The 48,391-nt window shown below is 48.9% G+C and carries 81 protein-coding genes, 33 tRNA genes and 9 pseudogenes; 50 read left to right on the plus strand and 73 right to left on the minus strand.

What is annotated here, in order from left to right; genetic code table 11:
• Positions 1 to 148 precede the first annotated feature (148 nt).
• The 6 genes from JOY44_RS30585 to JOY44_RS32030 all read left to right on the plus strand — a co-directional run bounded on the left by JOY44_RS30585 (position 149) and on the right by JOY44_RS32030 (position 2,455).
• Positions 149 to 355, plus strand: a complete 207-nt coding sequence (locus JOY44_RS30585) for a hypothetical protein (RefSeq protein WP_171577126.1) — start codon at positions 149 to 151, stop codon at positions 353 to 355.
• A 283-nt stretch (positions 356 to 638) separates the two neighbouring features.
• Complete coding sequence (locus JOY44_RS32020) at positions 639 to 908, plus strand: hypothetical protein (protein WP_242541972.1); 270 nt, start codon at positions 639 to 641, stop codon at positions 906 to 908.
• A 403-nt stretch (positions 909 to 1,311) separates the two neighbouring features.
• Positions 1,312 to 1,443, plus strand: a complete 132-nt coding sequence (locus JOY44_RS32585) for a hypothetical protein (RefSeq protein ID WP_281063354.1) — start codon at positions 1,312 to 1,314, stop codon at positions 1,441 to 1,443.
• Positions 1,444 to 1,524: 81 nt separating this feature from the next.
• Positions 1,525 to 1,650, plus strand: coding sequence for a hypothetical protein (locus JOY44_RS32590; RefSeq protein ID WP_281063355.1), 126 nt, complete (start codon positions 1,525 to 1,527; stop codon positions 1,648 to 1,650).
• Between the two features lie 355 nt (positions 1,651 to 2,005).
• Complete coding sequence (locus JOY44_RS32025; RefSeq protein WP_242541973.1) at positions 2,006 to 2,254, plus strand: hypothetical protein; 249 nt, start codon at positions 2,006 to 2,008, stop codon at positions 2,252 to 2,254.
• 24 nt (positions 2,255 to 2,278) lie between these two features.
• The gene (locus JOY44_RS32030; RefSeq protein WP_242541974.1) at positions 2,279 to 2,455 is read left to right on the plus strand and encodes a protein NO VEIN domain-containing protein; all 177 of its coding nucleotides are present in this window, start codon (positions 2,279 to 2,281) and stop codon (positions 2,453 to 2,455) included.
• 127 nt (positions 2,456 to 2,582) lie between these two features.
• Here JOY44_RS32030 and JOY44_RS30600 read toward each other — a convergent pair.
• From JOY44_RS30600 to JOY44_RS30760, 33 genes and pseudogenes are all read right to left on the minus strand, one after another.
• Positions 2,583 to 2,658, minus strand: a tRNA-His gene (locus JOY44_RS30600).
• Between the two features lie 2 nt (positions 2,659 to 2,660).
• Positions 2,661 to 2,738, minus strand: a tRNA-Ala gene (locus tag JOY44_RS30605).
• A 5-nt stretch (positions 2,739 to 2,743) separates the two neighbouring features.
• Positions 2,744 to 2,820, minus strand: a tRNA-Arg gene (locus tag JOY44_RS30610).
• Positions 2,821 to 2,825: 5 nt separating this feature from the next.
• Positions 2,826 to 2,899: transfer RNA gene (locus JOY44_RS30615), tRNA-Val, on the minus strand.
• A 5-nt stretch (positions 2,900 to 2,904) separates the two neighbouring features.
• Positions 2,905 to 2,975: transfer RNA gene (locus JOY44_RS30620), tRNA-OTHER, on the minus strand.
• Between the two features lie 23 nt (positions 2,976 to 2,998).
• Positions 2,999 to 3,070, minus strand: a tRNA-OTHER gene (locus JOY44_RS30625).
• 4 nt (positions 3,071 to 3,074) lie between these two features.
• Positions 3,075 to 3,152: transfer RNA gene (locus JOY44_RS30630), tRNA-Thr, on the minus strand.
• Positions 3,153 to 3,157: 5 nt separating this feature from the next.
• Positions 3,158 to 3,234: transfer RNA gene (locus tag JOY44_RS30635), tRNA-Thr, on the minus strand.
• A 3-nt stretch (positions 3,235 to 3,237) separates the two neighbouring features.
• Positions 3,238 to 3,312 (minus strand) — tRNA-Thr (locus tag JOY44_RS30640).
• Between the two features lie 84 nt (positions 3,313 to 3,396).
• Positions 3,397 to 3,469 (minus strand) — tRNA-Leu (locus tag JOY44_RS30645).
• A gap of 86 nt (positions 3,470 to 3,555) precedes the next feature.
• A tRNA-Lys gene (locus tag JOY44_RS30650) sits at positions 3,556 to 3,631 on the minus strand.
• A gap of 3 nt (positions 3,632 to 3,634) precedes the next feature.
• A tRNA-Pro gene (locus JOY44_RS30655) sits at positions 3,635 to 3,708 on the minus strand.
• A 5-nt stretch (positions 3,709 to 3,713) separates the two neighbouring features.
• Positions 3,714 to 3,790, minus strand: a tRNA-Ile gene (locus JOY44_RS30660).
• Between the two features lies 1 nt (position 3,791).
• Positions 3,792 to 3,867 (minus strand) — tRNA-Leu (locus JOY44_RS30665).
• Positions 3,868 to 3,872: 5 nt separating this feature from the next.
• Positions 3,873 to 3,945: transfer RNA gene (locus JOY44_RS30670), tRNA-Leu, on the minus strand.
• A gap of 3 nt (positions 3,946 to 3,948) precedes the next feature.
• Positions 3,949 to 4,025, minus strand: a tRNA-Gln gene (locus JOY44_RS30675).
• A 5-nt stretch (positions 4,026 to 4,030) separates the two neighbouring features.
• Positions 4,031 to 4,107, minus strand: a tRNA-Leu gene (locus tag JOY44_RS30680).
• Positions 4,108 to 4,159: 52 nt separating this feature from the next.
• Positions 4,160 to 4,232: transfer RNA gene (locus JOY44_RS30685), tRNA-Gln, on the minus strand.
• 6 nt (positions 4,233 to 4,238) lie between these two features.
• Positions 4,239 to 4,314: transfer RNA gene (locus tag JOY44_RS30690), tRNA-Gln, on the minus strand.
• 5 nt (positions 4,315 to 4,319) lie between these two features.
• Positions 4,320 to 4,394 (minus strand) — tRNA-Asn (locus JOY44_RS30695).
• Positions 4,395 to 4,476: 82 nt separating this feature from the next.
• Positions 4,477 to 4,559 (minus strand) — tRNA-OTHER (locus JOY44_RS30700).
• A 5-nt stretch (positions 4,560 to 4,564) separates the two neighbouring features.
• Positions 4,565 to 4,642 (minus strand) — tRNA-Arg (locus JOY44_RS30705).
• 93 nt (positions 4,643 to 4,735) lie between these two features.
• Positions 4,736 to 4,820 (minus strand) — tRNA-Tyr (locus JOY44_RS30710).
• 10 nt (positions 4,821 to 4,830) lie between these two features.
• Positions 4,831 to 4,905, minus strand: a tRNA-Glu gene (locus JOY44_RS30715).
• A gap of 164 nt (positions 4,906 to 5,069) precedes the next feature.
• Positions 5,070 to 5,140 (minus strand) — tRNA-Trp (locus tag JOY44_RS30720).
• A gap of 2 nt (positions 5,141 to 5,142) precedes the next feature.
• A tRNA-Ile gene (locus tag JOY44_RS30725) sits at positions 5,143 to 5,237 on the minus strand.
• A 6-nt stretch (positions 5,238 to 5,243) separates the two neighbouring features.
• Positions 5,244 to 5,318: transfer RNA gene (locus tag JOY44_RS30730), tRNA-Cys, on the minus strand.
• Between the two features lie 90 nt (positions 5,319 to 5,408).
• Positions 5,409 to 5,501: transfer RNA gene (locus JOY44_RS30735), tRNA-Arg, on the minus strand.
• A gap of 2 nt (positions 5,502 to 5,503) precedes the next feature.
• Positions 5,504 to 5,580: transfer RNA gene (locus tag JOY44_RS30740), tRNA-Glu, on the minus strand.
• Between the two features lie 6 nt (positions 5,581 to 5,586).
• A tRNA-Asp gene (locus tag JOY44_RS30745) sits at positions 5,587 to 5,662 on the minus strand.
• A 265-nt stretch (positions 5,663 to 5,927) separates the two neighbouring features.
• Positions 5,928 to 6,239 (minus strand): alr0857 family protein, encoded by a 312-nt coding sequence (locus tag JOY44_RS30750; protein WP_171577127.1) that lies wholly within the window; start codon positions 6,237 to 6,239, stop codon positions 5,928 to 5,930.
• A 28-nt stretch (positions 6,240 to 6,267) separates the two neighbouring features.
• Positions 6,268 to 6,797: pseudogene (locus JOY44_RS30755) on the minus strand (HNH endonuclease).
• A gap of 75 nt (positions 6,798 to 6,872) precedes the next feature.
• Complete coding sequence (locus JOY44_RS30760; protein ID WP_171576280.1) at positions 6,873 to 7,091, minus strand: hypothetical protein; 219 nt, start codon at positions 7,089 to 7,091, stop codon at positions 6,873 to 6,875.
• Between the two features lie 98 nt (positions 7,092 to 7,189).
• On the opposite strand from JOY44_RS30760, the gene JOY44_RS30765 reads away from it, so the two are divergent.
• On the plus strand, positions 7,190 to 7,588 hold the full coding sequence (locus JOY44_RS30765; protein WP_171576279.1) for a hypothetical protein: 399 nt from the start codon (positions 7,190 to 7,192) through the stop codon (positions 7,586 to 7,588).
• Between the two features lie 404 nt (positions 7,589 to 7,992).
• Positions 7,993 to 9,471, plus strand: a pseudogene (locus tag JOY44_RS30770) (protein adenylyltransferase SelO family protein).
• A gap of 315 nt (positions 9,472 to 9,786) precedes the next feature.
• On the opposite strand, the gene JOY44_RS30775 reads toward JOY44_RS30770, so the two are convergent.
• The 4 genes from JOY44_RS30775 to JOY44_RS32045 form a co-directional block, all read right to left on the minus strand.
• Entirely contained in the window at positions 9,787 to 10,020 is a 234-nt protein-coding gene (locus JOY44_RS30775) for a tautomerase family protein (protein WP_171576278.1), read from the minus strand.
• A 148-nt stretch (positions 10,021 to 10,168) separates the two neighbouring features.
• Complete coding sequence (locus tag JOY44_RS32035; protein ID WP_242542004.1) at positions 10,169 to 10,438, minus strand: alpha/beta fold hydrolase; 270 nt, start codon at positions 10,436 to 10,438, stop codon at positions 10,169 to 10,171.
• On the minus strand, positions 10,323 to 10,616 hold the full coding sequence (locus tag JOY44_RS32040) for a hypothetical protein (RefSeq protein WP_242542006.1): 294 nt from the start codon (positions 10,614 to 10,616) through the stop codon (positions 10,323 to 10,325). Before JOY44_RS32040 ends, JOY44_RS32035 begins: the two co-directional genes overlap by 116 nt.
• 9 nt (positions 10,617 to 10,625) lie before the next feature.
• On the minus strand, positions 10,626 to 11,093 hold the full coding sequence (locus JOY44_RS32045; RefSeq protein ID WP_242541975.1) for an alpha/beta fold hydrolase: 468 nt from the start codon (positions 11,091 to 11,093) through the stop codon (positions 10,626 to 10,628).
• A 127-nt stretch (positions 11,094 to 11,220) separates the two neighbouring features.
• Between JOY44_RS32045 and JOY44_RS30785 the strand changes: the two genes are divergently transcribed.
• Positions 11,221 to 12,435 carry an IS256 family transposase gene (locus tag JOY44_RS30785; RefSeq protein ID WP_171577128.1) on the plus strand — a complete coding sequence of 405 codons (1,215 nt, stop codon included), beginning with the start codon at positions 11,221 to 11,223 and terminating at the stop codon, positions 12,433 to 12,435.
• A 59-nt stretch (positions 12,436 to 12,494) separates the two neighbouring features.
• Here the strand turns inward: JOY44_RS30785 and JOY44_RS30790 are convergent, their stop codons facing one another.
• Entirely contained in the window at positions 12,495 to 12,989 is a 495-nt protein-coding gene (locus JOY44_RS30790) for a tyrosine-type recombinase/integrase (protein ID WP_242541857.1), read from the minus strand.
• A 17-nt stretch (positions 12,990 to 13,006) separates the two neighbouring features.
• On the opposite strand from JOY44_RS30790, the gene JOY44_RS30795 reads away from it, so the two are divergent.
• The 7 genes from JOY44_RS30795 (at position 13,007) to JOY44_RS32055 (ending at position 14,852) form a co-directional block, all read left to right on the plus strand.
• On the plus strand, positions 13,007 to 13,378 hold the full coding sequence (locus JOY44_RS30795) for a CAP domain-containing protein (RefSeq protein WP_242541976.1): 372 nt from the start codon (positions 13,007 to 13,009) through the stop codon (positions 13,376 to 13,378).
• Positions 13,379 to 13,506: 128 nt separating this feature from the next.
• The gene (locus tag JOY44_RS30800; protein WP_171577130.1) at positions 13,507 to 13,716 is read left to right on the plus strand and encodes a hypothetical protein; all 210 of its coding nucleotides are present in this window, start codon (positions 13,507 to 13,509) and stop codon (positions 13,714 to 13,716) included.
• A gap of 31 nt (positions 13,717 to 13,747) precedes the next feature.
• Entirely contained in the window at positions 13,748 to 13,978 is a 231-nt protein-coding gene (locus tag JOY44_RS30805; protein ID WP_171577131.1) for a helix-turn-helix transcriptional regulator, read from the plus strand.
• The gene (locus tag JOY44_RS32595) at positions 13,975 to 14,100 is read left to right on the plus strand and encodes a hypothetical protein (protein WP_281063356.1); all 126 of its coding nucleotides are present in this window, start codon (positions 13,975 to 13,977) and stop codon (positions 14,098 to 14,100) included. Before JOY44_RS30805 ends, JOY44_RS32595 begins: the two co-directional genes overlap by 4 nt.
• Positions 14,090 to 14,251 carry a hypothetical protein gene (locus JOY44_RS30810; protein ID WP_203032241.1) on the plus strand — a complete coding sequence of 54 codons (162 nt, stop codon included), beginning with the start codon at positions 14,090 to 14,092 and terminating at the stop codon, positions 14,249 to 14,251. The genes JOY44_RS32595 and JOY44_RS30810 overlap by 11 nt, the downstream gene beginning before the upstream one ends.
• A gap of 140 nt (positions 14,252 to 14,391) precedes the next feature.
• Positions 14,392 to 14,565 carry a hypothetical protein gene (locus tag JOY44_RS32050; RefSeq protein WP_242541977.1) on the plus strand — a complete coding sequence of 58 codons (174 nt, stop codon included), beginning with the start codon at positions 14,392 to 14,394 and terminating at the stop codon, positions 14,563 to 14,565.
• Positions 14,547 to 14,852, plus strand: a complete 306-nt coding sequence (locus JOY44_RS32055) for a CAP domain-containing protein (protein ID WP_242541978.1) — start codon at positions 14,547 to 14,549, stop codon at positions 14,850 to 14,852. Before JOY44_RS32050 ends, JOY44_RS32055 begins: the two co-directional genes overlap by 19 nt.
• 189 nt (positions 14,853 to 15,041) lie before the next feature.
• Here JOY44_RS32055 and JOY44_RS30820 read toward each other — a convergent pair whose 3' ends face one another.
• The 3 genes from JOY44_RS30820 to JOY44_RS30830 all read right to left on the minus strand — a co-directional run bounded on the left by JOY44_RS30820 (position 15,042) and on the right by JOY44_RS30830 (position 16,333).
• Positions 15,042 to 15,194, minus strand: coding sequence for a hypothetical protein (locus tag JOY44_RS30820; RefSeq protein WP_203032242.1), 153 nt, complete (start codon positions 15,192 to 15,194; stop codon positions 15,042 to 15,044).
• Positions 15,182 to 15,337, minus strand: coding sequence for a hypothetical protein (locus tag JOY44_RS30825; RefSeq protein ID WP_171576270.1), 156 nt, complete (start codon positions 15,335 to 15,337; stop codon positions 15,182 to 15,184). The genes JOY44_RS30820 and JOY44_RS30825 overlap by 13 nt, the downstream gene beginning before the upstream one ends.
• A gap of 522 nt (positions 15,338 to 15,859) precedes the next feature.
• A complete protein-coding gene (locus JOY44_RS30830; RefSeq protein ID WP_171577132.1) occupies positions 15,860 to 16,333 on the minus strand; it encodes a hypothetical protein in 474 nt (157 codons plus the stop codon).
• A gap of 173 nt (positions 16,334 to 16,506) precedes the next feature.
• On the opposite strand from JOY44_RS30830, the gene JOY44_RS30835 reads away from it, so the two are divergent.
• Together JOY44_RS30835 and JOY44_RS30840 are read left to right on the plus strand one after the other, a co-directional pair.
• A complete protein-coding gene (locus tag JOY44_RS30835; protein ID WP_171577133.1) occupies positions 16,507 to 16,962 on the plus strand; it encodes an exonuclease domain-containing protein in 456 nt (151 codons plus the stop codon).
• An 85-nt stretch (positions 16,963 to 17,047) separates the two neighbouring features.
• Positions 17,048 to 17,227 (plus strand): hypothetical protein, encoded by a 180-nt coding sequence (locus JOY44_RS30840; protein WP_203032243.1) that lies wholly within the window; start codon positions 17,048 to 17,050, stop codon positions 17,225 to 17,227.
• Here the strand turns inward: JOY44_RS30840 and JOY44_RS30845 are convergent.
• From JOY44_RS30845 to JOY44_RS30870, 6 genes are all read right to left on the minus strand, one after another.
• Entirely contained in the window at positions 17,214 to 17,435 is a 222-nt protein-coding gene (locus JOY44_RS30845) for a hypothetical protein (RefSeq protein ID WP_203032244.1), read from the minus strand. The two genes, JOY44_RS30840 and JOY44_RS30845, sit on opposite strands and share 14 nt — an antisense overlap.
• Positions 17,419 to 17,628, minus strand: a complete 210-nt coding sequence (locus JOY44_RS30850) for a hypothetical protein (RefSeq protein WP_171577135.1) — start codon at positions 17,626 to 17,628, stop codon at positions 17,419 to 17,421. The genes JOY44_RS30845 and JOY44_RS30850 overlap by 17 nt, the downstream gene beginning before the upstream one ends.
• Complete coding sequence (locus tag JOY44_RS30855; RefSeq protein ID WP_171577136.1) at positions 17,625 to 17,960, minus strand: hypothetical protein; 336 nt, start codon at positions 17,958 to 17,960, stop codon at positions 17,625 to 17,627. The genes JOY44_RS30850 and JOY44_RS30855 overlap by 4 nt, the downstream gene beginning before the upstream one ends.
• A 270-nt stretch (positions 17,961 to 18,230) precedes the next feature.
• Positions 18,231 to 18,506, minus strand: a complete 276-nt coding sequence (locus JOY44_RS33205) for a protelomerase family protein (RefSeq protein WP_171577137.1) — start codon at positions 18,504 to 18,506, stop codon at positions 18,231 to 18,233.
• A complete protein-coding gene (locus JOY44_RS30865) occupies positions 18,475 to 18,720 on the minus strand; it encodes a protelomerase family protein (protein ID WP_171577138.1) in 246 nt (81 codons plus the stop codon). The genes JOY44_RS33205 and JOY44_RS30865 overlap by 32 nt, the downstream gene beginning before the upstream one ends.
• A gap of 86 nt (positions 18,721 to 18,806) precedes the next feature.
• On the minus strand, positions 18,807 to 19,040 hold the full coding sequence (locus JOY44_RS30870; protein ID WP_203032245.1) for a protelomerase family protein: 234 nt from the start codon (positions 19,038 to 19,040) through the stop codon (positions 18,807 to 18,809).
• A gap of 496 nt (positions 19,041 to 19,536) precedes the next feature.
• Between JOY44_RS30870 and JOY44_RS32060 the strand changes: the two genes are divergently transcribed.
• Both JOY44_RS32060 and JOY44_RS30880 read left to right on the plus strand, forming a co-directional pair.
• On the plus strand, positions 19,537 to 19,731 hold the full coding sequence (locus JOY44_RS32060; RefSeq protein WP_242541980.1) for a hypothetical protein: 195 nt from the start codon (positions 19,537 to 19,539) through the stop codon (positions 19,729 to 19,731).
• On the plus strand, positions 19,724 to 19,906 hold the full coding sequence (locus tag JOY44_RS30880; RefSeq protein ID WP_171577140.1) for a hypothetical protein: 183 nt from the start codon (positions 19,724 to 19,726) through the stop codon (positions 19,904 to 19,906). The genes JOY44_RS32060 and JOY44_RS30880 overlap by 8 nt, the downstream gene beginning before the upstream one ends.
• A 692-nt stretch (positions 19,907 to 20,598) precedes the next feature.
• Here the strand turns inward: JOY44_RS30880 and JOY44_RS30885 are convergent.
• On the minus strand, positions 20,599 to 20,886 hold the full coding sequence (locus tag JOY44_RS30885; protein ID WP_203032246.1) for a hypothetical protein: 288 nt from the start codon (positions 20,884 to 20,886) through the stop codon (positions 20,599 to 20,601).
• A 376-nt stretch (positions 20,887 to 21,262) separates the two neighbouring features.
• On the opposite strand from JOY44_RS30885, the pseudogene JOY44_RS30890 reads away from it, so the two are divergent.
• Both JOY44_RS30890 and JOY44_RS32600 read left to right on the plus strand, forming a co-directional pair.
• Positions 21,263 to 21,789 (plus strand): annotated as a pseudogene (locus JOY44_RS30890) (Rpn family recombination-promoting nuclease/putative transposase).
• A 16-nt stretch (positions 21,790 to 21,805) separates the two neighbouring features.
• Entirely contained in the window at positions 21,806 to 22,045 is a 240-nt protein-coding gene (locus JOY44_RS32600; protein ID WP_281063357.1) for a hypothetical protein, read from the plus strand.
• Positions 22,046 to 22,259: 214 nt separating this feature from the next.
• Here JOY44_RS32600 and JOY44_RS32065 read toward each other — a convergent pair whose 3' ends face one another.
• The 7 genes from JOY44_RS32065 to JOY44_RS32075 form a co-directional block, all read right to left on the minus strand.
• The gene (locus JOY44_RS32065; protein WP_242541981.1) at positions 22,260 to 22,400 is read right to left on the minus strand and encodes a hypothetical protein; all 141 of its coding nucleotides are present in this window, start codon (positions 22,398 to 22,400) and stop codon (positions 22,260 to 22,262) included.
• Positions 22,401 to 22,513: 113 nt separating this feature from the next.
• Positions 22,514 to 22,636, minus strand: coding sequence for a hypothetical protein (locus JOY44_RS32605; protein WP_281063358.1), 123 nt, complete (start codon positions 22,634 to 22,636; stop codon positions 22,514 to 22,516).
• A 174-nt stretch (positions 22,637 to 22,810) separates the two neighbouring features.
• Positions 22,811 to 22,954: a hypothetical protein gene (locus tag JOY44_RS30900; RefSeq protein ID WP_171577141.1), complete on the minus strand. Its 144-nt coding sequence runs from the start codon at positions 22,952 to 22,954 to the stop codon at positions 22,811 to 22,813.
• A 216-nt stretch (positions 22,955 to 23,170) separates the two neighbouring features.
• Positions 23,171 to 23,332, minus strand: coding sequence for a hypothetical protein (locus JOY44_RS30905; protein ID WP_171577142.1), 162 nt, complete (start codon positions 23,330 to 23,332; stop codon positions 23,171 to 23,173).
• 64 nt (positions 23,333 to 23,396) lie between these two features.
• Positions 23,397 to 23,597: a hypothetical protein gene (locus JOY44_RS30910; RefSeq protein WP_171577143.1), complete on the minus strand. Its 201-nt coding sequence runs from the start codon at positions 23,595 to 23,597 to the stop codon at positions 23,397 to 23,399.
• A 572-nt stretch (positions 23,598 to 24,169) separates the two neighbouring features.
• Positions 24,170 to 24,502 (minus strand): hypothetical protein, encoded by a 333-nt coding sequence (locus JOY44_RS32070; protein ID WP_242541982.1) that lies wholly within the window; start codon positions 24,500 to 24,502, stop codon positions 24,170 to 24,172.
• Between the two features lie 36 nt (positions 24,503 to 24,538).
• A complete protein-coding gene (locus JOY44_RS32075) occupies positions 24,539 to 24,769 on the minus strand; it encodes a hypothetical protein (RefSeq protein ID WP_242541985.1) in 231 nt (76 codons plus the stop codon).
• 185 nt (positions 24,770 to 24,954) lie between these two features.
• Between JOY44_RS32075 and JOY44_RS30920 the strand changes: the two genes are divergently transcribed.
• Positions 24,955 to 25,101, plus strand: coding sequence for a hypothetical protein (locus tag JOY44_RS30920; protein ID WP_171576259.1), 147 nt, complete (start codon positions 24,955 to 24,957; stop codon positions 25,099 to 25,101).
• Positions 25,102 to 25,198: 97 nt separating this feature from the next.
• Here the strand turns inward: JOY44_RS30920 and JOY44_RS30925 are convergent, their stop codons facing one another.
• From JOY44_RS30925 to JOY44_RS30930, 3 genes are all read right to left on the minus strand, one after another.
• Positions 25,199 to 25,573: a hypothetical protein gene (locus JOY44_RS30925; RefSeq protein WP_203032247.1), complete on the minus strand. Its 375-nt coding sequence runs from the start codon at positions 25,571 to 25,573 to the stop codon at positions 25,199 to 25,201.
• A gap of 412 nt (positions 25,574 to 25,985) precedes the next feature.
• Complete coding sequence (locus JOY44_RS32610) at positions 25,986 to 26,111, minus strand: hypothetical protein (RefSeq protein ID WP_281063359.1); 126 nt, start codon at positions 26,109 to 26,111, stop codon at positions 25,986 to 25,988.
• 20 nt (positions 26,112 to 26,131) lie between these two features.
• Positions 26,132 to 26,308: a hypothetical protein gene (locus JOY44_RS30930; protein ID WP_171577145.1), complete on the minus strand. Its 177-nt coding sequence runs from the start codon at positions 26,306 to 26,308 to the stop codon at positions 26,132 to 26,134.
• Positions 26,309 to 27,437: 1,129 nt separating this feature from the next.
• On the opposite strand from JOY44_RS30930, the gene JOY44_RS30935 reads away from it, so the two are divergent.
• The 3 genes from JOY44_RS30935 (at position 27,438) to JOY44_RS30945 (ending at position 28,348) form a co-directional block, all read left to right on the plus strand.
• Positions 27,438 to 27,716 carry a hypothetical protein gene (locus tag JOY44_RS30935; protein WP_171576261.1) on the plus strand — a complete coding sequence of 93 codons (279 nt, stop codon included), beginning with the start codon at positions 27,438 to 27,440 and terminating at the stop codon, positions 27,714 to 27,716.
• 256 nt (positions 27,717 to 27,972) lie between these two features.
• Positions 27,973 to 28,185: a hypothetical protein gene (locus JOY44_RS30940; protein ID WP_203032248.1), complete on the plus strand. Its 213-nt coding sequence runs from the start codon at positions 27,973 to 27,975 to the stop codon at positions 28,183 to 28,185.
• Positions 28,175 to 28,348 (plus strand): hypothetical protein, encoded by a 174-nt coding sequence (locus JOY44_RS30945; RefSeq protein ID WP_171577146.1) that lies wholly within the window; start codon positions 28,175 to 28,177, stop codon positions 28,346 to 28,348. The genes JOY44_RS30940 and JOY44_RS30945 overlap by 11 nt, the downstream gene beginning before the upstream one ends.
• 113 nt (positions 28,349 to 28,461) lie before the next feature.
• Here JOY44_RS30945 and JOY44_RS30950 read toward each other — a convergent pair whose 3' ends face one another.
• Entirely contained in the window at positions 28,462 to 28,725 is a 264-nt protein-coding gene (locus JOY44_RS30950) for a hypothetical protein (RefSeq protein ID WP_171577147.1), read from the minus strand.
• Between the two features lie 113 nt (positions 28,726 to 28,838).
• Here JOY44_RS30950 and JOY44_RS32080 point away from each other — a divergent pair, with 113 nt between their 5' ends.
• The 5 genes from JOY44_RS32080 to JOY44_RS32090 all read left to right on the plus strand — a co-directional run bounded on the left by JOY44_RS32080 (position 28,839) and on the right by JOY44_RS32090 (position 31,125).
• The gene (locus JOY44_RS32080) at positions 28,839 to 29,048 is read left to right on the plus strand and encodes a hypothetical protein (RefSeq protein ID WP_242541987.1); all 210 of its coding nucleotides are present in this window, start codon (positions 28,839 to 28,841) and stop codon (positions 29,046 to 29,048) included.
• Positions 29,045 to 29,362, plus strand: a complete 318-nt coding sequence (locus JOY44_RS32085; RefSeq protein ID WP_242541989.1) for a hypothetical protein — start codon at positions 29,045 to 29,047, stop codon at positions 29,360 to 29,362. The genes JOY44_RS32080 and JOY44_RS32085 overlap by 4 nt, the downstream gene beginning before the upstream one ends.
• 431 nt (positions 29,363 to 29,793) lie before the next feature.
• The gene (locus JOY44_RS30960) at positions 29,794 to 29,985 is read left to right on the plus strand and encodes a hypothetical protein (RefSeq protein ID WP_171577148.1); all 192 of its coding nucleotides are present in this window, start codon (positions 29,794 to 29,796) and stop codon (positions 29,983 to 29,985) included.
• A gap of 175 nt (positions 29,986 to 30,160) precedes the next feature.
• Positions 30,161 to 30,358, plus strand: a complete 198-nt coding sequence (locus JOY44_RS30965; protein ID WP_242541990.1) for a hypothetical protein — start codon at positions 30,161 to 30,163, stop codon at positions 30,356 to 30,358.
• A 299-nt stretch (positions 30,359 to 30,657) separates the two neighbouring features.
• Positions 30,658 to 31,125, plus strand: coding sequence for a Fic family protein (locus JOY44_RS32090; RefSeq protein ID WP_242541992.1), 468 nt, complete (start codon positions 30,658 to 30,660; stop codon positions 31,123 to 31,125).
• Between the two features lie 368 nt (positions 31,126 to 31,493).
• Here the strand turns inward: JOY44_RS32090 and JOY44_RS30975 are convergent.
• Positions 31,494 to 32,138: pseudogene (locus JOY44_RS30975) on the minus strand (Rpn family recombination-promoting nuclease/putative transposase).
• A 416-nt stretch (positions 32,139 to 32,554) separates the two neighbouring features.
• Between JOY44_RS30975 and JOY44_RS32095 the strand changes: the two are divergent.
• Together JOY44_RS32095 and JOY44_RS33210 are read left to right on the plus strand one after the other, a co-directional pair.
• Positions 32,555 to 32,752, plus strand: a complete 198-nt coding sequence (locus tag JOY44_RS32095; protein WP_242541993.1) for a hypothetical protein — start codon at positions 32,555 to 32,557, stop codon at positions 32,750 to 32,752.
• Positions 32,692 to 33,084: an alpha-ketoglutarate-dependent dioxygenase AlkB gene (locus JOY44_RS33210; RefSeq protein ID WP_415881156.1), complete on the plus strand. Its 393-nt coding sequence runs from the start codon at positions 32,692 to 32,694 to the stop codon at positions 33,082 to 33,084. Before JOY44_RS32095 ends, JOY44_RS33210 begins: the two co-directional genes overlap by 61 nt.
• Before the next feature lie 321 nt (positions 33,085 to 33,405).
• Here the strand turns inward: JOY44_RS33210 and JOY44_RS32100 are convergent, their stop codons facing one another.
• The 3 genes from JOY44_RS32100 to JOY44_RS32620 form a co-directional block, all read right to left on the minus strand.
• The gene (locus tag JOY44_RS32100) at positions 33,406 to 33,651 is read right to left on the minus strand and encodes a hypothetical protein (RefSeq protein ID WP_242541995.1); all 246 of its coding nucleotides are present in this window, start codon (positions 33,649 to 33,651) and stop codon (positions 33,406 to 33,408) included.
• A gap of 166 nt (positions 33,652 to 33,817) precedes the next feature.
• Complete coding sequence (locus JOY44_RS32105; protein ID WP_242541997.1) at positions 33,818 to 33,979, minus strand: hypothetical protein; 162 nt, start codon at positions 33,977 to 33,979, stop codon at positions 33,818 to 33,820.
• Between the two features lie 13 nt (positions 33,980 to 33,992).
• Positions 33,993 to 34,115 carry a hypothetical protein gene (locus tag JOY44_RS32620; RefSeq protein WP_281063360.1) on the minus strand — a complete coding sequence of 41 codons (123 nt, stop codon included), beginning with the start codon at positions 34,113 to 34,115 and terminating at the stop codon, positions 33,993 to 33,995.
• 399 nt (positions 34,116 to 34,514) lie between these two features.
• Between JOY44_RS32620 and JOY44_RS30995 the strand changes: the two genes are divergently transcribed.
• The 5 genes and pseudogenes from JOY44_RS30995 (at position 34,515) to JOY44_RS31020 (ending at position 36,642) form a co-directional block, all read left to right on the plus strand.
• The gene (locus JOY44_RS30995) at positions 34,515 to 34,766 is read left to right on the plus strand and encodes a protelomerase family protein (RefSeq protein WP_171577150.1); all 252 of its coding nucleotides are present in this window, start codon (positions 34,515 to 34,517) and stop codon (positions 34,764 to 34,766) included.
• Between the two features lie 50 nt (positions 34,767 to 34,816).
• Positions 34,817 to 35,527 (plus strand): annotated as a pseudogene (locus tag JOY44_RS32110) (protelomerase family protein).
• A gap of 213 nt (positions 35,528 to 35,740) precedes the next feature.
• Positions 35,741 to 35,908 carry a hypothetical protein gene (locus JOY44_RS31010; protein WP_171577154.1) on the plus strand — a complete coding sequence of 56 codons (168 nt, stop codon included), beginning with the start codon at positions 35,741 to 35,743 and terminating at the stop codon, positions 35,906 to 35,908.
• On the plus strand, positions 35,898 to 36,128 hold the full coding sequence (locus tag JOY44_RS31015) for a hypothetical protein (protein ID WP_171577155.1): 231 nt from the start codon (positions 35,898 to 35,900) through the stop codon (positions 36,126 to 36,128). Before JOY44_RS31010 ends, JOY44_RS31015 begins: the two co-directional genes overlap by 11 nt.
• Positions 36,129 to 36,423: 295 nt before the next feature.
• Positions 36,424 to 36,642, plus strand: coding sequence for a hypothetical protein (locus JOY44_RS31020; RefSeq protein WP_203032249.1), 219 nt, complete (start codon positions 36,424 to 36,426; stop codon positions 36,640 to 36,642).
• 19 nt (positions 36,643 to 36,661) lie between these two features.
• On the opposite strand, the gene JOY44_RS31025 is transcribed toward JOY44_RS31020, so the two are convergent.
• Positions 36,662 to 37,054 carry an exonuclease domain-containing protein gene (locus JOY44_RS31025; RefSeq protein ID WP_171576267.1) on the minus strand — a complete coding sequence of 131 codons (393 nt, stop codon included), beginning with the start codon at positions 37,052 to 37,054 and terminating at the stop codon, positions 36,662 to 36,664.
• Between the two features lie 356 nt (positions 37,055 to 37,410).
• Between JOY44_RS31025 and JOY44_RS31030 the strand changes: the two genes are divergently transcribed.
• Together JOY44_RS31030 and JOY44_RS31035 are read left to right on the plus strand one after the other, a co-directional pair.
• Positions 37,411 to 37,929, plus strand: coding sequence for a hypothetical protein (locus tag JOY44_RS31030; protein ID WP_171577157.1), 519 nt, complete (start codon positions 37,411 to 37,413; stop codon positions 37,927 to 37,929).
• A 436-nt stretch (positions 37,930 to 38,365) separates the two neighbouring features.
• The gene (locus JOY44_RS31035) at positions 38,366 to 38,704 is read left to right on the plus strand and encodes a hypothetical protein (RefSeq protein ID WP_203032250.1); all 339 of its coding nucleotides are present in this window, start codon (positions 38,366 to 38,368) and stop codon (positions 38,702 to 38,704) included.
• Positions 38,705 to 38,768: 64 nt separating this feature from the next.
• Here JOY44_RS31035 and JOY44_RS31040 read toward each other — a convergent pair whose 3' ends face one another.
• The 6 genes from JOY44_RS31040 to JOY44_RS31060 form a co-directional block, all read right to left on the minus strand.
• Positions 38,769 to 39,173 carry a CAP domain-containing protein gene (locus tag JOY44_RS31040; RefSeq protein WP_207211236.1) on the minus strand — a complete coding sequence of 135 codons (405 nt, stop codon included), beginning with the start codon at positions 39,171 to 39,173 and terminating at the stop codon, positions 38,769 to 38,771.
• A 140-nt stretch (positions 39,174 to 39,313) separates the two neighbouring features.
• On the minus strand, positions 39,314 to 39,721 hold the full coding sequence (locus JOY44_RS31045) for a hypothetical protein (protein WP_171577159.1): 408 nt from the start codon (positions 39,719 to 39,721) through the stop codon (positions 39,314 to 39,316).
• 123 nt (positions 39,722 to 39,844) lie between these two features.
• Positions 39,845 to 40,003: a hypothetical protein gene (locus JOY44_RS31050; protein WP_171577160.1), complete on the minus strand. Its 159-nt coding sequence runs from the start codon at positions 40,001 to 40,003 to the stop codon at positions 39,845 to 39,847.
• A gap of 2 nt (positions 40,004 to 40,005) precedes the next feature.
• Complete coding sequence (locus JOY44_RS31055; protein WP_171577161.1) at positions 40,006 to 40,173, minus strand: hypothetical protein; 168 nt, start codon at positions 40,171 to 40,173, stop codon at positions 40,006 to 40,008.
• 9 nt (positions 40,174 to 40,182) lie between these two features.
• The gene (locus JOY44_RS32625) at positions 40,183 to 40,299 is read right to left on the minus strand and encodes a hypothetical protein (protein WP_415881157.1); all 117 of its coding nucleotides are present in this window, start codon (positions 40,297 to 40,299) and stop codon (positions 40,183 to 40,185) included.
• 19 nt (positions 40,300 to 40,318) lie between these two features.
• A complete protein-coding gene (locus JOY44_RS31060) occupies positions 40,319 to 40,585 on the minus strand; it encodes a CAP domain-containing protein (RefSeq protein WP_281063361.1) in 267 nt (88 codons plus the stop codon).
• Here JOY44_RS31060 and JOY44_RS31065 point away from each other — a divergent pair.
• Complete coding sequence (locus JOY44_RS31065) at positions 40,574 to 41,059, plus strand: tyrosine-type recombinase/integrase (protein ID WP_242541998.1); 486 nt, start codon at positions 40,574 to 40,576, stop codon at positions 41,057 to 41,059. The genes JOY44_RS31060 and JOY44_RS31065 overlap by 12 nt on opposite strands.
• 110 nt (positions 41,060 to 41,169) lie before the next feature.
• Here the strand turns inward: JOY44_RS31065 and JOY44_RS31070 are convergent.
• Positions 41,170 to 42,231: pseudogene (locus JOY44_RS31070) on the minus strand (IS256 family transposase).
• Between the two features lie 234 nt (positions 42,232 to 42,465).
• Here JOY44_RS31070 and JOY44_RS31075 point away from each other — a divergent pair.
• From JOY44_RS31075 to JOY44_RS31080, 3 genes are all read left to right on the plus strand, one after another.
• Entirely contained in the window at positions 42,466 to 43,080 is a 615-nt protein-coding gene (locus JOY44_RS31075) for an alpha/beta fold hydrolase (protein ID WP_242542000.1), read from the plus strand.
• A gap of 105 nt (positions 43,081 to 43,185) precedes the next feature.
• Positions 43,186 to 43,386 carry an alpha/beta fold hydrolase gene (locus tag JOY44_RS32115; protein WP_242542002.1) on the plus strand — a complete coding sequence of 67 codons (201 nt, stop codon included), beginning with the start codon at positions 43,186 to 43,188 and terminating at the stop codon, positions 43,384 to 43,386.
• Between the two features lie 148 nt (positions 43,387 to 43,534).
• Positions 43,535 to 43,768 (plus strand): tautomerase family protein, encoded by a 234-nt coding sequence (locus JOY44_RS31080; protein WP_171576278.1) that lies wholly within the window; start codon positions 43,535 to 43,537, stop codon positions 43,766 to 43,768.
• 170 nt (positions 43,769 to 43,938) lie between these two features.
• On the opposite strand, the pseudogene JOY44_RS31085 reads toward JOY44_RS31080, so the two are convergent.
• Positions 43,939 to 45,558, minus strand: a pseudogene (locus JOY44_RS31085) (protein adenylyltransferase SelO).
• 405 nt (positions 45,559 to 45,963) lie between these two features.
• Positions 45,964 to 46,361: pseudogene (locus JOY44_RS31090) on the minus strand (hypothetical protein).
• A 98-nt stretch (positions 46,362 to 46,459) separates the two neighbouring features.
• On the opposite strand from JOY44_RS31090, the gene JOY44_RS31095 reads away from it, so the two are divergent.
• The 6 genes and pseudogenes from JOY44_RS31095 (at position 46,460) to JOY44_RS31120 (ending at position 48,389) form a co-directional block, all read left to right on the plus strand.
• Entirely contained in the window at positions 46,460 to 46,666 is a 207-nt protein-coding gene (locus JOY44_RS31095; RefSeq protein WP_171577162.1) for a hypothetical protein, read from the plus strand.
• 85 nt (positions 46,667 to 46,751) lie between these two features.
• Positions 46,752 to 47,274 (plus strand): annotated as a pseudogene (locus tag JOY44_RS31100) (HNH endonuclease).
• A gap of 28 nt (positions 47,275 to 47,302) precedes the next feature.
• A complete protein-coding gene (locus tag JOY44_RS31105) occupies positions 47,303 to 47,455 on the plus strand; it encodes a hypothetical protein (RefSeq protein WP_171577163.1) in 153 nt (50 codons plus the stop codon).
• Positions 47,456 to 48,028: 573 nt separating this feature from the next.
• Positions 48,029 to 48,122, plus strand: a tRNA-Arg gene (locus JOY44_RS31110).
• A gap of 90 nt (positions 48,123 to 48,212) precedes the next feature.
• Positions 48,213 to 48,287: transfer RNA gene (locus JOY44_RS31115), tRNA-Cys, on the plus strand.
• 6 nt (positions 48,288 to 48,293) lie between these two features.
• Positions 48,294 to 48,389, plus strand: a tRNA-Ile gene (locus JOY44_RS31120).
• Positions 48,390 to 48,391 lie beyond the last annotated feature (2 nt).

Here is a 48,391-nt window from a genome sequence, read left to right on the forward strand (position 1 = left end):
TCGATGGGTATTTGATTCACTATCATTTCACACTGTTCGTATTCTGCATCTCAAGTACGGCAGCTCTAGCAGCAATTCATCATCTGTATCAACTTGAAATAGTTGAACGAATGGGTACAGCAATGAGCTACGACACACAACTAAGACGATGAGAAAATGCTACGAGGTGGTCATCTCCCGTCTACTGGGTTTTGCGACCCTAATGGATGCGTTGCAGGCGTGGTCTTTAGGGAGTGTACAGCAAGCAGACGGTAGTATTGAGAGTGTGGAGTATCGGTGCGATAAAGCGGGAGATGAGAGCGTGTTATTTGATGCGATCGCCCCTTTTCTGACTACAGTTGCAATCCCCGGATAGATGCTTTCAGGATAACAATGAGCATTGGCGGCATGTCTTCATAGACGGACAACATCGGCAGGTGCTTGGCAAAGTCATTTTGCTGACCAACATCCAGAGTTATTTGATTCCTTGGAGAAGATACAGCGCAGCATGAGATACTCTCTGGAGATACCATTACTCGCAACGTTCTGAACCATCACTTTAATTTCTGGAATGCAACGATCGATTCAACTGCTAAGTGAACAGGAGACATCGTAGCTGGACTACTCTGTAGCATGAGCGATTCGCCACTTAGAGGATTTTGAGACAATTTGAAAGGTGTTTTGAGGCAACCGAGCAACCTGATAGCTATTGGAGTTGGGACTACAAGCTACGGCAAGGCAATCAGGAGTCCCGGTATGAAGCTTACGCAATTGAAGTGGACAGTCTGACTCAGGGACTGATGTTTCTTGAGACTCAGTGGCACGGATCTCAACTTCCCCAGCGTTACCCATTGGTTTATGTTGAAGCATTGGCTGTGGCTCCCTGGAACCGTCGGCGCTTGGAAGACCCACCATACTTACGGGGGTAGGACGAACCCTATTGCTGTTTGCGCGGCAGCGCAGCCTGGAATTAGGATATAGCGGTCGAGTCGGGCTTCACGCTTTACCCGAGTCAGAAGAATTTTATCGTCGCAACCAAATGCCGGAGTATACCCAGATCCAGACAAGGAGGGCTTGGTATACTTTGAATACGGTGTGCTCCGGCGCTAAGTTTGCCATAATTTCTAGGAAAGTTTTCGATGGATGATCCCACCCTCGCTGCCCAATATGCCCAAAGTGGAGACTTAATGGATTTGTGCAACAACGAGGCGTGGTTGCGCGAGTCTACTCAAGTTGAAGACGGGGTGCAGTAGAAGCAGGACTGCCGATGAAAGGGTTTAGCCAAACTATCGCTGCACTCACGAGCGAACAAGACCAGCAGTTGCGCAGCAGATGAAAGTCCAGGCAATTCTCTTTACAGCCTTACGACAGTGGATGGAATCCTGGGATTTGGGTGCGGGGTTTGACGACACCTATGCGATCGCTCGGCGGTTGATTCGTCATCATTTAAACCAATCCAACTGAAACTCAACTGGCAAGGATTAATAGGATCCTGGCAGAAAGTGTTGATCCGGGAAATATGAACCCAGCGACCGGAAGCAAGCAGTGTCACTTTTGACGGAAATTTTCACCCAGGAAGACTGGCAGGCAATGGCAGAAGCCGCATCGCACTCCATCTCATCACGGGTGTTGAGCGCAGGAAAAACGCAGCCTGTAACAACGGCGGTATGAGCTTTGAGGCATTGAAGATTCAATTTCTCAGTTCCAAGGGAAGATGACGTGCCGAGTGAGTGGTCACAAGCGGAAGTCGAGGCTGTTGTTTCAGATTACTTCGCCATGCTCTCCCTGGAATTACGACGGGAGCCTTACAACAAAGCGGCACATCGACGGAACCTTATCCAGCTTCTCAACGGGATCGGAAGGAGCCATTGAGCGAAAGCACAAAATATCAGTGCCATCTAATGGAGTTTGGCTATCCCTACATCTTTGGCTACAAGCCGTTGGGTAATTATCAATCCCTACTTATGAGGTTGTCGCTGATCGCACATCAGTTCTGATTCAAGCTTTAGCGCAATTGCAGCAGGCAGTGGAGGAACCTGCCAACATCCCGACCGTAGAGGATTTGCTATCTCGGCTTGATTCTCCTCCTGAACCATACACCCCTGCGCCAACCGCAGAGCGATCGGAACCGTTGCGTCGTGTCCGTCCTGCCATTAATTATCTGGAACGAGAAGCTCGTAATGCCGCCTTGGCAGGGCTGGTGAAGAATTTGTGCTTAATTTTGAGCGAGCACGGCTCATCCGATTGGGGCAAGAAAGCCTTGCATACCGAGTAGAACACATTGCTGTGACTGAGGGAGATGGGGCTGGTTTTGATGTTCGATACGTTTGAAGCGGATGGGCGCGATCGCTTCATCGAAGTCAAGACAACTGCCTATGGTAAGCAAGTCCCCTTCTTCGTTTCTCAGAATGAGGTAATGGTTCCCAGAATTACAGCGATCATACCATCTATACCGTGTGTTTCGATTCCGGGATGATCCACGGCTGTTTACACTCACAGGCTCATTGGATCACATTTGCAACCTGAGTCCAGTACAGTTTATTGCTCGGATTGCGTAGGCGATCGTATTCCTGATTCCATCTGTTCAGTTTTCCTCATCTTAAGGGTGCTTAACGGACTCGAACCCGCTAATAGCCAGCTTCACAGGCTGGTGTCTCGACCGCTTCGACTTTAAGCACCATTGGTGGATTCTGGTCGGAGTTGAAACCGACATCTTTCTGCTTGCAAGGCAGACGCTTTCCCAGTTAAGCTACAGACCCATGTTTGGCAGGCGTGATAGGAGTCGAACCTATACGAGTCGGTTTAGAAGACCGATGCCCTTATCCCTTAGGCGACACGCCCATAATTGGTAGTCCTGGCAGGATTTGAACCCGCAACCCTGTTCTTGTAAGGAACCGCTCCACCATTGAGCTACAGGACTATGAGAGCGATCGATGGGACTCGAACCCATACGCTGAACTGGCAGACTCAGATGCTAGCCGTTACATCACGATCGCAGGCAGAACCATTATTGGTTCAGAGCGATCGACGAGACTCGAACTCGTGTCTTTCTGGGTGAAGCCAGAGGTGCTTGCCGCTGCACCACGATCGCATTCTGGGGCTGGTGACAGGAGTTGAACCTGCAACCCATCGCTTACAAGGCGATTGCTCTGCTGCAACTGAGCTACACCAGCACATTTGGAGCAGACGATGGGGGTTTTGAACCCATATCGGGAGCGTACCAAGCCCCTGTGTTGCCCGTTACACCACGTCTGCATTTGGAGCAGGTGACAGGAGTTGAACCTGCATGAAGGCTGTACGAGAGCCTCATGTTGCCCGTTACATCACACCTGCGTTTGTTAGACGCGGGGGTGAGAGTTTGCACTCACCGATCGCAGCTTATGAGACTGCCGAGCCGCTCTTGCTCTATCCCCGCTATACCCCCGGCGAGAGTCGAACTCGCAACAATCGGGTTTAAGCCGGACACGTCTGCCAATTGCGTCACAGGGGTATTTGGTGGGTTGTATAGGGTTTGAACCTATGCACTCTTCGCTTAAGAGGCGGCTGCTCTACCAACTGAGCTAACAACCGAAGCATTGGTGGGTCGCCAGAGATTTGAACTCTGATCTGTCTGCTTAAAAGGCAGCCACTCTAACCGTTGAGCTAACGACCCGAATGGTCTCAGTGGTAGGGATTGAACTACGACCTCCGGTTCCCCGAACCGACGTGCTCCCACTGCACCACACTCAGATATTTGGTACACCGAGCAGGAGTCGAACCTGCTAATAAACGCTTATCGGGCGTGCGCGTCCACCACTTCCGCCTTCGGTGCTTGGTACTCCCGGTGGGAATCGAACCCACAAAACCTAGATCCTCGGTCTAGAGCGTCTTCCCTTCCGCCACAGGAGCATCAGTACCCTTGGTGGGAGTCGAACCCACAAAATCTGGTCTCTGAAGCCACACGTCTGGCAGTTCCGTCACAAGGGCAAATGGTCGGGATGGTAGGATTTGAACCCACGACTCCTTGGTCCCAAAACCAAGGCTTCTGACCACTGAATTACATCCCGATGTTTGGTACTCCTGACAGGATTTGAACCTGCAACGCATCGCTTCTAAGGCGATAGCCTCTTCCAGTTGGGCTACAGGAGTGAGAGATGGGAGGAATACAGGGGAATGGCCCAGGCGACTGTTTACCTCCTAACTGCCCCGCCAGGGTTTGAACCTGGAATCTCGCTTTCAAAGAGCGGGATGTTGCCAGTTCACACCACAGGGCATTGAAATGGATGCAGGAGTTGGGGTTGAACCAACCTCTCTCTGATTCAGAGTCAGAGCGACTTGCCAATCGTCCATCCTGCAATAAATGGCTGCCCTAGCAGGACTTGAACCTGCAACCTCACGGTTAACAGCCGCTCGCTCTGCCATTGAGCTATAGGGCAACGAGTGGGAAGTGACGGGATTGAACCGCCTTCTCGCCGTCTTCAGCGGCACGTGAGCACCAGCTTCACCAACTTCCACAAGCGGAGAGCAGAGGAATCGAACCCCTAGCCCAAGGACTACCCTGGTTTTCAAGACCAGTTGCCGACCATTCAGCGGTGCCCTCCATGATTGGCGAGAACGGAAGGAGTTGAACCTTCACTCTTCGGTTTCGTAGACCGATGTGTTTATCCAGTTACACCACGTTCTCAGAGCCGAGAGCAGTGGAGTCGAACCACACATTGTTCATCCATCTGTTTAGCAAACAGCGCCGATCGCCTGATCGATTTACTCTCCATAGATTTGGTAGGTCGGGCAGGAGTCGCACCTGCAACGCAAGAAGCGGCTGTTTTACAGACAGTTGCCCACGCTGATAGGCGAGCCGACCCATGTTGAATTTGGCAGTGCCGACGAGTTGAACCCGCAAGCATCGACTTGAAAGATCGACGGCTTTACCAATTTGCCTACGGCACCAAACTTTGAGATTTCTACAACGTGCAAGTTTGAGAAGCTGTTTTTTCAGCCTCCAAGTTGGCGGAGGCTGTAGGAGTCGTAGCTTGCTTCCCGCAGGGTACCTACTTCGCTGTTTAGGCGAGTGACCAGTATGTAGGCTTCTCGGATGAGGGCACGCCGTAGAACGCACAGACGAGGATTTGAACCTCGAACAACGGTTTTGGAGACCGCGATGTTGCCGTTACACCATCTGTGCATTGGTTGCAGCGGCGGGAGTTGTAGCTTGCTTCCGCGAAGCGGTACCCGCGATGACCAGTTATGAGCTTGGGGCTTTGCCATTAAGCTACGCTGCAATAATTTGGACTCCAGGGAGAGAATCGAACTCTCGCTAGTTGGTTTTGCAGACCAACGCCTTCCCACTTGGCGACCTGGAGATTTGGTGGAAACGTGGGGAATTGAACCCCAATCCTGCAACCGTCCGTTTGTTGATTTCGGAGCAAGTGATGCCAATCCGTTCCCACGAGCGAGGATGACAGGGTCGTAGCTTGCTTCCGCGAAGCGGTACCTGTGACCACTTGTCTCGGAAACAAGCACTCTGTCCTCTGAGCTACATCCTCATTGGGAGCATCGACGGGGGTTGCACCCGCTTCTCCATGCTTGAGAGGCACGGCGACTTCTCTATTCGTCCACGATGCTACAAGGCGGGGATGGCGGGATTTGAACCCGCGATCTTTCGCTCGACAGGCGACTGCTTTGAGCCAGACTAAGCTACACCCCCAAAGGTGGCGATTCAGTTGTCTAGGTTCAGAAGGGTGACTACAAAGCCTTTGTGAGAGGTTGTAGTGTTGATACTACAGTTATACTACAAACGCGCTGCAAGTTGTCAAGGGTGTACTACAACTTTTTTCTAGGCAAGAGGGCGATCGGGAAAGAAATAGTCGTATCGCCCTTTCCTACTGGGTTTCCCCACTACGCTAGGGAGGAAATGCGGGCTTCACTCATCCGCCACAGTTTGTAAGTCAGGAATTCAGCGCGATCGCTCATTACCGCCAGGAACATCCTTCGTGAGCGTCTTTGTCCTCGGCAATCCAGCTTCCGCTGATTCCAACTTCGACAAACTCCTCATCTACAGCAATGAGGGTGACTACTGAGCCATATTCCCGCTGTAGCGCCATCTCTAGCCCTTCCAGTTCGGGAATATCAACAGGCAGCAGAAAGGAGGCGCGACCGGATTCGATATGGAGCGATCGCCCTAACCGCATTGCCAGGAGGACTCGCTGGGCAATCAACAGTTCGGGGTTGGTCATGGTCCGCTCCATGTACAGCCCAACGTCGGTGTAATTCAGCTTCAACATTGGTCGTGCCTCCTTTCTAGGCTTGAGATCAGGGGTCAACAGGTTGCTGTTCTTTCCAGAACTGCTCGGCGAAGGCGATCGCAGGATGCATCGGTGCTTTGGGTTTGGTTTGGAGTACCATCCCGGTTTCATGCAGAAGGCGATCGCCTTTGCATGAATTGCACTTCTCGCAGGCGGTTACCACGTTGTCCCAGGTATGGGGGCCCCCTTTTGAGCGGGGAATAACGTGATCCAGCGTCAAATGCTTAGTGCTGCCACAGTACTGACAGGTGTGGTTGTCGCGGCGGAAGACTTCCCGACGATTCACAGGAGGTACTTTCCAATGCCGCTCTGGATTGCCACTGGTCAACCGGATGTGGTCTGGGATTTGTAGTACGACACTGGGAGAGCGTACTTCCCATTGCTGGGTGCTGCTGAACTCCAGGGTCTCTGCCTGTCCGGTAACCAGTAGAACGATCGCCCGTTTAATGTTGATTGTGCCAGGGGCAGGTAGTTCTTAGAAAACACTACGACCTGGTTCTGAAGTATTGGAATTTTTTGTCGCTGCTCAGTCTGCATGAGTTTTCTCCTCAAAAAATAAACCCCGCCTCTGATGACCAGGAGCGGGGGTTGGGGAAGTGGATATGGCTTTCCCTATGTCGGTGTCAGGATTGCCCTGCACCTCCCGCTGCTAGTGAGTTGATCCGGATTGAGTCGTCCGGCGATTTTGATATCAATGCCTTCGCTGACGGATTTACCGCCGCTAAACCAATACGTCCCCTCAAACGCAAACAGCACCGCTGCTCTGCCTAGACCGTGTTGAGGTCGGCAGAGCATGGCGCTGGCTAAGGTGGCGTGAAGGATGCGTATCATGGAAGGCTGTAATATTTGTATGACAATTCTGGATGTCTACATACTACACTTGTAGTATCGGATTGTCCACCCTTGATTGAAATTTAGGATGTTCGGTTATGGATACACGCAAGCGGGGCAGCACTTCGGAAATGCAGGTCACGAGTATTCGATTGGAACCCGAACTGAAGGAGCGATTGCGGGAGATTTCTGGAGAACAGGGCTATCAAACCCTGATTCGGGAAGTCCTTTGGCAGTTTGTGGATCAGCAGATGGTGTCGGATGAGGTGCGTTGGCGTAGCCTCTCCAAAGGAGAATCGTACTCGGTTGAAGATAGGCGATCGCCCTTTCATCCCCCACTGTTATCCATGTCGGATATTCGGGCGACGTTTAGGGCAGTCTCTCAACAAGAAGAGCAATGTGCCATTACAGGGCAGCATATTCAACCACAGCAAGAGATGCTGTTAGGGTTAACAACAAACGGGGAGATTATTGCTCTCAGTATGGCGATCGCTTAATAGTGCTTCCAGTAATAGGCATCGATCCGACGATACGTGTAAAAATTTATCATATAGGCATCAAAGCTTTGCTGGATAGGTTTGCGGCGACCGAAATGAAAGCATTGACTGTTTGCTGGGCAGGCAGCTATTCGGTTATTTGTAGCGCTGAAGCTCAGATGAGCAGATTCCTCCGGTGGTACCCAAGGAATTCAAGGTGGTCTGCTTCAATCACCCCCACTAATAAGTCGGTTAGTCTGGAAAGCTTCACATTTAATATGCTAGCCTCTGCAAAGTCCTCAATTAAACATGAATCCTTCCCAACAATATCGGCGCTAGCAACAATGCCATATCCATCTAAACCCTCTGCTGAGCCTTGTGTAACAACCTTCGATGAGTTTGTACAATTGGCAGATTATTCTCTGATGGATACCTTAAATGCCGATCCTGATGCCACGGTCGATGGTGATGATCACCGGGCCCGCCAGGTTTTTTCTGGTCATTTCGTACCTGTGTCACCCACGCCGCTTGCAGACCCAGAATATGTAGCTCATAGCCGCACTTTTTTTAAGGAACTTGGGTTGAGCGATGGGCTGGCGCTTAATGAAAAATTTCGCCGTGTATTTTCTGGTGATCTCTCTGCTGCCCATGAGCCGATGCGTCAGGTGGGCTGGGCGACGGGTTATGCCCTGTCGATTTATGGCACCGAATATACCCAACAATGTCCATTTGGTACGGGTAATGGTTATGGCGATGGTCGGGCGATATCTGTATTTGAAGGAATCATCAATGGACAGCGCTGGGAAATGCAATTGAAAGGGGGTGGCCCAACGCCTTATTGCCGGGGTGCCGACGGGCGCGCTGTCCTCCGGTCAAGTGTGCGTGAGTTTCTAGCGCAAGACTATATGCAGGCGTTAGGTGTGCCAACATCGCGCTCTTTGACACTGTATGTTTCTAAATCTGAGACCGTTACCCGGCCTTGGTATTCTCAAGACTCCTACTCTATTGACCCTGATGTTTTGGTGGACAATCCTGTGGCCATTTCAACTCGCGTTGCACCCTCCTTTTTGCGCGTTGGTCAGCTAGAGTTATTTGCCCGCCGCACTCGCAGCAATGCTCATCCAAAAGCATTAGAAGAGTTGAGCATGATAGTGTCGCACTTAATTGAGCGAGAGTACAAAAGCGACATTAATCAAAGCCTTGGTTTTGCCGGTCAATTAGTTGAATTGGCTAAGCTATTTCGCCAGCGTCTCACTTCACTGGTGGCTAATTGGCTACGTGTTGGTTATTGCCAGGGTAATTTTAACAGTGACAACTGCGCTGCTGGAGGCTTTACCTAGACTATGGACCCTTTGGATTTTGTGAAAAATTTGACCCTTGGTTTTCAACCTTGGACTGGTGGCGGCGAGCACTTTTCATTCTTCAATCAGCCCATTGCAGCAGAAGCAAATTATTACATGTTTTGGAAAGCAGTGAGACTGCTACTTACAGAAGATGCTGAAGCGTTAGAACAGTTCGACCAAGTAGGCCGCGGCTTTTCAGAAGCCATGCAAAAACAAATCCAAAAAATGTGGGCGGACAAACTTGGCTTGACTGAATATCACCCAAAGCTATTTGAAAAATTAATGCAGTTAATGACTGACTCAGAGGTAGATTACACCATTTTCTTCCGCGAGTTATCCCATATACCAGATGATATCTCAGCATTGAAAAAAAGCTTCTACGTTAAAACTTCACCACAACTCGATGAACAATGGCAATCTTGGCTAAAAAGCTGGCGCGACCTCGTCATTAACGACGGCAATTTGGCTGAGATATCAACAAAGATGAAAACAGACGAACCCAAAATACACATGGCGAGAGTGGTTGATTGCCCCTGCCTACCAACAAGCCATGCAGGGTGACTATACTTTAGTTAAAGAGTTGCAAGAAGTCCTTAGCTATCCATATGATGAGCAATCACAAGACGTAGAAGATAAATACTATCGTCTAAGACCTAAGGCGTTTTTTAACACGGGTGGCGTGTCGCACTATAGCTGTTCATCTTGAATAGCTGCGTGACAAGCAACTATTCAAGATGAACAGCTTTGTTCTTGAGCAACTGCTGAAAGCCAGGTTTGCAATGAGTTTGAGTCCGATATGATAAAAAATTTCACGTATCGCGGCTCAACCCCTAATAGCAATGCATAATTTGAATTAGAAGTCGAAGCCGTCTATTGCTATTCCACTGGGTTATAGCCTGGCTTTTTGTAGAGCTTCTCTGGGTTGTTCAAGATTTCTGGTTTATAGACTGTCTCTACCCAATCCTCTGGGTTGATTTCTTCGATCGCGACCGAAATCGAGTCTTCGCTGCTTTCGAGAATTGACATAGCATCTTTCACAATTTGCTCGACAAACCGAACCTTCTGCTGTTCCGACCTGCCGGGATAAAGCTTGATGCTGATATGAGGCATTGTTTTTCTCCTTCAGTGCTTTGCTGAACAAAGTTTAAAGCCATTGGGCGCGGAGGTCATTCTCATGACCAGGGACGAGCCGACAATTACTGGGTAAGAATTCGATCCACTGCCTGGATTTAGTTAACGTTTATTGGTAGGTATCGTTTCAGCGATTAATATGTTGCATGAAGGATAGCAGGTGATTTGCAACGACTTGGGGTTGATCGAAGTGGGGCACATGTCCCGCTGCCTCAATCCAAATGAGTTGACTGCCTGAGATCGCTCGCTGCCACCGAGTCGCATCAGCGGTTCCTAACACATCATCCGCTTTGCCCCACAGAATCAGCGTGGGATGGGTGACTTGAGCAATTCGATCGCTTAAATCCGAATACCCGCCACTTCTGGTAAAAGAGGCGAATCGCCTCCTTCCACCCAGGCATCTCCTGATGGAGGAATGAGCAACGCAAAGCATCAATCAGCATCGGATTGACCATCGGTAAAACTGAAGCCGCCGCCAGGGCAGCCCGCTTACGGAAATAGAGCCAGTCCGCACCCAGGTCAATGAGTCCCTGTGGCAGAAATTGTCCGATTGGAAAGCTGCCAGAAAAAGCCAACGCTATCAATCAAAGCAAGGATCGCACCCAGTTAGGATGGTGCAAAGCGAAATCGATCGCCACTGCCCCTCCTAAAGAAGCACCCACAAGAATAATCGGTTCACCAATCCAAGTTTCTACAATGCTCAGAAGATGTTGCCGGATTGACCCTGGATTAACTGAGATCGAGGTAGGGTGCTCGGTGAACCCTGACCCGAAGAGGTCGATCGCCCACACGTCTCCGCTCCCTGCCAACAACGGGAGCAACCGCCGAAATTCTAACAGGGAACTGTCGAACCCATGCAACAGCAGAATTGGAGGAGTATCCGGGAAACAAGAAGATGACTGGGGAGCGAAATGAACATAAGCCGTCGAGAGCGCCGTTAGCCCCTGCTGAAATGGCACCTCGACGATACGACGCTGAATGGTTTGCAGAAGGGTAATCGCCCCTGTATCTTGAATCTCGGCAACAGAGGATGGCAGAAAATGGGCAAACATTAGTCTCAACTAGATTGAGTAAGTTGGTATGCCAAGTTCCAATTTGGAACCGGACGGGATTGTAAATTAGATTGTGTCAAAGGTCAGAAGTTGAGATCTAATGAACTACTGAACTTGAGACAAAATCATGATGACCTTTCAACCCGAACTACTTGACCAACTGCTTCAAGGCTATGAAAAACCAGAAGATTTACTGGGGGATGGTGGCATCCTCAAACAATTGACTCAAGCCTTAGTGGAACGCTGCCTGGAGGCAGAAATGCAAACCCACATCGAAGCACATCGGACTCAGCCTGAAGCTTTAAAGCCAAACAATCGTCGCAATGGGCATAGCAAGAAGACGATTAAAGGTGAGTTTGGCGAAGCCGAGATTGCGATTCCACGTGACCGAGCAGGGGAGTTCGAACCCATCATCGTCCAGAAAAGGCAGACTCGCTTTGACGGGTTTGATGACAAGATTCTGTCGCTGTATGCGCGGGGGATGAGTACTCGTGACATTACAGCTCAACTGCAAGACCTGTATGGGGTAGAAGTATCGGCTGGTTTGATTTCCAACGTGACTGAAGCCGTGGAAGAGGAGCGCAAAGTCCTGGCAGAATCGTGGGCTGGAGCGGGTTTACCCAATTGTCTACTTGATGCCATTGTGGTCAAAGTCAGGCAGGATGGACGGGTGATCAACAAAGCGGTTCATTTAGCTCTGGCAGTGAATCTGTCAGGCACAAAGGAACTGCTGGGCATGTGGATGACCCAAAACGAGTCATCTAAGTTCTGGCTCCAGGTGCTGACGGAATTACAGAATCGAGGACTCAAGGATATTTTCGTTGCTTGCTGTGATGGACTCACTGGCTTTCCAGATGCCATTGAAGCGGTATTTCCCAGAACAACGGTGCAGTTGTGCATCGTCCATATGGTGCGTAATTCCTTGAGCTATGTGTCCTACAAAGACCGTAAAGCTGTAGCAGCCGATTTGCGTCTGGTTTATACGGCCAGCACCGAAGCTTTGGCGGAGCAATACTTGGTGGAGTTGGCTGAGCAATGGGACAAGCAGTATCCCACTATCAGTAAGTCCTGGATGAACCACTGGCAAAGGATTACTCCCTTCTTTGCCTTCCCGAATGAAATTCGGAAAGCCATCTACACGACCAATGCCATTGAGTCGGTCAATATGACCCTGCGAAAGGTGTTGAAGAATCACAGAGCGTTTCCGACCGATGAGTCTGCACTTAAAGTGGTTTACTTAGCAATTCAGAACATCTCCAAAAAATGGACGATGCCGATTAAAGATTGGAAGCCTGCCTTAAATCGGTTTGCCATCGCCTACGACGATCGCTTTCCACTGTGACCTTCTATCCTTGACACAATCTATTTGACATACCCAACCGGACTGCTATCTTATGCAATCTACAAGTTTTCATCCTCCCCGATTGCCTTCAAGTACGCCTCGGCTGCTGCTTGCTTGAAGACACCCTTGGTGTACCGCTGAAACACTCGATCTCTCTTGATCCCCATCAATTCCTTACCAAACAAGGGATCAACGCCTCGTCGGATCACTTCCGTTCCAAAGGTATGCCGGAACCGATGCGGGTTGAGATCTTCCACTCCAGCGATCGCCCCCAATTTCTTCACCATCCGGTGCAACCCTTTGTACCCTAACCTCTGTCCTGCACTCTTTGGGTCCTGCGCCAAAAACATCGGACTCTCTGGCAACGGTTCAAACATTCCACCCTGCTGCCGCCGCCACTCCAGGTAAGTCTCCAGATGAGATCGTGCCTCTCGACTCAGCGGCACCTCCGACACATTCTGCCCCTTCGAGCGATGCACCTTCAAAATCTTGCCGTTCCAATGCTCCACATTCAGAGCAGACGCTTCCGAAGCCCGCAGCCCATGACTGATCACTGCGGTTATCGGAAGATGTGGGTGTATCTCTCTTAACCTGGTCTGAGGCTCTGGCTCGTGATGCTCAAACCTGGACAAACCATCTGGCAGCAATGGGTGGCAACACACTAATGCATGATGAAGGCGAGAATCTCTGGCTGGGCACCGCTGGAGCTTTCAGCAGCAATGACATGGTGAACTCTTGGGGAGCGGAGAAAAAGCAGTTTCGTCAGGGTATTTTTCCGAACGTCAGCAAAACTGGCGATTGGAATGATGTTGGACACTACACTCAGATGATTTGGGGTGCGACGACTCAAGTCGGTTGTGCTAAAACCACCACAGGCGGCAATGACATTTTGGTTTGCCGCTACAGTCCTCCCGGTAATTTTGAGGGACAGCCTGTTTTTTAAAAACTGCCACATGGCTCATCTGCCCCTTGATTTAGACTGCAACGTGCCGCAATGGCAATGTTCCGCACCGCTGGACGCAGACATTGCGGCTCACATTCGCCGCGCCATGATGTTGCAGGGCTTCAAAAATGGATACGCAAGTGGGCGATGTCAACACCCTGGCTCCTTTTGCCCTGATCTTGCCAGCTCAGACTTGGCGACAACTTGCTCAATTGGCGGAGTGTCTGACCCAGGAAACACTTCAGGCGGAGGCTGAACTGCAAGAGCGTCCTGATCTGTGGCAAGAATTGGGACTGCCGCGATCACTCCGACAAGCCATGTCCCAACACACACCCTGAACACCTGCCGCTGACCGAAATCAATTTGGCTATGCCAAGTGTCCACGTAACGGGGTTTTTCGTTCCACTGCATCTCAGACCCCACCGACAAACTGAAGCCGGAAAAGCTGGCACCACGTTGGAGGTGTCTCAATCGACGGTGCAGCAGTGGGAGAATGGCAAAAATGTCTCCAGTTTGGAGAATCTGGAGAAGATTGCTCGAATTAGGGGATGGTGGTGGAGGATTTTGTTGCTTACCTGTATGGGTGCACAGGTGGGTTGACGAGTAAGGACATTCTTGATCGGGTAGAAGTAATGCCATCGCGGGATTTTGCCCAGATGTTGCGAGTGATGGCGGATCGGATGGCTACGGGCAAAGGATGCGCCGCCGATAGTGGAGCGTAAGGGGAAGGCTTCGACTAACGCTCAGCCCAAGGGGAAGGGCGAGGGGGAAGGCTTAGCTCAAGGTGATCGGGTGCCGCTGGAGTTGCTGGAGCAAGTTGAAATGGATGAGGTAACGGAGGGTACGGATGAAGAGATGAAGGGTGAAGTCTGAAGAATGAGGCTGAAGGAAACTGGAGCTTGCAGGGTTGAGATAGGGAACTCTTAACTCAATCAATAGGTTCAAGTATGAGATACCAATCCAGGCAAAGAAGGTCTTCGACATCGTTTGCAGTCAGAGCAAAACAAGTTCTCTTGCCTGGATTGTTGATTGCTGGAGTTAGCCTGCTTTCTGCGAAAGATGCTTTTTACTTTGATAACGGTCGGGTGGGGCGGGTTGGAAGATTGGTAAACCAAAAGTATCGCTGCTCAACGCTCACGGCGGTCGATCGCTCCCAGAAGTTCGGCAGTTGGCGTTGGCGCTGGTGAACCGAGATCGTCAACTCAATGGCTTGTTGCCGCTAGTGGAAGATCCGCTGCTCTCTCAATCGTCTCAGCAGCACAGCCAAGATATGATGAGCCGCAATTATTACGCTCATGTCACTCCAGAGGGGAGAACCCCAACGGATCGCTTCACCCAAGTAGGCGGACGCGGTGGGGTGGGAGAAAACATCATGCAGCAGACAGGCGGAACAGGAATTAGCTTGAGCTATGGGCTGATTGAAGCATTTCAGAAAGCTGGATGTATAGCACAGGACATCGCCAAAACTTGTTAAAGCCGGACTACAAACGTTTGGTTATGGGATTGTGGTTGACCCGATGAGGGGACGAGCTTATGCGGTGCAAAACTTTGCTGGAGCAGAACAGTAATAACACTTGCGTCAGGGACTAGCGATTCTCGGTGTCGATCCACCAGCGTTGAAGTTTAGGCTTTTGACCGGGTTGATTATTGACGGTGACAACTGCTAGCTTTGCCCGTTGGCGTTGGTGAAGCTGAAGCGACAAAAGCCCATACCTGTACCAGAGCAGGTTTCGACTTCGTTGTAGCCAAGTTTGTCGATGAGGTAGTTCATTGCGCCGAAGCGATCTCGATTGGGGGAATGTACTACACTTGCCATCCGCTGTTGAGCAAGGTCTTTCGTGCCTGAGCGTAGGGCATACCTTGTTTAAGGGTTTTGGGGAGGGTCTGAGCTATGGCGATCGTGGGCACAAGGAGTGTTGCGATCGTGGTTGCAGTGATTGTGGCAAGCAGTTTGTTCATAAGCACAACTTTATTTCTCCATGCAGTTCGCTAGATTTTTAGATTTACTGGATTTGTACGGAGCCAAATTAGATGACATCAAGACAAATTCGTGTCGCTGCAAACTCCCGCTATTGTAGGTTTGCAGATGATCGGTTGCTGAACAATCAATCATCTGGTCATCAGGCTTACCAAGTTGGCTCCAGACGGAAGGTTCATCAGGTCTAGCTTTACTGCTTCAACGACACTAATGCGTCTCTACGACAAATTAAAAAGTCACTGTACACCTTAAAAGCATGGCAGCGAAGCGATTAGAACGAGGTTCGTTGGCTGCACAAAGCGAGCGTTAGCGCGAACCAAGCAGTTATCGGCGGTGCGCAGCCAGGGAGCACCGTTAGAAGGTGGTCATGGCCAGCCCGGAGCGATCACGAAATGCAGTGATCGGATCGCCCGCGTTGTAGGTGCGGCGAATGGACCCATTGGGTGTGGCGCGACAGTTGAGAAAAGCCATCAGCCGACACGACTCTCCACCCGCGCCAAGTGCTAGATTGAGTGCCACCATTCCACTGATCGACGCTTACAGGTGTAAAGTCTCCACGCCCATCGGGACGGGGCAAGGCAGCCACTAAATTGAGCGTGACAGTCCTGACCGATGACAGGACAAGCCTTGCCGCCTGTAACGTTCCAAGTGACTGAGAATCTTTGCCCAGGGCGATTGTCAGTCATGTCGATCGTGCCTGTACAAACCTGTTCAGCTCCGGGACCCGTACGAGAATCTCGAAACGTGCCTCGATAGCGTGAGACACCACTCTCAGGCACCGGAACACCAGACACATTCGCTGAGCCAATCCAATCTTTGCCTTGAATGCGGCTCACGTATTCCACGCTCGGTTTCGAGCGACTTGAATCAAGCACGAAGCGAGTTTGTCCAGTTGTCGTAGTGTAAACAGCAGCTGAGGCGGCAGCCGGAAAGGCAAATGATAGTGCGCTGAGCGCCAGAAGATAACGGTATTGCATGGTTCAGTCCTGTAGCTTTGTCTTTTCAAAGTTCATTACTTCTAGAAAGACTACGCTTGTGTTGCGTGTTGCTACGGAAACAGTCGATAACTTTCTTCGCTGCTCGACCGAAGGGGCACCTCAGAATTCGGAAAAATTTGTCCACTTAGGCGTTTCTGTAGCTTTGAGACCCAGTGTTACCGCGTGCGACCTTCCGGTTTACGCACATCCACGGCATTCGGTGGCAGGATGTTGCAGATCAACCCGCCTTCGGTGACCTGTGGATTTTTATCCAGCCCTTCATGCAGGATGCTGCTTTTCTAGCCGCCCATAACGCCTCTTTTGACCGGGGCGTGCTCTATGCGTGCTGTGACCTTTACGGCATTGCTCGACCGCCACAGCCTTTTTTGTGTACGGTGCAACTGGCTTGCAAAACCTGGAATTTACGTCCGACCAAACTGCCCAATGTTTGTGAATACCTGGGCATCGAGCTAGAGCACCATCAAGCGTTGTCTGATGCAGAAGCCTGTGCTCGCGTTGCTCTGCAGCTCACCAGTCCCAAGCAGCTTGCCAGAATCGGTGTTGAACCAATCAAACGTCAGCGCCTACATGGGCTTAGAGATCGCCCCCCTGATGCCAGTGGAACCTGACCCTTGTCACCGTAACAGGGATTGCTTGCCTGATCTCAAGACCAGCCCGTAGGGTGAGAATAGTCCTGTTTGCCTGCCATTCATAATGCCCATTGAGGTCACCCTGGAGCGACGGCAACTGCAATTGACCTGTATCGAGGGGGCACTGGCGAAAGGTGCCACCAGCCGACACGCTTTACGCCGACAGTTTGAAAGCGCGAATCGCTGCATTGCCTTTAATTGCAATCAAGCCCCCCCCCTCTCCCTCATCCTCACATTGAGATAATTTGATTAATTGGATTGTTGTGCCTGACGTTGTGACGTTGCCCCAGCCCATGCCTTTGATGATGGCTTTCAATTTCTGGTCTACGGTTGGCTAGAGCTTGTTGTACGCGACCTTGAGAAGCGGAATAGTCATTGCCTCTAAGGAGGGCCAAAAGCGCTGGAACCCCAATAAACCACTTGTCGTTAAACGCTCTAACTGGAATCATCATTCCAGGCAATAATCAGAGAAATCGCCTCATCAATCTTTTCCAAAGCCGACGCCTGATCGCGAATTCTTCTTTGCGGCGTATGACCTGCAATAGTTGGTTGAACTCGTGATGGCACTGGCACCACAGGTGTAGGTATCGGAGTAACCGGAGCCGAACCCGTAAACAGTTGTTTTAACTGCTGAAACTGAATCAACTCCGCCTGCAGCCGTTCATTTTCAGTTTCAACGCCTCCAACTCTTCCAACTCCTCCAACGGTCGAATCGCCACCGATGCCATACTTTGAAGTTGCCCCTGGGCCTGGTCAAGTTTTGCCAAGAGCGCCTGATTTTCAGCCCTCAACCGTTCTACTTCAGCTGTAAACCATTGAAAGGTGCTGCCAAAGGATTCAACCGAAGTTGCTATCGTCGGAGTCGAATCGTCTCGCAGAAACCTAACAACCGCCTCCATTACATCCGCATTAGAGCCTTGAGCATTGAGTTTAATTGCCGCTAATTCTTTGAGTTGATGCATTAAATCAGTAGGCACCTCGCGCGAGGTTTACGGGGATGGATTTCAGCATCCGGAAAGAGCGATCGCCATTGTTTCATTCTCCATTACTTCAACTGGCTCAATATCTGCCAGTTCAACGGGTTCAAGCTCCAATTCGACCGTAGTCGGTAACGCTCCAACGCGTTCTAATAGAATCCCCTTTTCACCGAGTGGCTGCTGCTGGGCCCGATCAAGAAATAATGAAAGTAGTGTTCCGTAGCCCCCGCATTCTTCCTTTTGCTAATTCAGACTCACCAATCACATGCCCTAGATGCTGTTGCAGGAACCGTGAGTGCCTTGATTAGGAGGACAGAAGAAATGCGTGGCAATTTCAGCATACGCCCCCCTAAGATTGTGAGCCGTCACCGCCTTTTCGCCAGGTAGCACCGGCAGTACCTCTGAGTCCTCGAAGCTGCTCTTGATATAATGCCTGACACTGGTATTGAGCCTGGAGTTAATGTCATCAGGAGACAACTCCGCCAACTCCTGAATTCTAGGATGGGCTCTAAACTTATAGATCGCCTTTAGAAACCTTATCTGCATCAATCAAAGTAGCGATCAGGAAGGTTTGAGCCTTTTCAATGTCTTGAATTCCTTTTTTCAGTTGCCCACGAAACGAGATCGCGTAAGGATGATGGGTCGGTTTAAATTCGCCTTTAGCCACAATCTCACTGAATCGTCTCCCCGTCACCGCCAAAAGCCCTACTGCCCATTCATAGGGAGTTTCCCTTGTCAACAAATCCTTCGCCTTATTCAAGAAACCTGTCTGCGCGAATCGGCTGTAAATCGTCCTGCTTTAGATTGTTCTTAATCGTCGTTTTTTGCTTAATTGCCTGCTGTACCTCATTTTGGATAAGTCAGGTGATAAAGCCCCCAGTGAGGGTAAACCTTGCCATACAGACTAGGTGGCAACTCCAGCCTAGGCAATCGACCCTCATCTATAGCCCGAGCGATTGCCTTGCGATAGTCTGGTAAATATTGATTCGCGATCGAGGCAACCGGGTAGCCTTCTTCGAGGAGGGCAATTTCAGCGGCACAGAGAGCTTTCGCTGCGTTTTCAGTCTTACAGTTGCCCAACCTATCGATAAAGTGGAGGATCAATTCTCCACGTTCGTCTTTGGAGAGTTTAGTGCGATCGTTTGTAGCGATGCGATCGCGGAATCGAGCGATTAATTGTTCGCGGGTGGTGTCATGGTATAGGCAGTAGGGATAAAACTCATCGTTTCACGTCCATGTTCATTAAATCCCTATCTATATCAGATATTCATACTATATCATTATCCTTATCGCTGTTGCAATCGGTGTGAGGAGGGGGAGCAAGAACTAGTTCTTGCAATAAATTTATGGAACGAATTGGGCATTTTAAGGGGGTAGTTTTTTGCATCTACTATGAAAGGCGTTTTGCATAGAATCCAGCAAGGCTTGCTTCGCTGCTTTCCAAAAGCGAACTGAAGCAACCCACAATTAGCAGTTATGGGCAAGCTGAGAGTGGTGTTGCTTTAGACGATATTCAACCGGTAATGGAATGGTTATTCCTTAGCCTTCTCAATGCAGGCTATCAGGGCAATCTCACTTGTTCTGGTTGTCTCCTAGAGATGCTGTTGACTTGCATCAACATCTACGACAGTTACACCAGAAAGATGAGCCTATTTTTGGCTATCGCTGTGGAGATCGCGTTTCAACACCCCCGGAAGGCTTTTATTGGAGAATAATGGCAGAGCATCCCTCTTTGAAAATTTACCAGTTAGAAGTACAGCAAAATGGCTAAAAATGATTTTGTATCTACAATCGGGGTTGACTATACTACCCTTCTTGACCTGCTTCAAGCAGAAAACATGGATGAAGTTACAAAGAGGCAGGAAATAAAGAGCAACACTGGAACCTTTATTCTAGTCAATTCAAGAGGTGAAAACGGAGCTTTACAGGTATTAAGCGATGAGTAAGCAAAGCCCATTTCACAAGTTACCCGAATGCGAGTCGCTGTTTTCACAATACCCATAACCCTCATCTTTTCTGTGCCGTTCATCCCTATGGAGTGCAAGAAAGTAGTGACAGTGTGTAGATTTTGAACTAGATCCGAACTTATTAAATGGGGAATGGTGGGAGCCAGAAGAAGCCAGTTTTTATGGGAATGAGCTTGTCATTTCACCGGCGCAACGATGGAAACCGAGCGCAAAAGCTAGAACTGTTGCTGTGGCATCCGCTTTTACAGGTCTGTGCCCTGAGTGTCGCTATCCATTTCCTCCCGATTCAGCGCGTGTTCATTGGGATTGCCCTTCGTGTGAATGGAAAGACGACAGTGTGTAGATTGCACTTCAGACAATTTTGTTTGGGTCTAACTTTCTGGTTTTAGCCTAAACCTCACCGGGTTGCAGTGGCTTTCCTTGCCAGGATTTCTTGCCTATATAGAAGTCTTTAATCAGCAGAGTGATTGCTCAACTTAATCGTCTAAACCGCCGTGTGTTGATTAAGATGAGGTCTGAATGTCCAGTTAATGCGTTCTGCTACTGATTGCTTAGTCTTGGGCAATTGATGAATGTGAGTGGATTGGCAACCGGGAAGCATGAGCAGTAGCGAACCATGTTCGAGAAAGAAATGCTGTAATTCCCCCTCATGCCCCTTACGGGGTTTAAGGCTAAACTTGCGGATAGCGCCAATGAAATCGAAGCGATCGCGGGACTGGTGCCCAGGCTCTTTTCGTTATCCGAGTGCCAACCGATTGAGTGTTCACCGACGCGATAGCGATTGCCAGTGGTGATCGCAAAGTTGAAGCCAGATTCAGTTCTATACGGTCTCGTAACTTGGCTAATGGGTCCGTCCAGGGCAGCGGTTCTAGAAGTACCGACGACGAATAGAAATAGCTGCATCCCTCATCGCCATAGATAGCTTCCAAACGAGGGACAGGGATAAACTTGCCAAACATCCGAATATCATTTTGCTGCCAACTCAGAGCTTGGCTGTGTTCGTAGAGAGCATCGGCTTCAGCTTGAGAGAGGAATTGAAGGCAGGTAGTAGTAGGGTTCTTGGGTCATAGCACCATCAGGTGGGTAGTGAATAGGCAAGGAATTGAAATAATTCGCGATCGCAGCAAGAGAAAACGTGTGACGTAGATTATTTCGATATAAGGTGCCCAAAGTCCAAGGAGATCATTCCTATTTCAAGTTATTTGCTACAGCGAAGGATTGTAGCCAGAGAAGCTAACCGAGTCCTCATCGAAGACCCCGCGATTGCCTTTCTGATTCCCTCTTTTTCCAAGCTTTAATAGTACAATTGCTTCAACGGCTCGGAACAATTTACCCATGCGACGGGATTCAATTTTCTATGCCTTATTTCAGCAATCTCCGACGCTTCTATTTGAGTTACTCGAAGAGCCACCCCTTAACGCTGAGGCCTATCGATTTGATTCCGTAGCCGTCAAAGAACCCCGGTTTGAAATCGATGGAGTGTTCTTACCCCCTGACACTGAAGTGCCTGGAATTGTGTACTTTTGTGAGGTTCAATTCCAACGGGATGAGCGGCTGTATGAACGCCTTTTTGGTGAGTCGTTTTTATATTTCTATCGCAACCGAGATCGCTTCATTGATTGGCAAGCTGTAGTAATTTATCCCGCTCGTTCAATGGAGCAGAGCAATACGCTTCCCTATCAAGATTTACTGCGGGAGATCGGGTTCATTGCGTGTTTTTAGATGAGTTGGGAGACATTGGACAATTGCCGTTAGGAGTCGCCCTCATGGTATTGACAACCCTTGAAGAAGCTCAAGCACCCGCAGAAGCAAGAGCGTTACTCGCGCGATCGCGGCAGGAAATAGACGAGGCCAGCAGCTAGTCGCGCCATAATGGAGATGCTGACCACCATTATGGTTTACAAGTTTACAAATCTGAGTCGGCAGGAGATTGAAACGATGTTGGGAATCAGTTTGCAGCAGACACGGGTATATCAAGAAGCTAAGGAAGAAGCGCTTCAGCAGGTAGTGATAAACCTTCTGAAAGAAGGAATGACGGTAGAGGCGATCGCTCGTGTTACTGGACTATCGGTCGAACAATCGAGCAGTTGCAGAAGAGCGTTCCTCACAATCCACTAGGATAGTTTAACGCGATTGCACGTCTTCACCGCTCCATCCATACTCCTTCATTAAATCGCACTGGTTCTGTAGTGTTATTTTTCATCGTTCCATCACCGACCTTCCCTAATTCAGGAAAGGAACTGACTTAGATGTTCAAAAAAAGCCTTCCCCCTTGCCGTTGCTAGAAGCTGCCGTCGATACCACACTTAACGTTTCAATGAGAGAGTCTTGGCTAGCATTCGCGACTAAAATGCGTCAGAGCTTCTCCCCCTTCCCCTGTCTGAGCCGCCACAATAGCATTGATGTAATCTATCCGTTGCTCATTGGCAATTACCCCAATCAGGAAGCCTGCTCGAATCAGTAATAGATTCATCAAGAGGCGTGCTGTGCGTCCATTACCATCTTGAAAACGGGTGAACCGTCACTAGCCTGAGATGAGCTTCAGCCGCATAGGACGATTGGATGTAGTGCTTTGGCATTTGAGAATTAAGCCATTCCACCAAAGTCTGCCATCAACTTGTCTACCTGATAGTGGGGAAGATAGACAGACTCAGTCCCTGCCGCCCGGACATCCAGTAACCGAAATCGTCCTGCCGTTTCCCGGGTCAATCGTTCGCAGAATGAGGCTGTGGACTTGCCTCAACTCCCACTCAGTAATGACAGCATCAGCAACAGAAACGATTCAATGTAATTGATTGCCTGCCCATGTCCAATCACTTCTAAATGCTCTTTTAAGGACTTGCCCCAATTGTGATGCCTTGCTCCAGCACTAGAGCAGTCTCTCTAAGCGAGAGCGTGTTGCCCTCGAATCGCGTTGGAGTTGTAAGTAAACCGGACATCATAGCGTTGCTTAAGTTCAGCCACGATGCTGCGGTCAAGGGGACGAAACAAGTCAAGCCATGCTTTAAGACGATCTAGATGTGCCAACTTCTCAGAAGAGAGACGTGGGATGCAAAAGTCAAATGCTCTCTTAAGACCTCTTCTGCGATGAGAACTTGGGATTGTAGGGCAGCAATCCAGCGAGCGTAGGCTATGGATGTATTCATAGGCATTCTGCAAGAAGTCCTCCACTTCAGTTTGACAGAGGAATTGAGGCAGGTCGTAGGGGTTTGAGTTATAGCACTCTGAGGAGTCAATGAACAATTATTTCAAGTTCTTTACTACGGCGAGAGGATTGCAACCGGAGAAGCTGATTGAGTCTTCGTCAAGGAAACCCGCGATCGCCATTTCAACAATTGACTCAATCGGTTGTTCAATCTGAGCGGCATAGGTCAACAGTCCCAACCGAATTTTATCTGGAAGCATCTGAATAAAGCTTGGGCTGCTTCAGGAGAGAGATGTTCGGTCGTAATCTGCATTTTGCTGTCTCCTAGTTCATGCGAGTGTTGTAACGGGGTCGAGCCATTTGAATCATCAATGTTTCAATGTACTCAACTTGCTGAGGGGAACGCCGACCCATTGCAAAAGTCGAAATTCTAACATCATCTGGATTGAGCCTGTCAACAAATGCCCAACTCAGAGCCTTATGTCCATTACGGAACCGTCGTCTAAGATTGTTACCAATTCCCATATACAAATCTCATCACGATAACGAAACGCATAGAAGCCTGGATTAGAGGGAACGGGTTCAAAAATCGCGGCTAAGCGGATAGCATTCCTCAAACAGGATAGAAAGAAAGCGCTTAAGAACCATCTGGGCATCTGATTTAAGTGTTTCGCTCATTGTTCAGTAAAGTGCAGGATCAACTTTGAGCGCTCGTTTTTAACCAGTTAGTCCGTAGGGAGCGAAATCGCGAATTATTGGCTATTCCGTGTCCAAAGCTCAATGACATCGAGCAGTTCATTGCGATCGCCGTCGCCTCGCGATTAAATATTGAATCTAAACTTTACCCTTGTTTTATAGCCTGCCTCCATGAGGCGCCTGAAACACAAATCAGCCTCAATCCACCAACTGGCGCGACCATTCGCCCAAATAATCAAAATCTAGAGTGTCGCCCCTGCACCTTTAGTACTCCCAACACATCGCGCCATTGCTTATCCGATTGTGACTGTTGCCGCCAGCGTAATTTATTCAGCACCACATCTTCGGGCGATGCAAAGTAGAACGCTCCAGCCCCAATGACTTCGACTAGCTTGCGGCGCTTAAAACTTCACTAAATCAAACTCTTCACTCCCCGCCATCATCAGATCGGCGCGTGAAATCGTAGGCTGATGCGTCACCCCCAAGGTTTTCATCCGACCCGATCTTACATCTTCCACTCCCGGAACATAAAACTGATGAACTTCCAACGCAATCACCAGTTGCTCTAGCTGCAATGGCGCAATTGCTAACACCACATCCAAATCACGGGTTGCTCTCGGATCGCCAAAAGTGGATGAGGCAACCCCGCCCGTAATGTAATAGTCGATTTGTACCTGCTCAAATACCTCATGCAAAATTGCCGCCAGCGCAATCGAATCTTGAATCCAGGTCATTTCATGGTTGCTGTAAAAAAATTAGGCGGACAATGATCACCCAAAAAAGACTGGGCAACCTTTTGGGGCAAAGGCCTCCCCCACCATCTGCGGGAAGCGATGCTTTAGCCCACTTATAGAGAGCCTGCGGGTGCTGCGAGTGTGAGCCGCAGACATCAACGCGCGATCGCTGTTCGTCCGCTGCCGCAATAACGCAAACTCAAACACATCCGTCTCAATGCTAGTGTCTTCCGCTTGGGGGCAGTACCCTGGCTTTACGGTAACCATTTAGGCGAAATACAGTAAAATAAATAGGCTTACATTATACACAATCTAAACGTTGTGGCAGTCAAGAAATATTCACGGCAGCAGGTGATCAAACTGGCAAAAACTACATCTAGCCGACTGTCGTACATGGATCGAATGGGGTTTGTTGTACCAGAGAAGATTGGTGAAGCGGATACCAAAAGCCTGTGGTGCTGTATACGAAACATCAGATTGAACTGGTCAAGCAAATTAACCAGGCTTCTCATTTCTTGAGTGCATCAGGGTTGAGGTTGGCAATCCAACGCGATCGCCTGGCTGAAGTGGTGCGATCGTTGAGTGAATTACTAGATTAATTGAGCTACAAACGAGCTACGAACACAACCAATAAAATATCAAACAAGCTACTTATGCCATATAGCATTCAGAGGTTTTGAATATTGCCAGTCTTTTTCAGTTGATATCGTCTGTCTGGTAGCCGTAGAGTTGTTCTTCAAGGCGAATAATGCCTCTTTCGCCGTCCTGATAGAGAATTTCTGGTCCCCAATCCAAAGCAGAATCAGGCAATGGTTCAAAGGCTTGTGGATGCGCGTAGAAAGCATCAAGCACTTTCAAGTCAGATGCCAAAGGCACATTTAAGCGATTGGGATTATTGGGAATGAGAGCGATCGCTTCTCGCAGTTTTTCAACGCCTAGTTGTTGCTGGAGTTGCCATAGAAACTGAACATAGGGCACTGTTGTAGGCATGTTTTCTTTGTGGTAGTGCAACCACAAAACTCGAATTTGGAGTGCAGTACAAGAGATAGAGGAGTTGAGCTTCGAGTTCATAGTGAGTGAAGATGATAATGAACAAAAGTGATCGCTGAAGTTTTGTAGAGTGTTTAAGGAACCTTCAGGTTGAAATGAAGTGTTCATAGGAAAAATTTAGGCAAGAGGGTGGTGAAGCCACTGGAGCGATTGGAGCGAATCGCAACACTCAGTTAATGAGACGCATCTTAGGAAAGCGGGTAGTCAAGCACTGGAGCGATCGAACATAGCTAGAAGGAGCGATCGCAACACGGCTAGAAGGAGCGATCACATTTCAACTCAAGTGTTGGAGCGACGAACTTTGTGGTCAATCGATAGAGATGTTTCTATGTTTTCTACTGCGTCAAGAGCAGCGTGGATGACCTGCGGTGGAACCAAGAGGTTGAAGCCGTGTTGCATTTTGACAAACGTTCTGCCAGGTTCCAGCCAACCATCACAGCCAACTCCATTGAAAGGCAAAGGAGCGATCGCATAGAGGATTGTAGTGTTTCTCCAATGCCTGATTGATTACTGTGTAGCGGTGAACTTCAAACGAGCTAACGATTGCTGTGGTTTCCATTGCCTGATTCCTAGTAGAGTTCAGGGAACGCCAACTTGTTGATCCAGAGGGCGGCTCTTTGGCGCGTTCCAGCGACGTTCTAAAGCAACAAGACCAATGGCGTGGTCAATAGCGTATTGCTCGTCAGCGGTCAGTGAGGACTGACGGAGAAAGTCGGTAACAGTTGCAATCTGAGTAGTAGCAGTACCAGTAATCATAGGGAGTGCCCACGAATCAATTCATATTCATATCCATATCGTTATTATAACTCTATCTTTATCAATATCGCAATACATTAACCATAGAAATACCTGGAACTCATCCTGGATAAGACTTGTAAAAAACAATAACTGTCAATGATAGGAATATCAAATGTATCGCAGCTATAAAAAAGATAAAGATAAGAAAGATTCATTAGATATTTGTATCATTTCAGCGTCTCCTTGATAAGGATAGGGCGATGCAATGATGAGAACTGTGCAGAGTCGACAAGTTGAATCGCTGAAACTCATACACAGTGGCATTGTAGTGATCGTAGTTTATGAGGCTTGTCAGCGATCCCCATCCTGCCGCTATCCTTATCACAAAATGGAGGGTTTGCGATAGGGTGAACGATAAGGATTGCTAATGATAGGGTAGTGATAAGGTATCCTTATAGGTGGACAGGGGATAGCTTTTTGGTTAACCAAAAAGCTATCCCTGTCCACCTATAAGGATACCTTATCACTACCCTATCATTAGCAATCCTTATCGTTCACCCTATCGCAAACCCTCCATTTTGTGAATAAGGATAGCGGCAGGGATGGGGATCGCTGACAAGCCTCATAAACTACGATCACTACAATGCCCACTGTGTATGAGTTTCAGCGATTCAACTTGTCGACTCTGCACAGTTCTCATCATTGCATCGCCCTATCCTTATCAAGGAGACGCTGAAATGATACAAATATCTAATGAATCTTTCTTATCTTTATCTTTTTTATAGCTGCGATACATTTGATATTCCTATCATTGACAGTTATTGTTTTTACAAGTCTTATCCAGGATGAGTTTCCAGGTATTTCTATGGTTAATGTATTGCGATATTGATAAAGATAGAGTTTATAATAACGATATGGATATGAATATGAATTGATTCGTGGGCACTCCTATGAATTACTGGTACTGCTACTACTCAGATTGCAACTGTTACCGACTTTCTCCGTCAGTCCTCACTGACCGCTGACGAGCAATACGCTAGTGACCACGCCATTGGTCTTGTTGCTTTAGAACGTCGCTGGACGCGCCAAAGAGCCGCCCTCTGGATCAACAAGTTGGCGTTCCCTGAACTCTACTAGGAATCAGGCAATGGAAACCACAGCAATCGTTAGCTCGTTTGAAGTTCACCGCTACACAGTAATCAATCAGGCATTGAGAAACACTACAATCCTCTATGCGATCGCTCCTTTGCCTTTCAATGGAGTTGGCTGTGATGGTTGGCTGGAACCTGGCAGAACGTTTGTCAAAATGCAACACGGCTTCAACCTCTTGGTTCCACCGCAGGTCATCCACGCTGCTCTTGACGCAGTAGAAAACATAGAAACATCTCTATCGATTGACCACAAAGTTCGTCGCTCCAACACTTGAGTTGAAATGTGATCGCTCCTTCTAGCCGTGTTGCGATCGCTCCTTCTAGCTATGTTCGATCGCTCCAGTGCTTGACTACCCGCTTTCCTAAGATGCGTCTCATTAACTGAGTGTTGCGATCGCTCCAATCGCTCCAGTGGCTTCACCACCCTCTTGCCTAAATTTTTCCTATGAACACTTCATTTCAACCTGAAGGTTCCTTAAACACTCTACAAAACTTCAGCGATCACTTTGTTCATTATCATCTTCACTCACTATGAACTCGAAGCTCAACTCCTCTATCTCTTGTACTGCACTCCAAATTCGAGTTTTGTGGTTGCACTACCACAAAGAAAACATGCCTACAACAGTGCCCTATGTTCAGTTTCTATGGCAACTCCAGCAACAACTAGGCGTTGAAAAACTGCGAGAAGCGATCGCTCTCATTCCCAATAATCCCAATCGCTTAAAATGTGCCTTTGGCATCTGACTTGAAAGTGCTTGATGCTTTCTACGCGCATCCACAAGCCTTTGAACCATTGCCTGATTCTGCTTTGGATTGGGACCAGAAATTCTCTATCAGGGACGGCGAAAGAGGCATTATTCGCCTTGAAGAACAACTCTACGGCTACCAGACAGACGATATCAACTGAAAAAGACTGGCAATATTCAAAACCTCTGAATGCTATATGGCATAAGTAGCTTGTTTGATATTTATTGGTTGTGTTCGTAGCTCGTTTGTAGCTCAATTAATCTAGTAATTCACTCAAACGATTCGCACCACTTCAGCCAGGCGATCGCGTTGGATTGCCAACCTCAACCCTGATGCACTCAAGAAATGAGAAGCCTGGTTAATTTGCTTGACCAGTTCAATCTGATGTTTCGTATACAGCACCACAGGCTTTTTGGTATCCGCTTCACCAATCTTCTCTGGTACAACAAACCCCATTCGATCCATGTACGACAGTCGGCTAGATGTAGTTTTTGCCAGTTTGATCACCTGCTGCCGTGAATATTTCTTGACTGCCACAACGTTTAGATTGTGTATAATGTAAGCCTATTTATTTTACTGTATTTCGCCTAAATGGTTACCGTAAAGCCAGGGTACTGCCCCAAGCGGAAGACACTAGCATTGAGACGGATGTGTTTGAGTTTGCGTTATTGCGGCAGCGGACGAACAGCGATCGCGCGTTGATGTCTGCGGCTCACACTCGCAGCACCCGCAGGCTCTCTATAAGTGGGCTAAAGCATCGCTTCCCGCAGATGGTGGGGGAGGCCTTTGCCCAAAAGGTTGCCCAGTCTTTTTTGGTGATCATTGTCCGCCTAATTTTTTTACAGCAACCCATGAAATGACCTGGATTCAAGATTCGATTGCGCTGGCGGCAATTTTGCATGAGGTATTTGAGCAGGTACAAATCGACTATTACATTACGGGCGGGGTTGCCTCATCCACTTTTGGCGATCCGAGAGCAACCCGTGATTTGGATGTGGTGTTAGCAATTGCGCCATTGCAGCTAGAGCAACTGGTGATTGCGTTGGAAGTTCATCAGTTTTATGTTCCGGGAGTGGAAGATGTAAGATCGGGTCGGATGAAAACCTTGGGGGTGACGCATCAGCCTACGATTTCACGCGCCGATCTGATGATGGCGGGGAGTGAAGAGGTTTGATTTAGTGAAGTTTAAGCGCCGCAAGCTAGTCGAAGTCATTGGGGCTGGAGGCGTTCTACTTTGCATCGCCCGAAGATGTGGTGCTGAATAATTACGCTGGCGGCAACAGTCACAATCGGATAAGCAATGGCGCGATGTGTTGGGAGTACTAAAGGTGCAGGGCGACACTCTAGATTTTGATTATTTGGGCGAATGGTCGCGCCAGTTGGGGATTGAGGCTGATTTGTTTCAGGCGCTCATGGAGGCAGGGCTATAAAAACAAGGGTAAAGTTTAGATTCAATATTTAATCGCGAGGCGACGGCGATCGCAATGAACTGGCTCGATGTCATTGAGCTTTGGACACGGAATAGCCAATAATTCGCGATCGCTCCCTACGGACTAAACTGGTTAAAAACGAGCGCTCAAAGTTGATCCTGCACTTTACTGAACAATGAGCGAAACACTTAAATCAGATGCCCAGATGGTTCTTAAAGCGCTTTCTTCTATCCTGTTTGAGGAATGCTATCCGCTTAGCCGCGATTTTGAACCCGTTCCCTCTAATCCAGGCTTCTATGCGTTTCGTTATCGTGATGAGATTTTGTATATTGGAATTGGTAACAATCTTAGACGACGGTTTCCGTAATGGACATAAGGCTCTGAGTTGGGCATTTGTTGACAGGCTCAATCCAGATGATGTTAGAATTTCGACTTTTGCAATGGGTCGGCGTTCCCCTCAGCAAGTTGAGTACATTGAAACATTGATGATTCAAATGGCTCGACCCCGTTACAACACTCGCATGAACTAGGAGACAGCAAAAATGCAGATTACGACCGAACATCTCTCTCCTGAAGCAGCCCAAGCTTTTATTCAGATGCTTCCAGATAAAATTCGGTTGGGACTGTTGACCTATGCCGCTCAGATTGAACAACGATTGAGTCAATTGTTGAAATGGCGATCGCGGGTTTCCTTGACGAAGACTCAATCAGCTTCTCCGGTTGCAATCCTCTCGCCGTAGTAAAGAACTTGAAATAATTGTTCATTGACTCCTCAGAGTGCTATAACTCAAAACCCCTACGACCTGCCTCAATTCCTCTGTCAAACTGAAGTGGAGGACTTCTTGCAGAATGCCTATGAATACATCCATAGCCTACGCTCGCTGGATTGCTGCCCTACAATCCCAAGTTCTCATCGCAGAAGAGGTCTTAAGAGAGCATTTGACTTTTGCATCCCACGTCTCTCTTTCTGAGAAGTTGGCACATCTAGATCGTCTTAAAGCATGGCTTGACTTGTTTTCGTCCCCTTGACCGCAGCATCGTGGCTGAACTTAAGCAACGCTATGATGTCCGGTTTACTTACAACTCCAACGCGATCGAGGGCAACACGCTCTCGCTTAGAGAGACTGCTCTAGTGCTGGAGCAAGGCATCACAATTGGGGGCAAGTCCTTAAAAGAGCATTTAGAAGTGATTGGACATGGGCAGGCAATCAATTACATTGAATCGTTTTCTGTTGCTGATGCTGTCATTACTGAGTGGGAGTTGAGGCAAGTCCACAGCCTCATTCTGCGAACGATTGACCCGGAAACGGCAGGACGATTTCGGTTACTGGATGTCCGGGCGGCAGGGACTGAGTCTGTCTATCTTCCCCACTATCAGGTAGACAAGTTGATGGCAGACTTTGTGGAATGGCTTAATTCTCAAAATGCCAAAGCACTACATCCAATCGTCTATGCGGCTGAAGCTCATCTCAGGCTAGTGACGGTTCACCCGTTTTCAAGATGGTAATGGACGCACAGCACGCCTCTTGATGAATCTATTACTGATTCGAGCAGGCTTCCTGATTGGGGTAATTGCCAATGAGCAACGGATAGATTACATCAATGCTATTGTGGCGGCTCAGACAGGGGGAAGGGGGAGAAGCTCTGACGCATTTAGTCGCGAATGCTAGCCAAGACTCTCTCATTGAAACGTTAAGTGTGGTATCGACGGCAGCTTCTAGCAACGGCAAGGGGGAAGGCTTTTTTGAACATCTAAGTCAGTTCCTTTCCTGAATTAGGGAAGGTCGTGATGGAACGATGAAAAATAACACTACAGAACCAGTGCGATTTAATGAAGAGTATGGATGGAGCGGTGAAGACGTGCAATCGCGTTAACTATCCTAGTGGATTGTGAGGAACGCTCTTCTGCAACTGCTCGATTTGTTCGACCGATAGTCCAGTAACACGAGCGATCGCCTCTACCGTCATTCCTTCTTTCAGAAGGTTTATCACTACCTGCTGAAGCGCTTCTTCCTTAGCTTCTTGATATACCCGTGTCTGCTGCAAACTGATTCCCAACATCGTTTCAATCTCCTGCCGACTCAGATTTGTAAACTTGTAAACCATAATGGTGGTCAGCATCTCCATTATGGCGCGACTAGCTGCTGGCTCGTCTATTTCCTGCCGCGATCGCGCGAGTAACGCTCTTGCTTCTGCGGGTGCTTGAGCTTCTTCAAGGGTTGTCAATACCATGAGGGCGACTCCTAAACGGCAATTGTCCAATGTCTCCCAACTCATCTAAAAACCGCAATGAACCCGATCTCCCGCCAGTAAATCTTGATAGGGAAGCGTATTGCTCTGCTCCATTGAACGAGCGGGATAAATTACTACAGCTTGCCAATCACTGAAGCGATCTCGGTTGCGATAGAAATATAAAAACGACTCACCAAAAAGGCGTTCATACAGCCGCTCATCCCGTTGGAATTGAACCTCACAAAAGTACACAATTCCAGGCACTTCAGTGTCAGGGGGTAAGAACACTCCATCGATTTCAAACCGGGGTTCTTTGACGGCTACGGAATCAAATCGATAGGCCCTCAGCGTTAAGGGGTGGCTCTTCGAGTAACTCAAATAGAAGCGTCGGAGGATTGCTGAAATAAGGCATAGAAAATTGAATCCCGTCGCATGGGTAAATTGGTTCCGAGCCGTTGAAGCAATTGTACTATTAAAGCTTGGAAAAAGAGGGAATCAGAAAGGCAATCGCGGGGTTCTTCGATGAGGAACTCGGTTAGCTTCTCTGGCTACAATCCTTTCGCTGTAGCAAATAACTTGAAATAGGAATGATCTCCTTGGACTTTGGGCACCTTATATCGAAATAATCTACGTCACACGTTTCTCTTGCTGCGATCGCGAATTATTTCAATTCCTTGCCTATTCACTACCCCCCTGATGGTGCTATGACCCAAGAACCCTACTACTACCTGCCTCAATTCCTCTCTCAAGCTGAAGCCGATGCTCTCTACGAACACAGCCAAGCTCTGAGTTGGCAGCAAAATGATATTCGGATGTTTGGCAAGTTATCCCTGTCCCTCGTTTGGAAGCTATCTATGGCGATGAGGGATGCAGCTATTTCTATTCGTCGTCGGTACTTCTAGAACCGCTGCCCTGGACGGACCCATTAGCCAAGTTACGAGACCGTATAGAAACTGAATCTGGCTTCAACTTTGCGATCACCACTGGCAATCGCTATCGCGTCGGTGAACACTCAATCGGTTGGCACTCGGATAACGAAAAGAGCCTGGGCACCAGTCCCGCGATATTCGCTTCGATTTCATTGGGCGCTATCCGCAAGTTTAGCCTTAAACCCCGTAAGGGCATGAGGGGGAATTACAGCATTTCTTTCTCGAACATGGTTCGCTACTGCTCATGCTTCCCGGTTGCCAATCCACTCACATTCATCAATTGCCCAAGACTAAGCAATCAGTAGCAGAACGCATTAACTGGACATTCAGACCTCATCTTAATCAAACACGGCGGTTAGACGATTAAGTTGAGCAATCACTCTGCTGATTAAAAGACTTCTATATAGGCAAGAAATCCTGGCAAGGAAAGCCACTGCAACCCGGTGAGGTTTAGGCTAAAACCAGAAAGTTAGACCCAAACAAAATTGTCTGAAGTGCAATCTACACACTGTCGTCCTTTCCATTCACACGAAGGGCAATCCCAATGAACACGCGCTGAATCGGGAGGAAATGGATAGCGACACTCAGGGCACAGACCTGTAAAAAGCGATGCCACAGCAACAGTTCTAGCTTTTGCGCTCGGTTCCATCGTTGCGCCGGTGAAATGACAAGCTCATTCCCATAAAAACTGGCTTCTTCTGGCTCCACCATTCCCCATTTAATAAGTTCGGATCTAGTTCAAAATCTACACACTGTTCACTACTTTCTTGCACTCCATAGGGATGAACGGCACAGAAAAGATGAGGGTTATGGGTATTGTGAAAACAGCGATCGCATTCGGGTAACTTGTGAAATGGGCTTTGCTTACTCATCGCTTAATACCTGTAAAAGCTCCGTTTCACCTCTTGAATTGACTAGGAATAAAGGTTCCAGTGTTGCTCTTTATTTCCTGCCTCTTGTAACTTCATCATGTTTTCTGCTTGAAGCAGGTCAAGAAGGGTAGTATAGTCAACCCCGATTGTAGATACAAAATCATTTTTAGCCATTTTGCTGTACTTCTAACTGGTAAATTTTCAAAGAGGGATGCTCTGCCATTATTCTCCAATAAAAGCCTTCCGGGGGTGTTGAAACGCGATCTCCACAGCGATAGCCAAAAATAGGCTCATCTTTCTGGTGTAACTGTCGTAGATGTTGATGCAAGTCAACAGCATCTCTAGGGAGACAACCAGAACAAGTGAGATTGCCCTTGATAGCCTGCATTGAGAAGGCTAAGGAATAACCATTCCATTACCGGTTGAATATCGTCTAAAGCAAACACCACTCTCAGCTTGCCCATAACTGCTAATTGTGGGTTGCTTCAGTTCGCTTTTGGAAAGCAGCGAAGCAAGCCTTGCTTGGATTCTATGCAAAACGCCTTTCATAGTAGATGCAAAAAACTACCCCCTTAAAATGCCCAATTCGTTCCATAAATTTATTGCAAGAACTAGTTCTTGCCTCCCCCTCCTCACACCGATTGCAACAGCGATAAGGATAATGATATAGTATGATATCTGATATAGATAGGGATTTAATGAACATGGACGTGAAACGATGAGTTTATATCCCTACTGCCTATACCCATGACACCACCCGCGAACAATTAATCGCTCGATTCCGCGATCGCATCGCTACAAACGATCGCACTAAACTCTCCAAAGACGAACGTGGAGAATTGATCCTCCACTTTATCGATAGGTTGGGCAACTGTAAGACTGAAAACGCAGCGAAAGCTCTCTGTGCCGCTGAAATTGCCCTCCTCGAAGAAGGCTACCCGGTTGCCTCGATCGCGAATCAATATTTACCAGACTATCGCAAGGCAATCGCTCGGGCTATAGATGAGGGTCGATTGCCTAGGCTGGAGTTGCCACCTAGTCTGTATGGCAAGGTTTACCCTCACTGGGGGCTTTATCACCTGACTTATCCAAATGAGGTACAGCAGGCAAATTAAGCAAAAAACGACGATTAAGAACAATCTAAAGCAGGACGATTTACAGGCCGATTCGCGCAGACAGGTTCTTGAATAAGGCGAAGGATTTGTTGACAAGGGAAACTCCCTATGAATGGGCAGTAGGGCTTTTGGCGGTGACGGGGAGACGATTCAGTGAGATTGTGGCTAAAGGCGAATTTAAACCGACCCATCATCCTTACGCGATCTCGTTTCGTGGGCAACTGAAAAAGGAATTCAAGACATTGAAAAGGCTCAAACCTTCCTGATCGCTACTTTGATTGATGCAGATAAGGTTCTAAAGGCGATCTATAAGTTTAGAGCCCAATCCTAGAATTCAGGAGTTGGCGGAGTTGTCTCCTGATGACATTAACTCCAGGCTCAATACCAGTGTCAGGCATTATATCAAGAGCAGCTTCGAGGACTCAGAGGTACTGCCGGTGCTACCTGGCGAAAAGGCGGTGACGGCTCACAATCTTAGGGGGGCGTATGCTGAAATTGCCACGCATTTCTTCTGTCCTCCTAATCAAGGCACTCACCGGTTCCTGCAACAGCATCTAGGGCATGTGATTGGTGAGTCTGAATTAGCAAAAAGGAAGAATGCGGGGGCTACGGAACACTACTTTCATTATTTCTTGATCGGGGCCCAGCAGCAGCCACTCGGTGAAAAGGGGATTCTATTAGAACGCGTTGAGCGTTACCGACTACGGTCGAATTGGAGCTTGAACCCGTTGAACTGGCAGATATTGAGCCAGTTGAAGTAATGGAGAATGAAAACAATGGCGATCGCTCTTCCGGATGCTGAAATCCATCCCGTAAAACCTCGCGCGAGTGTGCCTACTGATTTAATGCATCAAACTCAAAGAATAGCGCAATTAAACTCAATGCTCAAGGCTCTAATGCGGATGTAATGGAGGCGGTTGTTAGGTTTCTGCGAGACGATTCGACTCCGACGATAGCAACTTCGGTTGAATCCTTTGGCAGCACCTTTCAATGGTTTACAGCTGAAAGTAGAACGGTTGAGGGCTGAAAATCAGGCGCTCTTGGCAAAACTTGACCAGGCCCAGGGGCAACTTCAAAGTATGGCATCGGTGGCGATTCGACCGTTGGAGGAGTTTGGAAGAGTTGGAGGCGTTGAAAACTGAAAATGAACGGCTGCAGGCGGAGTTGATTCAGTTTCAGCAGTTAAAACAACTGTTTACGGGTTCGGCTCCGGTTACTCCGATACCTACACCTGTGGTGCCAGTGCCATCACGAGTTCAACCAACTATTGCATGTCATACGCCGCAAAGAAGAATTCGCGATCAGGCGTCGGCTTTGGAAAAGATTGATGAGGCGATTTCTCTGATTATTGCCTGGGAATGATGATCCAGTTAGAGCGTTTAACGACAAGTGGTTTATTGGGGTTCCAGCGCTTTTGGCCTCCTTAGAGGCAATGACTATTCCGCTTCTCAAGGTCGCGTACAACAAGCTCTAGCCAACCGTAGACCAGAAATTGAAAAGCCATCATCAAAGGCATGGGCTGGGGCAACGTCACAACGTCAGGCACAACAATCCAATTAATCAAATTATCTCAATGTGAGGATGAGGGAGAGGGGGGGGGCTTGATTGCAATTAAAGGCAATGCAGCGATCGCGCTTTCAAACTGTCGGCGTAAAGCGTGTCGGCTGGTGGCACCTTATCGCCAGTGCCCCTCGATACAGGTCAATTGCAGTTGCCGTCGCTCCAGGGTGACCTCAATGGGCATTATGAATGGCAAGGCAAACAGGACTATTCTCACCTACGGGCTGGTCTTGAGATTCAGGCAAGCAATCCCTGTTACGGTGACAAGGGTCAGGTTCCACTGGCATCAGGGGGGCGAATCTCTAAGCCCATGTAGGCGCTGACGTTTGATTGGTTCAACACCGATTCTGGCAAGCTGCTTGGGACTGGTGAGCTGCCAGAGCAACGCGAGCACAGGCTTCTGCATCAGACAACGCTTGATGGTGCTCTAGCTCGATGCCCAGGTATTCACAAACATTGGGCAGTTTGGTCGGACGTAAATTCCAGGTTTTGCAAGCCAGTTGCACCGTACACAAAAAAGGCTGTGGCGGTCGAGCAATGCCGTAAAGGTCACAGCACGCATAGAGCACGCCCCGGTCAAAAGAGGCGTTATGGGCGGCTAGAAAAGCAGCATCCTGCATGAAGGGCTGGATAAAAATCCACAGGTCACCGAAGGCGGGTTGATCTGCAACATCCTGCCACCGAATGCCGTGGATGTGCGTAAACCGGAAGGTCGCACGCGGTAACACTGGGTCTCAAAGCTACAGAAACGCCTAAGTGGACAAATTTTTCCGAATTCTGAGGTGCCCCCTTCGGTCGAGCAGCGAAGAAAGTTATCGACTGTTTCCGTAGCAACACGCAACACAAGCGTAGTCTTTCTAGAAGTAATGAACTTTGAAAAGACAAAGCTACAGGACTGAACCATGCAATACCGTTTATCTTCTGGCGCTCAGCGCACTATCATTTGCCTTTCCGCTGCCGCCTCAGCTGCTGTTTACACTACGACAACTGGACAAACTCGCTTCGTGCTTGATTCAAGTCGCTCGAAACCGAGCGTGGAATACGTGAGCCGCATTCAAGGCAAAGTTGGATTGGCTCAGCGAATGTGTCTGGTGTTCCGGTGCCTGAGAGTGGTGTCTCACGCTATCGAGGCACGTTTCGAGATTCTCGTACGGGTCCCGGAGCTGAACAGGTTTGTACAGGCACGATCGACATGACTGACAATCGCCCTGGGCAAAGATTCTCAGTCACTTGGAACGTTACAGGCGGCAAGGCTTGTCCTGTCATCGGTCAGACTGTCACGCTCAATTTAGTGGCTGCCTTGCCCCGTCCCGATGGGCGTGGAGACTTTACACCTGTAAGCGTCGATCAGTGGAATGGTGGCACTCAATCTAGCACTTGGCGCGGGTGGAGAGTCGTGTCGGCTGATGGCTTTCTCAACTGTCGCGCCACACCCAATGGGTCCATTCGCCGCACCTACAACGCGGGCGATCCGATCACTGCATTTCGTGATCGCTCCGGGCTGGCCATGACCACCTCTAACGGTGCTCCCTGGCTGCGCACCGCCGATAACTGCTTGGTTCGCGCTAACGCTCGCTTTGTGCAGCCAACGAACTCGTTCTAATCGCTTCGCTGCCATGCTTTTAAGGTGTACAGTGACTTTTTAATTTGTCGTAGAGACGCATTAGTGTCGTTGAAGCAGTAAAGCTAGACCTGATGAACCTTCCGTCTGGAGCCAACTTGGTAAGCCTGATGACCAGATGATTGATTGTTCAGCAACCGATCATCTGCAAACCTACAATAGCGGGAGTTTGCAGCGACACGAATTTGTCTTGATGTCATCTAATTTGGCTCCGTACAAATCCAGTAAATCTAAAAAATCTAGCGAACTGCATGGAGAAATAAAGTTGTGCTTATGAACAAACTGCTTGCCACAATCACTGCAACCACGATCCGCAACACTCCTTGTGCCCACGATCGCCATAGCTCAGACCCTCCCCAAAAACCCTTAAACAAGGTATGCCCTACGCTCAGGCACGAAAGACCTTGCTCAACAGCGGATGGCAAGTGTAGTACATTCCCCCAATCGAGATCGCTTCGGCGCAATGAACTACCTCATCGACAAACTTGGCTACAACGAAGTCGAAACCTGCTCTGGTACAGGTATGGGCTTTTGTCGCTTCAGCTTCACCAACGCCAACGGGCAAAAGCTAGCAGTTGTCACCGTCAATAATCAACCCGGTCAAAAGCCTAAACTTCACGCTGGTGGAAGTCGACACCGAGAATCGCTAGTCCCTGACGCAAGTGTTATTACTGTTCTGCTCCAGCAAAGTTTTGCACCGCATAAGCTCGTCCCCTCATCGGGTCAACCACAATCCCATAACCAAAACGTTTTGTAGTCCGGCTTTAACAAGTTTTGGCGATGTCCTGTGCTATACATCCAGCTTTTCTGAAATGCTTCAATCAGCCATAGCTCAAGCTAATTCCTGTTCCGCCTGTCTGCTGCATGATGTTTTCTCCCACCCCACCGCGTCCGCCTACTTGGGTGAAGCGATCCGTTGGGGTTCTCCCCTCTGGAGTGACATGAGCGTAATAATTGCGGCTCATCATATCTTGCTGTGCTGCTGAGACGATTGAGAGAGCAGCGGATCTTCCACTAGCGGCAACAAGCCATTGAGTTGACGATCTCGGTTCACCAGCGCCAACGCCAACTGCCGAACTTCTGGGAGGCGAATCGACCGCCGTGAGCGTTGAGCAGCGATACTTTTGGTTTACCAATCTTCCAACCCGCCCCACCCGACCCGTTATCAAAGTAAAAAGCATCTTCGCAGAAAGCAGGCTAACTCCAGCAATCAACAATCCAGGCAAGAGAACTTGTTTTGCTCTGACTGCAAACGATGTCGAAGACCTTCTTTGCCTGGATTGGTATCTCATACTTGAACCTATTGATTGAGTTAAGAGTTCCCTATCTCAACCCTGCAAGCTCCAGTTTCCTTCAGCCTCATTCTTCAGACTTCACCCTTCATCTCTTCATCCGTACCCTCCGTTACCTCATCCATTTCAACTTGCTCCAGCAACTCCAGCGGCACCCGATCACCTTGAGCTAAGCCTTCCCCCTCGCCCTTCCCCTTGGGCTGAGCGTTAGTCGAAGCCTTCCCCTTACGCTCCACTATCGGCGGCGCATCCTTTGCCGTAGCCATCCGATCCGCCATCACTCGCAACATCTGGGCAAAATCCCGCGATGGCATTACTTCTACCCGATCAAGAATGTCCTTACTCGTCAACCCACCTGTGCACCCATACAGGTAAGCAACAAAATCCTCCACCACCATCCCTAATTCGAGCAATCTTCTCCAGATTCTCCAACTGGAGACATTTTTGCCATTCTCCCACTGCTGCACCGTCGATTGAGACACCTCCAACGTGTGCCAGCTTTTCCGGCTTCAGTTTGTCGGTGGGGTCTGAGATGCAGTGGAACGAAAAACCCCGTTACGTGGACACTTGGCATAGCCAAATTGATTTCGGTCAGCGGCAGGTGTTCAGGGTGTGTGTTGGGACATGGCTTGTCGGAGTGATCGCGGCAGTCCCAATTCTTGCCACAGATCAGGACGCTCTTGCAGTTCAGCCTCCGCCTGAAGTGTTTCCTGGGTCAGACACTCCGCCAATTGAGCAAGTTGTCGCCAAGTCTGAGCTGGCAAGATCAGGGCAAAAAGGAGCCAGGGTTGTTGACATCGCCCACTTGCGTATCCCATTTGAAGCCCTGCAACATCATGGCGCGGCGAATGTGAGCCGCAATGTCTGCGTCCAGCGGTGCGGAACATTGCCATTGCGGCACGTTGCAGTCTAAATCAAGGGGCAGATGAGCCATGTGGCAGTTTTAAAAAAACAGGCTGTCCCTCAAAATTACCGGGAGGACTGTAGCGGCAAACCAAAATGTCATTGCCGCCTGTGGTGGTTTAGCACAACCGACTTGAGTCGTCGCACCCCAAATCATCTGAGTGTAGTGTCCAACATCATTCCAATCGCCAGTTTTTGCTGACGTTCGGAAAAATACCCTGACGAAACTGCTTTTTCTCCGCTCCCCAAGAGTTCACCATGTCATTGCTGCTGAAAGCTCCAGCGGTGCCCAGCCAGAGATTCTCGCCTTCATCATGCATTAGTGTGTTGCCACCCATTGCTGCCAGATGGTTTGTCCAGGTTTGAGCATCACGAGCCAGAGCCTCAGACCAGGTTAAGAGAGATACACCCACATCTTTCCGATAACCGCAGTGATCAGTCATGGGCTGCGGGCTTCGGAAGCGTCTGCTCTGAATGTGGAGCATTGGAACGGCAAGATTTTGAAGGTGCATCGCTCGAAGGGGCAGAATGTGTCGGAGGTGCCGCTGAGTCGAGAGGCACGATCTCATCTGGAGACTTACCTGGAGTGGCGGCGGCAGCAGGGTGGAATGTTTGAACCGTTGCCAGAGAGTCCGATGTTTTTGGCGCAGGACCCAAAGAGTGCAGGACAGAGGTTAGGGTACAAAGGGTTGCACCGGATGGTGAAGAAATTGGGGGCGATCGCTGGAGTGGAAGATCTCAACCCGCATCGGTTCCGGCATACCTTTGGAACGGAAGTGATCCGACGAGGCGTTGATCCCTTGTTTGGTAAGGAATTGATGGGGATCAAGAGAGATCGAGTGTTTCAGCGGTACACCAAGGGTGGTCTTCAAGCAAGCAGCAGCCGAGGCGTACTTGAAGGCAATCGGGGAGGATGAAAACTTGTAGATTGCATAAGATAGCAGTCCGGTTGGGTATGTCAAATAGATTGTGTCAAGGATAGAAGGTCACAGTGGAAAGCGATCGTCGTAGGCGATGGCAAACCGATTTAAGGCAGGCTTCCAATCTTAATCGGCATCGTCCATTTTTTGGAGATGTTCTGAATTGCTAAGTAAACCACTTTAAGTGCAGACTCATCGGTCGGAAACGCTCTGTGATTCTTCAACACCTTTCGCAGGGTCATATTGACCGACTCAATGGCATTGGTCGTGTAGATGGCTTTCCGAATTTCATTCGGGAAGGCAAAGAAGGGAGTAATCCTTTGCCAGTGGTTCATCCAGGACTTACTGATAGTGGGATACTGCTTGTCCCATTGCTCAGCCAACTCCACCAAGTATTGCTCCGCCAAAGCTTCGGTGCTGGCCGTATAAACCAGACGCAAATCGGCTGCTACAGCTTTACGGTCTTTGTAGGACACATAGCTCAAGGAATTACGCACCCATATGGACGATGCACAACTGCACCGTTGTTCTGGAAATACCGCTTCAATGGCATCTGGAAAGCCAGTGAGTCCATCACAGCAAGCAACGAAAATATCCTTGAGTCCTCGATTCTGTAATTCCGTCAGCACCTGGAGCCAGAACTTAGATGACTCGTTTTGGGTCATCCACATGCCCAGCAGTTCCTTTGTGCCTGACAGATTCACTGCCAGAGCTAAATGAACCGCTTTGTTGATCACCCGTCCATCCTGCCTGACTTTGACCACAATGGCATCAAAGTAGACAATTGGGTAAACCCGCTCCAGCCCACGATTCTGCCAGACTTTGCGCTCCTCTTCCACGGCTTCAGTCACGTTGGAAATCAAACCAGCCGATACTTCTACCCCATACAGGTCTTGCAGTTGAGCTGTAATGTCACGAGTACTCATCCCCCGCGCATACAGCGACAGAATCTTGTCATCAACCCGTCAAAGCGAGTCTGCCTTTTCTGGACGTGATGGGTTCGAACTCCCCTGCTCGGTCACGTGGAATCGCAATCTCGGCTTCGCCAAACTCACCTTAATCGTCTTCTTGCTATGCCCATTGCGACGATTGTTTGGCTTTAAAGCTTCAGGCTGAGTCCGATGTGCTTCGATGTGGGTTTGCATTTCTGCCTCCAGGCAGCGTTCCACTAAGGCTTGAGTCAATTGTTTGAGGATGCCACCATCCCCCAGTAAATCTTCTGGTTTTCATAGCCTTGAAGCAGTTGGTCAAGTAGTTCGGGTTGAAAGGTCATCATGATTTTGTCTCAAGTTCAGTAGTTCATTAGATCTCAACTTCTGACCTTTGACACAATCTAATTTACAATCCCGTCCGGTTCCAAATTGGAACTTGGCATACCAACTTACTCAATCTAGTTGAGACTAATGTTTGCCCCATTTTCTGCCATCCTCTGTTGCCGAGATTCAAGATACAGGGGCGATTACCCTTCTGCAAACCATTCAGCGTCGTATCGTCGAGGTGCCATTTCAGCAGGGGCTAACGGCGCTCTCGACGGCTTATGTTCATTTCGCTCCCCAGTCATCTTCTTGTTTCCCGGATACTCCTCCAATTCTGCTGTTGCATGGGTTCGACAGTTCCCTGTTAGAATTTCGCGGTTGCTCCCGTTGTTGGCAGGGAGCGGAGACGTGTGGGCGATCGACCTCTTCGGGTCAGGGTTCACCGAGCACCCTACCTCGATCTCAGTTAATCCAGGGTCAATCCGGCAACATCTTCTGAGCATTGTAGAAACTTGGATTGGTGAACCGATTATTCTTGTGGGTGCTTCTTTAGGAGGGGCAGTGGCGATCGATTTCGCTTTGCACCATCCTAACTGGGTGCGATCCCTTGCTTTGATTGATAGCGTTGGCTTTTCTGGCAGCTTTCCAATCGGACAATTTCTGCCACAGGGACTCATTGACCTGGGTGCGGACTGGCTCTATTTCCGTAAGCGGGCTGCCCTGGCGGCGGCTTCAGTTTTACCGATGGTCATCCGATGCTGATTGATGCTTTGCGTTGCTCATTCCTCCATCAGGAGATGCCTGGGTGGAAGGAGGCGATCGCCTCTTTTACCAGAAGTGGCGGGTATTCGGATTTAAGCGATCGAATTGCTCAGTCACCCATCCACGCTGATTCTGTGGGGCAAAGCGGATGATGTGTTAGGAACCGCTGATGCGACTCGGTGGCAGCGAGCGATCTCAGGCAGTCAACTCATTTGGATTGAGGCAGCGGGACATGTGCCCCACTTCGATCAACCCCAAGTCGTTGCAAATCACCTGCTATCCTTCATGCAACATATTAATCGCTGAAACGATACCTACCAATAAACGTTAACTAAATCCAGGCAGTGGATCGAATTCTTACCCAGTAATTGTCGGCTCGTCCCTGGTCATGAGAATGACCTCCGCGCCCAATGCTTTAAACTTTGTTCAGGCAAAGCACTGAAGGAGAAAAACAATGCCTCATATCAGCATCAAGCTTTATCCCGGCAGGTCGGAACAGCAGAAGGTTCGGTTTGTCGAGCAAATTGTGAAAGATGCTATGTCAATTCTCGAAAGCAGCGAAGACTCGATTTCGGTCGCGATCGAAGAAATCAACCCAGAGGATTGGGTAGAGACAGTCTATAAACCAGAAATCTTGAACAACCCAGAGAAGCTCTACAAAAAGCCAGGCTATAACCCAGTGGAATAGCAATAGACGGCTTCGACTTCTAATTCAAATTATGCATTGCTATTAGGGGTTGAGCCGCGATACGTGAAATTTTTTATCATATCGGACTCAAACTCATTGCAAACCTGGCTTTCAGCAGTTGCTCAAGAACAAAGCTGTTCATCTTGAATAGTTGCTTGTCACGCAGCTATTCAAGATGAACAGCTATAGTGCGACACGCCACCCGTGTTAAAAAACGCCTTAGGTCTTAGACGATAGTATTTATCTTCTACGTCTTGTGATTGCTCATCATATGGATAGCTAAGGACTTCTTGCAACTCTTTAACTAAAGTATAGTCACCCTGCATGGCTTGTTGGTAGGCAGGGGCAATCAACCACTCTCGCCATGTGTATTTTGGGTTCGTCTGTTTCATCTTTGTTGATATCTCAGCCAAATTGCCGTCGTTAATGACGAGGTCGCGCCAGCTTTTTAGCCAAGATTGCCATTGTTCATCGAGTTGTGGTGAAGTTTTAACGTAGAAGCTTTTTTTCAATGCTGAGATATCATCTGGTATATGGGATAACTCGCGGAAGAAAATGGTGTAATCTACCTCTGAGTCAGTCATTAACTGCATTAATTTTTCAAATAGCTTTGGGTGATATTCAGTCAAGCCAAGTTTGTCCGCCCACATTTTTGGATTTGTTTTTGCATGGCTTCTGAAAAGCCGCGGCCTACTTGGTCGAACTGTTCTAACGCTTCAGCATCTTCTGTAAGTAGCAGTCTCACTGCTTTCCAAAACATGTAATAATTTGCTTCTGCTGCAATGGGCTGATTGAAGAATGAAAGTGCTCGCCGCCACCAGTCCAAGGTTGAAACCAAGGGTCAAATTTTTCACAAAATCCAAAGGGTCCATAGTCTAGGGTAAAGCCTCCAGCAGCGCAGTTGTCACTGTTAAAATTACCCTGGCAATAACCAACACGTAGCCAATTAGCCACCAGTGAAGTGAGACGCTGGCGAAATAGCTTAGCCAATTCAACTAATTGACCGGCAAAACCAAGGGCTTTGATTAATGTCGCTTTTGTACTCTCGCTCAATTAAGTGCGACACTATCATGCTCAACTCTTCTAATGCTTTTGGATGAGCATTGCTGCGAGTGCGGCGGGCAAATAACTCTAGCTGACCAACGCGCAAAAAGGAGGGTGCAACGCGAGTTGAAATGGCCACAGGATTGTCCACCAAACATCAGGGTCAATAGAGTAGGAGTCTTGAGAATACCAGGCCGGGTAACGGTCTCAGATTTAGAAACATACAGTGTCAAAGAGCGCGATGTTGGCACACCTAACGCCTGCATATAGTCCTTGCGCTAGAAACTCACGCACACTTGACCGGAGGACAGCGCGCCCGTCGGCACCCCGGCAATAAGGCGTTGGGCCACCCCCTTTCAATTGCATTTCCCAGCGCTGTCCATTGATGATTCCTTCAAATACAGATATCGCCCGACCATCGCCATAACCATTACCCGTACCAATGGACATTGTTGGGTATATTCGGTGCCATAAATCGACAGGGCATAACCCGTCGCACAGCCCACCTGACGCATCGGCTCATGGGCAGCAGAGAGATCACCAGAAAATACACGGCGAAATTTTTCATTAAGCGCCAGCCCATCGCTCAACCCAAGTTCCTTAAAAAAAGTGCGGCTATGAGCTACATATTCTGGGTCTGCAAGCGGCGTGGGTGACACAGGTACGAAATGACCAGAAAAAACCTGGCGGGCCCGGTGATCATCACCATCGACCGTGGCATCAGGATCGGCATTTAAGGTATCCATCAGAGAATAATCTGCCAATTGTACAAACTCATCGAAGGTTGTTACACAAGGCTCAGCAGAGGGTTTAGATGGATATGCATTGTTGCTAGCGCCGATATTGTTGGGAAGGATTCATGTTTAATTGAGGACTTTGCAGAGGCTAGCATATTAAATGTGAAGCTTTCCAGACTAACCGACTTATTAGTGGGGGTGATTGAAGCAGACCACCTTGAATTCCTTGGGTACCAACCGGAGGAATCTGCTCATCTGAGCTTCAGCGCTACAAATAACCGAATAGCTGCCTGCCCAGCAAACAGTCAATGCTTTCATTTCGGTCGCCGCAAACCCTATCCAGCAAAGCTTTGATGCCTATATGATAAATTTTTACACGTATCGTCGGATCGATGCCTATTACTGGAAGCACTATTAAGCGATCGCCATACTGAGAGCAATAATCTCCCCGTTTGTTGTTAACCCTAACAGCATCTCTTGCTGTGGTTGAATATGCTGCCCTGTAATGGCACATTGCTCTTCTTGTTGAGAGACTGCCCTAAACGTCGCCCGAATATCCGACATGGATAACAGTGGGGGATGAAAGGGCGATCGCCTATCTTCACCGAGTACGATTCTCCTTTGGAGAGGCTACGCCAACGCACCTCATCCGACACCATCTGCTGATCCACAAACTGCCAAAGGACTTCCCGAATCAGGGTTTGATAGCCCTGTTCTCCAGAAATCTCCCGCAATCGCTCCTTCAGTTCGGGTTCCAATCGAATACTCGTGACCTGCATTTCCGAAGTGCTGCCCCGCTTGCGTGTATCCATAACCGAACATCCTAAATTTCAATCAAGGGTGGACAATCCGATACTACAAGTGTAGTATGTAGACATCCAGAATTGTCATACAAATATTACAGCCTTCCATGATACGCATCCTTCACGCCACCTTAGCCAGCGCCATGCTCTGCCGACCTCAACACGGTCTAGGCAGAGCAGCGGTGCTGTTTGCGTTTGAGGGACGTATTGGTTTAGCGGCGGTAAATCCGTCAGCGAAGGCATTGATATCAAAATCGCCGGACGACTCAATCCGGATCAACTCACTAGCAGCGGGAGGTGCAGGGCAATCCTGACACCGACATAGGGAAAGCCATATCCACTTCCCCAACCCCCGCTCCTGGTCATCAGAGGCGGGGTTTATTTTTGAGGAGAAAACTCATGCAGACTGAGCAGCGACAAAAAATTCCAATACTTCAGAACCAGGTCGTAGTGTTTTCTAAGAACTACCTGCCCCTGGCACAGATCAATTAACGGGCGATCGTTCTACTGGTTACCGGACAGGCAGAGACCCTGGAGTTCAGCAGCACCCAGCAATGGGAAGTACGCTCTCCAGTGTCGTACTACAAATCCCAGACCACATCCGGTTGACCAGTGGCATCCAGAGCGGCATTGGAAAGTACCTCCTGTGAATCGTCGGGAAGTCTTCCGCCGCGACAACCACACCTGTCAGTACTGTGGCAGCACTAAGCATTTGACGCTGGATCACGTTATTCCCCGCTCAAAAGGGGCCCCCATACCTGGGACACGTGGTAACCGCCTGCGAGAAGTGCAATTCATGCAAAGCGATCGCCTTCTGCATGAAACCGGGATGGTACTCCAAACCAAACCCAAAGCACCGATGCATCCTGCGATCGCCTTCGCCGAGCAGTTCTGGAAAGAACAGCAACCTGTTGACCCCTGATCTCAAGCCTAGAAAGGAGGCACGACCAATGTTGAAGCTGAATTACACCGACGTTGGGCTGTACATGGAGCGGACCATGACCACCCGAACTGTTGATTGCCCAGCGAGTCCTCCTGGCAATGCGGTTAGGGCGATCGCTCCATATCGAATCCGGTCGCGCCTCCTTTCTGCTGCCTGTTGATATTCCCGAACTGAAGGGCTAGAGATGCGCTACAGCGGGAATATGGCTCAGTAGTCACCCTCATTGCTGTAGATGAGGAGTTTGTCGAAGTTGGAATCAGCGGAAGCTGGATTGCCGAGGACAAAGACGCTCACGAAGGAATGTTCCTGGCGGTAATGAGCGATCGCGCTGAATTCCTGACTTACAAACTGTGGCGGATGAGTGAAGCCCGCATTTCCTCCCTAGCGTAGTGGGGAAACCCAGTAGGAAAGGGCGATACGACTATTTCTTTCCCGATCGCCCTCTTGCTAGAAAAAAAGTTGTAGTACACCCTTGACAACTTGCAGCGCGTTTGTAGTATAACTGTAGTATCAACACTACAACCTCTCACAAAGGCTTTGTAGTCACCCTTCTGAACCTAGACACTGAATCGCCACCTTTGGGGGTGTAGCTTAGTCTGGCTCAAGCATCGCCTGTCGAGCGAAAGATCGCGGTTCAAATCCCGCCATCCCCGCCTTGTAGCATCGTGGACGAATAGAGTCGCCGTGCCTCTCAAGCATGGAGAAGCGGGTGCAACCCCGTCGATGCTCCAATGAGGATGTAGCTCAGATGGACAGAGTGCTTGTTTCCGAGACAAGTGGTCACAGGTACCGCTTCGCGGAAGCAAGCTACGACCCTGTCATCCTCGCTCGTGGAACGGATTGGCATCACTTGCTCCGAAATCAACAAACGGACGGTTGCAGGATTGGGGTTCAATTCCCCACGTTTTCCACCAAATCTCCAGTCGCGCAAGTGGGAAGGCGTGGTCTGCACAAACCAACTAGCGAGAGTTCGATTCTCTCCCTGGAGTCCAAATTATTGCAGCGTAGCTTAATGGCAAAGCCCCAAGCTCATAACTTGGTCATCGCGGGTACCGCTTCGCGGAAGCAAGCTACAACTCCCGCCGCTGCAACCAAT

The sequence above is a fragment of the Leptolyngbya sp. Cla-17 genome (assembly GCF_016807185.1).
Lineage (GTDB): Bacteria > Cyanobacteriota > Cyanobacteriia > Leptolyngbyales > Leptolyngbyaceae > ULC077BIN1.

Excerpts from the sequence above, each read along its gene's own strand:
- JOY44_RS30585 (WP_171577126.1), top strand. The coding sequence starts at position 149 with ATGAGAAAATGCTACGAGGTGGTCATCTCCCGTCTACTGGGTTTTGCG.
- JOY44_RS32585 (WP_281063354.1), top strand. The coding sequence starts at position 1,312 with ATGAAAGTCCAGGCAATTCTCTTTACAGCCTTACGACAGTGGATGGAA.
- JOY44_RS32030 (WP_242541974.1), top strand. The coding sequence starts at position 2,279 with ATGGGGCTGGTTTTGATGTTCGATACGTTTGAAGCGGATGGGCGCGAT.
- JOY44_RS30750 (WP_171577127.1), bottom strand. The coding sequence starts at position 6,239 with ATGTTGAAGCTGAATTACACCGACGTTGGGCTGTACATGGAGCGGACC.
- JOY44_RS30760 (WP_171576280.1), bottom strand. The coding sequence starts at position 7,091 with ATGATACGCATCCTTCACGCCACCTTAGCCAGCGCCATGCTCTGCCGA.
- JOY44_RS30765 (WP_171576279.1), top strand. The coding sequence starts at position 7,190 with ATGGATACACGCAAGCGGGGCAGCACTTCGGAAATGCAGGTCACGAGT.
- JOY44_RS30775 (WP_171576278.1), bottom strand. The coding sequence starts at position 10,020 with ATGCCTCATATCAGCATCAAGCTTTATCCCGGCAGGTCGGAACAGCAG.
- JOY44_RS32045 (WP_242541975.1), bottom strand. The coding sequence starts at position 11,093 with ATGTTTGCCCATTTTCTGCCATCCTCTGTTGCCGAGATTCAAGATACA.
- JOY44_RS30785 (WP_171577128.1), top strand. The coding sequence starts at position 11,221 with ATGATGACCTTTCAACCCGAACTACTTGACCAACTGCTTCAAGGCTAT.
- JOY44_RS30800 (WP_171577130.1), top strand. The coding sequence starts at position 13,507 with ATGGATACGCAAGTGGGCGATGTCAACACCCTGGCTCCTTTTGCCCTG.
- JOY44_RS30805 (WP_171577131.1), top strand. The coding sequence starts at position 13,748 with ATGCCAAGTGTCCACGTAACGGGGTTTTTCGTTCCACTGCATCTCAGA.
- JOY44_RS30820 (WP_203032242.1), bottom strand. The coding sequence starts at position 15,194 with ATGGCAAGTGTAGTACATTCCCCCAATCGAGATCGCTTCGGCGCAATG.
- JOY44_RS30825 (WP_171576270.1), bottom strand. The coding sequence starts at position 15,337 with ATGAACAAACTGCTTGCCACAATCACTGCAACCACGATCGCAACACTC.
- JOY44_RS30830 (WP_171577132.1), bottom strand. The coding sequence starts at position 16,333 with ATGCAATACCGTTATCTTCTGGCGCTCAGCGCACTATCATTTGCCTTT.
- JOY44_RS30840 (WP_203032243.1), top strand. The coding sequence starts at position 17,048 with ATGCCCATTGAGGTCACCCTGGAGCGACGGCAACTGCAATTGACCTGT.
- JOY44_RS30845 (WP_203032244.1), bottom strand. The coding sequence starts at position 17,435 with ATGATGATTCCAGTTAGAGCGTTTAACGACAAGTGGTTTATTGGGGTT.
- JOY44_RS33205 (WP_171577137.1), bottom strand. The coding sequence starts at position 18,506 with ATGCAGATAAGGTTTCTAAAGGCGATCTATAAGTTTAGAGCCCATCCT.
- JOY44_RS30880 (WP_171577140.1), top strand. The coding sequence starts at position 19,724 with ATGGCTAAAAATGATTTTGTATCTACAATCGGGGTTGACTATACTACC.
- JOY44_RS30885 (WP_203032246.1), bottom strand. The coding sequence starts at position 20,886 with ATGTTTGGCAAGTTTATCCCTGTCCCTCGTTTGGAAGCTATCTATGGC.
- JOY44_RS32600 (WP_281063357.1), top strand. The coding sequence starts at position 21,806 with ATGCTGACCACCATTATGGTTTACAAGTTTACAAATCTGAGTCGGCAG.
- JOY44_RS32065 (WP_242541981.1), bottom strand. The coding sequence starts at position 22,400 with ATGAATCTATTACTGATTCGAGCAGGCTTCCTGATTGGGGTAATTGCC.
- JOY44_RS30905 (WP_171577142.1), bottom strand. The coding sequence starts at position 23,332 with ATGCTTCCAGATAAAATTCGGTTGGGACTGTTGACCTATGCCGCTCAG.
- JOY44_RS30910 (WP_171577143.1), bottom strand. The coding sequence starts at position 23,597 with ATGGGAATTGGTAACAATCTTAGACGACGGTTCCGTAATGGACATAAG.
- JOY44_RS32070 (WP_242541982.1), bottom strand. The coding sequence starts at position 24,502 with ATGACCTGGATTCAAGATTCGATTGCGCTGGCGGCAATTTTGCATGAG.
- JOY44_RS32075 (WP_242541985.1), bottom strand. The coding sequence starts at position 24,769 with ATGGTTACCGTAAAGCCAGGGTACTGCCCCCAAGCGGAAGACACTAGC.
- JOY44_RS30925 (WP_203032247.1), bottom strand. The coding sequence starts at position 25,573 with ATGAACTCGAAGCTCAACTCCTCTATCTCTTGTACTGCACTCCAAATT.
- JOY44_RS32610 (WP_281063359.1), bottom strand. The coding sequence starts at position 26,111 with ATGGAAACCACAGCAATCGTTAGCTCGTTTGAAGTTCACCGCTACACA.
- JOY44_RS30930 (WP_171577145.1), bottom strand. The coding sequence starts at position 26,308 with ATGATTACTGGTACTGCTACTACTCAGATTGCAACTGTTACCGACTTT.
- JOY44_RS30935 (WP_171576261.1), top strand. The coding sequence starts at position 27,438 with ATGGAAACCACAGCAATCGTTAGCTCGTTTGAAGTTCACCGCTACACA.
- JOY44_RS30940 (WP_203032248.1), top strand. The coding sequence starts at position 27,973 with ATGAACTCGAAGCTCAACTCCTCTATCTCTTGTACTGCACTCCAAATT.
- JOY44_RS32085 (WP_242541989.1), top strand. The coding sequence starts at position 29,045 with ATGACCTGGATTCAAGATTCGATTGCGCTGGCGGCAATTTTGCATGAG.
- JOY44_RS30960 (WP_171577148.1), top strand. The coding sequence starts at position 29,794 with ATGAGCGAAACACTTAAATCAGATGCCCAGATGGTTCTTAAAGCGCTT.
- JOY44_RS30965 (WP_242541990.1), top strand. The coding sequence starts at position 30,161 with ATGCAGATTACGACCGAACATCTCTCTCCTGAAGCAGCCCAAGCTTTT.
- JOY44_RS32095 (WP_242541993.1), top strand. The coding sequence starts at position 32,555 with ATGACCCAAGAACCCTACTACTACCTGCCTCAATTCCTCTCTCAAGCT.
- JOY44_RS32100 (WP_242541995.1), bottom strand. The coding sequence starts at position 33,651 with ATGAGTAAGCAAAGCCCATTTCACAAGTTACCCGAATGCGATCGCTGT.
- JOY44_RS32620 (WP_281063360.1), bottom strand. The coding sequence starts at position 34,115 with ATGGGCAAGCTGAGAGTGGTGTTTGCTTTAGACGATATTCAACCGGTA.
- JOY44_RS31035 (WP_203032250.1), top strand. The coding sequence starts at position 38,366 with ATGGCAAGTGTAGTACATTCCCCCAATCGAGATCGCTTCGGCGCAATG.
- JOY44_RS31055 (WP_171577161.1), bottom strand. The coding sequence starts at position 40,173 with ATGGCTCATCTGCCCCTTGATTTAGACTGCAACGTGCCGCAATGGCAA.
- JOY44_RS32625 (WP_415881157.1), bottom strand. The coding sequence starts at position 40,299 with ATGATTTGGGGTGCGACGACTCAAGTCGGTTGTGCTAAACCACCACAG.
- JOY44_RS31060 (WP_281063361.1), bottom strand. The coding sequence starts at position 40,585 with ATGACTGATCACTGCGGTTATCGGAAAGATGTGGGTGTATCTCTCTTA.
- JOY44_RS31075 (WP_242542000.1), top strand. The coding sequence starts at position 42,466 with ATGTTTGCCCCATTTTCTGCCATCCTCTGTTGCCGAGATTCAAGATAC.
- JOY44_RS31080 (WP_171576278.1), top strand. The coding sequence starts at position 43,535 with ATGCCTCATATCAGCATCAAGCTTTATCCCGGCAGGTCGGAACAGCAG.
- JOY44_RS31095 (WP_171577162.1), top strand. The coding sequence starts at position 46,460 with ATGATACGCATCCTTCACGCCACCTTAGCCAGCGCCATGCTCTGCCGA.
- JOY44_RS31105 (WP_171577163.1), top strand. The coding sequence starts at position 47,303 with ATGTTGAAGCTGAATTACACCGACGTTGGGCTGTACATGGAGCGGACC.